At 68.8% G+C, this 55849-nt stretch carries 62 protein-coding genes and 1 tRNA gene (2 of these 63 running past the window's edge); 25 read left to right on the plus strand and 38 right to left on the minus strand.

What is annotated here, in order from left to right:
- The 11 genes from NF4_RS25570 to NF4_RS25615 form a co-directional block, all read right to left on the minus strand.
- On the minus strand, positions 1-232 hold the start of the coding sequence (locus NF4_RS25570) for a hypothetical protein (RefSeq protein WP_063129927.1). It extends 740 nt beyond the left edge of the window; only the first 232 of its 972 coding nucleotides appear in the window; the start codon lies at positions 230-232; the stop codon falls past the left edge of the window.
- Positions 232-777, minus strand: coding sequence for an RNA polymerase sigma factor (locus tag NF4_RS25575; protein ID WP_063129928.1), 546 nt, complete (start codon positions 775-777; stop codon positions 232-234). The genes NF4_RS25570 and NF4_RS25575 overlap by 1 nt, the downstream gene beginning before the upstream one ends.
- A 570-nt stretch (positions 778-1347) precedes the next feature.
- A complete protein-coding gene (locus tag NF4_RS25580; RefSeq protein WP_198165484.1) occupies positions 1348-1680 on the minus strand; it encodes a hypothetical protein in 333 nt (110 codons plus the stop codon).
- Between the two features lie 341 nt (positions 1681-2021).
- Entirely contained in the window at positions 2022-2540 is a 519-nt protein-coding gene (locus NF4_RS25585) for a hypothetical protein (RefSeq protein WP_063129929.1), read from the minus strand.
- 137 nt (positions 2541-2677) lie between these two features.
- A complete protein-coding gene (locus NF4_RS25590) occupies positions 2678-3154 on the minus strand; it encodes a Het-E N-terminal domain-containing protein (protein ID WP_063129930.1) in 477 nt (158 codons plus the stop codon).
- A gap of 364 nt (positions 3155-3518) precedes the next feature.
- Complete coding sequence (locus NF4_RS25595) at positions 3519-4205, minus strand: hypothetical protein (RefSeq protein ID WP_063129931.1); 687 nt, start codon at positions 4203-4205, stop codon at positions 3519-3521.
- 160 nt (positions 4206-4365) lie between these two features.
- A complete protein-coding gene (locus tag NF4_RS25600) occupies positions 4366-4830 on the minus strand; it encodes a hypothetical protein (RefSeq protein ID WP_063129932.1) in 465 nt (154 codons plus the stop codon).
- A 381-nt stretch (positions 4831-5211) separates the two neighbouring features.
- Positions 5212-6402: a GTP-binding protein gene (locus NF4_RS25605; protein ID WP_063129933.1), complete on the minus strand. Its 1191-nt coding sequence runs from the start codon at positions 6400-6402 to the stop codon at positions 5212-5214.
- Complete coding sequence (locus tag NF4_RS25610; protein ID WP_157120592.1) at positions 6399-7031, minus strand: RNA polymerase sigma factor; 633 nt, start codon at positions 7029-7031, stop codon at positions 6399-6401. Before NF4_RS25610 ends, NF4_RS25605 begins: the two co-directional genes overlap by 4 nt.
- A 685-nt stretch (positions 7032-7716) precedes the next feature.
- A complete protein-coding gene (locus tag NF4_RS38800) occupies positions 7717-7866 on the minus strand; it encodes a DUF6011 domain-containing protein (RefSeq protein WP_198165485.1) in 150 nt (49 codons plus the stop codon).
- Positions 7867-7948: 82 nt separating this feature from the next.
- Complete coding sequence (locus NF4_RS25615) at positions 7949-8131, minus strand: hypothetical protein (RefSeq protein WP_063129935.1); 183 nt, start codon at positions 8129-8131, stop codon at positions 7949-7951.
- A gap of 18 nt (positions 8132-8149) precedes the next feature.
- Here NF4_RS25615 and NF4_RS25620 point away from each other — a divergent pair, with 18 nt between their 5' ends.
- Positions 8150-8467 carry a hypothetical protein gene (locus tag NF4_RS25620; RefSeq protein ID WP_063129936.1) on the plus strand — a complete coding sequence of 106 codons (318 nt, stop codon included), beginning with the start codon at positions 8150-8152 and terminating at the stop codon, positions 8465-8467.
- A 40-nt stretch (positions 8468-8507) separates the two neighbouring features.
- On the opposite strand, the gene NF4_RS25625 is transcribed toward NF4_RS25620, so the two are convergent.
- The 3 genes from NF4_RS25625 to NF4_RS25635 form a co-directional block, all read right to left on the minus strand.
- A complete protein-coding gene (locus NF4_RS25625; protein WP_063129937.1) occupies positions 8508-9581 on the minus strand; it encodes a tyrosine-type recombinase/integrase in 1074 nt (357 codons plus the stop codon).
- Positions 9578-10036 (minus strand): hypothetical protein, encoded by a 459-nt coding sequence (locus NF4_RS25630; RefSeq protein WP_063129938.1) that lies wholly within the window; start codon positions 10034-10036, stop codon positions 9578-9580. Before NF4_RS25630 ends, NF4_RS25625 begins: the two co-directional genes overlap by 4 nt.
- Positions 10037-10145: 109 nt before the next feature.
- Positions 10146-10230: transfer RNA gene (locus tag NF4_RS25635), tRNA-Leu, on the minus strand.
- 165 nt (positions 10231-10395) lie between these two features.
- On the opposite strand from NF4_RS25635, the gene NF4_RS25640 reads away from it, so the two are divergent.
- Both NF4_RS25640 and NF4_RS25645 read left to right on the plus strand, forming a co-directional pair.
- On the plus strand, positions 10396-11220 hold the full coding sequence (locus NF4_RS25640) for an SDR family oxidoreductase (protein WP_063129939.1): 825 nt from the start codon (positions 10396-10398) through the stop codon (positions 11218-11220).
- Between the two features lie 109 nt (positions 11221-11329).
- Entirely contained in the window at positions 11330-12256 is a 927-nt protein-coding gene (locus NF4_RS25645; protein ID WP_063129940.1) for a D-isomer specific 2-hydroxyacid dehydrogenase family protein, read from the plus strand.
- A gap of 33 nt (positions 12257-12289) precedes the next feature.
- On the opposite strand, the gene NF4_RS25650 is transcribed toward NF4_RS25645, so the two are convergent.
- On the minus strand, positions 12290-13258 hold the full coding sequence (locus NF4_RS25650) for an Acg family FMN-binding oxidoreductase (protein ID WP_063129941.1): 969 nt from the start codon (positions 13256-13258) through the stop codon (positions 12290-12292).
- A gap of 486 nt (positions 13259-13744) precedes the next feature.
- Here NF4_RS25650 and NF4_RS25655 point away from each other — a divergent pair, with 486 nt between their 5' ends.
- Positions 13745-14842, plus strand: a complete 1098-nt coding sequence (locus NF4_RS25655; protein WP_063130005.1) for a DoxX family protein — start codon at positions 13745-13747, stop codon at positions 14840-14842.
- Between the two features lie 52 nt (positions 14843-14894).
- Here the strand turns inward: NF4_RS25655 and NF4_RS25660 are convergent, their stop codons facing one another.
- The 9 genes from NF4_RS25660 to NF4_RS25700 all read right to left on the minus strand — a co-directional run bounded on the left by NF4_RS25660 (position 14895) and on the right by NF4_RS25700 (position 23570).
- Complete coding sequence (locus NF4_RS25660) at positions 14895-16211, minus strand: cryptochrome/photolyase family protein (protein WP_063129942.1); 1317 nt, start codon at positions 16209-16211, stop codon at positions 14895-14897.
- Positions 16208-16579, minus strand: a complete 372-nt coding sequence (locus NF4_RS25665) for a VOC family protein (protein ID WP_063129943.1) — start codon at positions 16577-16579, stop codon at positions 16208-16210. Before NF4_RS25665 ends, NF4_RS25660 begins: the two co-directional genes overlap by 4 nt.
- A 117-nt stretch (positions 16580-16696) precedes the next feature.
- Positions 16697-17200: a hypothetical protein gene (locus NF4_RS25670; RefSeq protein ID WP_063129944.1), complete on the minus strand. Its 504-nt coding sequence runs from the start codon at positions 17198-17200 to the stop codon at positions 16697-16699.
- A complete protein-coding gene (locus NF4_RS25675; RefSeq protein ID WP_063129945.1) occupies positions 17194-17835 on the minus strand; it encodes a hypothetical protein in 642 nt (213 codons plus the stop codon). The genes NF4_RS25670 and NF4_RS25675 overlap by 7 nt, the downstream gene beginning before the upstream one ends.
- Complete coding sequence (locus NF4_RS25680; RefSeq protein WP_063129946.1) at positions 17828-18451, minus strand: hypothetical protein; 624 nt, start codon at positions 18449-18451, stop codon at positions 17828-17830. The genes NF4_RS25675 and NF4_RS25680 overlap by 8 nt, the downstream gene beginning before the upstream one ends.
- Complete coding sequence (locus tag NF4_RS25685; RefSeq protein WP_063130006.1) at positions 18448-19203, minus strand: ABC transporter ATP-binding protein; 756 nt, start codon at positions 19201-19203, stop codon at positions 18448-18450. The genes NF4_RS25680 and NF4_RS25685 overlap by 4 nt, the downstream gene beginning before the upstream one ends.
- On the minus strand, positions 19190-20284 hold the full coding sequence (locus NF4_RS25690; RefSeq protein ID WP_063129947.1) for a FecCD family ABC transporter permease: 1095 nt from the start codon (positions 20282-20284) through the stop codon (positions 19190-19192). Before NF4_RS25690 ends, NF4_RS25685 begins: the two co-directional genes overlap by 14 nt.
- The gene (locus NF4_RS25695) at positions 20265-21335 is read right to left on the minus strand and encodes an ABC transporter substrate-binding protein (protein WP_198165486.1); all 1071 of its coding nucleotides are present in this window, start codon (positions 21333-21335) and stop codon (positions 20265-20267) included. The genes NF4_RS25690 and NF4_RS25695 overlap by 20 nt, the downstream gene beginning before the upstream one ends.
- Before the next feature lie 183 nt (positions 21336-21518).
- Positions 21519-23570 carry an MMPL family transporter gene (locus NF4_RS25700; protein WP_084533465.1) on the minus strand — a complete coding sequence of 684 codons (2052 nt, stop codon included), beginning with the start codon at positions 23568-23570 and terminating at the stop codon, positions 21519-21521.
- Positions 23571-23690: 120 nt separating this feature from the next.
- Between NF4_RS25700 and NF4_RS25705 the strand changes: the two genes are divergently transcribed.
- The 3 genes from NF4_RS25705 to NF4_RS25715 all read left to right on the plus strand — a co-directional run bounded on the left by NF4_RS25705 (position 23691) and on the right by NF4_RS25715 (position 25338).
- A complete protein-coding gene (locus NF4_RS25705; protein ID WP_063129949.1) occupies positions 23691-24203 on the plus strand; it encodes a MarR family winged helix-turn-helix transcriptional regulator in 513 nt (170 codons plus the stop codon).
- Positions 24204-24347: 144 nt separating this feature from the next.
- Positions 24348-24674 carry a hypothetical protein gene (locus NF4_RS25710; RefSeq protein ID WP_030519233.1) on the plus strand — a complete coding sequence of 109 codons (327 nt, stop codon included), beginning with the start codon at positions 24348-24350 and terminating at the stop codon, positions 24672-24674.
- A 7-nt stretch (positions 24675-24681) separates the two neighbouring features.
- Positions 24682-25338: a UdgX family uracil-DNA binding protein gene (locus NF4_RS25715; RefSeq protein ID WP_063129950.1), complete on the plus strand. Its 657-nt coding sequence runs from the start codon at positions 24682-24684 to the stop codon at positions 25336-25338.
- A 15-nt stretch (positions 25339-25353) separates the two neighbouring features.
- Here NF4_RS25715 and NF4_RS25720 read toward each other — a convergent pair whose 3' ends face one another.
- Together NF4_RS25720 and NF4_RS38070 are read right to left on the minus strand one after the other, a co-directional pair.
- Positions 25354-25572, minus strand: coding sequence for a hypothetical protein (locus NF4_RS25720; RefSeq protein ID WP_157120594.1), 219 nt, complete (start codon positions 25570-25572; stop codon positions 25354-25356).
- A 26-nt stretch (positions 25573-25598) separates the two neighbouring features.
- Complete coding sequence (locus NF4_RS38070) at positions 25599-26843, minus strand: hypothetical protein (RefSeq protein ID WP_157120595.1); 1245 nt, start codon at positions 26841-26843, stop codon at positions 25599-25601.
- A gap of 547 nt (positions 26844-27390) precedes the next feature.
- On the opposite strand from NF4_RS38070, the gene NF4_RS25730 reads away from it, so the two are divergent.
- The 4 genes from NF4_RS25730 to NF4_RS25745 are packed head-to-tail and all read left to right on the plus strand — an operon-like array spanning position 27391 to position 32194.
- Positions 27391-29289 (plus strand): SCO2524 family protein, encoded by a 1899-nt coding sequence (locus NF4_RS25730; RefSeq protein ID WP_232330649.1) that lies wholly within the window; start codon positions 27391-27393, stop codon positions 29287-29289.
- Positions 29290-29298: 9 nt separating this feature from the next.
- Positions 29299-30213, plus strand: a complete 915-nt coding sequence (locus NF4_RS25735; protein ID WP_063129953.1) for an SCO2523 family variant P-loop protein — start codon at positions 29299-29301, stop codon at positions 30211-30213.
- The gene (locus tag NF4_RS25740; RefSeq protein WP_063129954.1) at positions 30214-31215 is read left to right on the plus strand and encodes an SCO2522 family protein; all 1002 of its coding nucleotides are present in this window, start codon (positions 30214-30216) and stop codon (positions 31213-31215) included.
- 1 nt (position 31216) lies between these two features.
- The gene (locus NF4_RS25745; RefSeq protein ID WP_063129955.1) at positions 31217-32194 is read left to right on the plus strand and encodes an SCO2521 family protein; all 978 of its coding nucleotides are present in this window, start codon (positions 31217-31219) and stop codon (positions 32192-32194) included.
- A 20-nt stretch (positions 32195-32214) separates the two neighbouring features.
- Here NF4_RS25745 and NF4_RS25750 read toward each other — a convergent pair whose 3' ends face one another.
- Together NF4_RS25750 and NF4_RS25755 are read right to left on the minus strand one after the other, a co-directional pair.
- Positions 32215-33036 (minus strand): hypothetical protein, encoded by an 822-nt coding sequence (locus NF4_RS25750; RefSeq protein WP_063129956.1) that lies wholly within the window; start codon positions 33034-33036, stop codon positions 32215-32217.
- A 17-nt stretch (positions 33037-33053) separates the two neighbouring features.
- On the minus strand, positions 33054-33515 hold the full coding sequence (locus tag NF4_RS25755; RefSeq protein ID WP_063129957.1) for a GNAT family N-acetyltransferase: 462 nt from the start codon (positions 33513-33515) through the stop codon (positions 33054-33056).
- Between the two features lie 241 nt (positions 33516-33756).
- Here NF4_RS25755 and NF4_RS25760 point away from each other — a divergent pair, with 241 nt between their 5' ends.
- From NF4_RS25760 to NF4_RS25775, 4 genes are all read left to right on the plus strand, one after another.
- Positions 33757-34350 carry an NADPH-dependent FMN reductase gene (locus tag NF4_RS25760; RefSeq protein ID WP_063129958.1) on the plus strand — a complete coding sequence of 198 codons (594 nt, stop codon included), beginning with the start codon at positions 33757-33759 and terminating at the stop codon, positions 34348-34350.
- A 113-nt stretch (positions 34351-34463) separates the two neighbouring features.
- Positions 34464-35108 (plus strand): transcriptional repressor LexA, encoded by a 645-nt coding sequence (gene lexA / locus NF4_RS25765; RefSeq protein ID WP_063129959.1) that lies wholly within the window; start codon positions 34464-34466, stop codon positions 35106-35108.
- A gap of 52 nt (positions 35109-35160) precedes the next feature.
- Entirely contained in the window at positions 35161-35856 is a 696-nt protein-coding gene (locus NF4_RS25770; RefSeq protein ID WP_063130009.1) for an NUDIX hydrolase, read from the plus strand.
- A 177-nt stretch (positions 35857-36033) separates the two neighbouring features.
- Positions 36034-36924 (plus strand): NAD(P)-dependent oxidoreductase, encoded by an 891-nt coding sequence (locus NF4_RS25775; RefSeq protein ID WP_084533456.1) that lies wholly within the window; start codon positions 36034-36036, stop codon positions 36922-36924.
- 306 nt (positions 36925-37230) lie between these two features.
- On the opposite strand, the gene NF4_RS36870 is transcribed toward NF4_RS25775, so the two are convergent.
- The 7 genes from NF4_RS36870 to NF4_RS25810 form a co-directional block, all read right to left on the minus strand.
- Positions 37231-37530: a hypothetical protein gene (locus NF4_RS36870; RefSeq protein WP_232330650.1), complete on the minus strand. Its 300-nt coding sequence runs from the start codon at positions 37528-37530 to the stop codon at positions 37231-37233.
- A gap of 64 nt (positions 37531-37594) precedes the next feature.
- Positions 37595-38323 (minus strand): hypothetical protein, encoded by a 729-nt coding sequence (locus NF4_RS25785; RefSeq protein ID WP_063129961.1) that lies wholly within the window; start codon positions 38321-38323, stop codon positions 37595-37597.
- Entirely contained in the window at positions 38323-39162 is an 840-nt protein-coding gene (locus NF4_RS25790; protein WP_063129962.1) for an SDR family oxidoreductase, read from the minus strand. The genes NF4_RS25785 and NF4_RS25790 overlap by 1 nt, the downstream gene beginning before the upstream one ends.
- A gap of 9 nt (positions 39163-39171) precedes the next feature.
- Positions 39172-40260, minus strand: coding sequence for an NAD-dependent epimerase/dehydratase family protein (locus NF4_RS25795; RefSeq protein WP_063129963.1), 1089 nt, complete (start codon positions 40258-40260; stop codon positions 39172-39174).
- 101 nt (positions 40261-40361) lie between these two features.
- Complete coding sequence (locus tag NF4_RS25800) at positions 40362-40841, minus strand: hypothetical protein (protein ID WP_063129964.1); 480 nt, start codon at positions 40839-40841, stop codon at positions 40362-40364.
- 155 nt (positions 40842-40996) lie between these two features.
- A complete protein-coding gene (locus NF4_RS25805) occupies positions 40997-41512 on the minus strand; it encodes a carboxymuconolactone decarboxylase family protein (protein WP_063129965.1) in 516 nt (171 codons plus the stop codon).
- Positions 41509-42588, minus strand: a complete 1080-nt coding sequence (locus NF4_RS25810; RefSeq protein WP_063129966.1) for an NAD(P)H-dependent amine dehydrogenase family protein — start codon at positions 42586-42588, stop codon at positions 41509-41511. The genes NF4_RS25805 and NF4_RS25810 overlap by 4 nt, the downstream gene beginning before the upstream one ends.
- Positions 42589-42804: 216 nt before the next feature.
- On the opposite strand from NF4_RS25810, the gene NF4_RS25815 reads away from it, so the two are divergent.
- The gene (locus NF4_RS25815) at positions 42805-43260 is read left to right on the plus strand and encodes a hypothetical protein (protein WP_198165487.1); all 456 of its coding nucleotides are present in this window, start codon (positions 42805-42807) and stop codon (positions 43258-43260) included.
- Entirely contained in the window at positions 43257-44474 is a 1218-nt protein-coding gene (locus tag NF4_RS25820) for a flavin-dependent oxidoreductase (RefSeq protein WP_063129968.1), read from the plus strand. The genes NF4_RS25815 and NF4_RS25820 overlap by 4 nt, the downstream gene beginning before the upstream one ends.
- 39 nt (positions 44475-44513) lie before the next feature.
- Here NF4_RS25820 and NF4_RS25825 read toward each other — a convergent pair whose 3' ends face one another.
- Both NF4_RS25825 and NF4_RS25830 read right to left on the minus strand, forming a co-directional pair.
- Positions 44514-45338, minus strand: coding sequence for a YceI family protein (locus tag NF4_RS25825; RefSeq protein ID WP_063129969.1), 825 nt, complete (start codon positions 45336-45338; stop codon positions 44514-44516).
- Positions 45339-45439: 101 nt separating this feature from the next.
- The gene (locus NF4_RS25830) at positions 45440-46216 is read right to left on the minus strand and encodes an AraC family transcriptional regulator (protein WP_063129970.1); all 777 of its coding nucleotides are present in this window, start codon (positions 46214-46216) and stop codon (positions 45440-45442) included.
- Between the two features lie 71 nt (positions 46217-46287).
- Between NF4_RS25830 and NF4_RS25835 the strand changes: the two genes are divergently transcribed.
- From NF4_RS25835 to NF4_RS25860, 6 genes are all read left to right on the plus strand, one after another.
- Complete coding sequence (locus NF4_RS25835) at positions 46288-47163, plus strand: alpha/beta fold hydrolase (RefSeq protein ID WP_063129971.1); 876 nt, start codon at positions 46288-46290, stop codon at positions 47161-47163.
- Between the two features lie 319 nt (positions 47164-47482).
- Positions 47483-48262: a DUF72 domain-containing protein gene (locus tag NF4_RS25840; RefSeq protein WP_063129972.1), complete on the plus strand. Its 780-nt coding sequence runs from the start codon at positions 47483-47485 to the stop codon at positions 48260-48262.
- A gap of 127 nt (positions 48263-48389) precedes the next feature.
- Positions 48390-49364: a TIGR03557 family F420-dependent LLM class oxidoreductase gene (locus NF4_RS25845; protein WP_063129973.1), complete on the plus strand. Its 975-nt coding sequence runs from the start codon at positions 48390-48392 to the stop codon at positions 49362-49364.
- 107 nt (positions 49365-49471) lie between these two features.
- On the plus strand, positions 49472-50554 hold the full coding sequence (locus NF4_RS25850) for an Rv2629 family ribosome hibernation factor (protein ID WP_063814716.1): 1083 nt from the start codon (positions 49472-49474) through the stop codon (positions 50552-50554).
- Positions 50555-50586: 32 nt separating this feature from the next.
- Positions 50587-50775, plus strand: coding sequence for a hypothetical protein (locus NF4_RS25855; protein ID WP_063129975.1), 189 nt, complete (start codon positions 50587-50589; stop codon positions 50773-50775).
- A gap of 190 nt (positions 50776-50965) precedes the next feature.
- Entirely contained in the window at positions 50966-51985 is a 1020-nt protein-coding gene (locus tag NF4_RS25860) for a serine hydrolase domain-containing protein (protein WP_232330651.1), read from the plus strand.
- A 128-nt stretch (positions 51986-52113) separates the two neighbouring features.
- Here NF4_RS25860 and NF4_RS25865 read toward each other — a convergent pair whose 3' ends face one another.
- Positions 52114-52911, minus strand: coding sequence for a VOC family protein (locus NF4_RS25865; RefSeq protein ID WP_063129977.1), 798 nt, complete (start codon positions 52909-52911; stop codon positions 52114-52116).
- A 322-nt stretch (positions 52912-53233) separates the two neighbouring features.
- On the opposite strand from NF4_RS25865, the gene NF4_RS25870 reads away from it, so the two are divergent.
- On the plus strand, positions 53234-54691 hold the full coding sequence (locus tag NF4_RS25870; protein WP_063129978.1) for a GntP family permease: 1458 nt from the start codon (positions 53234-53236) through the stop codon (positions 54689-54691).
- 23 nt (positions 54692-54714) lie between these two features.
- A protein-coding gene (locus tag NF4_RS25875) for a CaiB/BaiF CoA transferase family protein (protein ID WP_063129979.1) crosses the window boundary here: on the plus strand, positions 54715-55849 show its 5' portion. The gene runs 107 nt beyond the window's last position; the window shows 1135 of its 1242 coding nt (coding positions 1-1135); it begins with the start codon at positions 54715-54717; its stop codon lies off the right edge, out of view.

A 55849-nucleotide genomic window follows, 5' to 3' on the forward strand; every position in this document is an offset into this window, starting at 1 on the left:
CCGTCACCAGGAAGGACTCTGTAGCAACGGGTCGGGCCTCGGGGACAATTTGCAGCAGCCCGGCATCGAGGTCGAGTGTGCGACTGAGATCCTCCACGAGATCGTCGTGGTGGGCGAGGGTAAGTACCTCCCGCAACCCAGCTTCAAGGTCGAGTGCCACAGCAAGATCAGTCTCTAACTGCTCCTGCTGACCGCGCAGCCGGCGGTCAGTGGGGTGGATGAGATGGCTCATTATTCCTCACTCAACTTCAGGCTCATCGCGATGCTCCGGCGAGCTTTTCGGAGGTTGGAGCGGACGGCTTCCGGAGTGATTTGCAGGATCGCGGCAATCTCAGTGGGCGTGTACTCAGCGAGCGTCCAGGACATCACCTGCCGCTGACGCGAGGGCAGCTCCTTGAGGATCCGCAGAAGGTCGTACCGTCGTTCCCAGGCAGATATCTGAAGGTCATCCGGTACAAGTGCGGTGCGTTCGCCGAACTCCAAGACCGGGGTCTCCAAGCTTGCGAATCGGCGCACGAGCGCCCGGCCGGCCACTGTCCGCACCCAAGCTTGAGGACTTCTGATGTCGTCCCAGTTTTGCCACGCCTCAAGCATGGCGAACTGCGTCACCTCCGTGGCATCGGCGAGCGTGGCGCCTTGAGTTAGCAGGAACGCGACGATCTTCGGAGTGAAATGCCGGTAGAACTCGCTGAAGGTGGCGATCTCCGTCGCGCGATATCCCCGTAGCCCATGGGAGAGAGCGGGGCTGGCATCTCCGGCTGGCTGTTCGTCGCTCATGGGTGTGCTTCCGTGGCTGGGCCGATCATCAGATGGGTACGCCTACCAGCGTCGTGCAGATCATCGATACGACTCCCCGCCGGAAGGATGCGTGCCAGGGATTCAATGTAGCTGCGGTGTCCTTTTTGGTGTTTCGCTTGCCACCGTAGGCGTAACCAGAGCCCGCCCAGCGTGAGCAACTGGATACCGAGGGTCGTAACCACTGCGGCGTCGATCAAGGTCATGCGCCCTTCCCGTCTGGATCCCGAACTGTCACTACTGAGTGGCGCCGGAGAAGCAGAGCGTGAACTCATTTCGGCAAATTGTTGAGATCGCCGTGGCGAGAGACCCACAGGTGTCGTAAAACAAGATGCGTTCTTGAACACTCGACCTCATCATCATCGCTGGTCACCGATGACTACCCGTCGATTACGTCCAAGAAACTCCCATTGGTGAACACTTCGCCGGCACCCGCGTCGCGATCGCCGTCTTGATGCGGCCGGCGATGCCGGGACCGACGGCGACGCGGGGGCACAGGAGCGTACCGCCATGCGCGTACCTGTCGAGATCTCTCGCCCTCGGTAGTAGCCCTCACCGTATTCCGATGGACGTGAGCCATTCGGTGACGGTGTCGAGATCATGCGGCCGTAGACCTACTCGCGGGTCGACGCGATGAAGGAGGGCTCGACCGGGATGCTGCTCGGTAACCCATTCCCGATCGCCGTCGCCGATCTCGTCGTCGATCCAGATGAACGGTCGGCCCGCAGCCCGCTCGACCAGGGCACGTGTCTTCCAGTGCAGCCCGAACCATTCGTCGATGTGATCGTCGTGCGCGTCCGGCCAATCCAGCACGGCCAACGTCGGCAGGCCCAGCACCGGACTGAGGGACCGGTTGGCCTCATCAGTCCAAGTCTCGTTGCCCATATCAGCTCACAGGGCAGCGCCATAAGCAGCGGCCCCAGTGCGGGATCGATTCGTGCCGCGAGCGGGTTTTCCTCGGCGTGCCGTTCAGGGGCGAACGACGGGTCCGAAGCGCTTACGGGTACCCGACCGAACGGGATCAGTGGTCTGAGCCGCCGGGTCGACGACATCCTGGTGGATAGTGGGCGGCCGCGGGATGCGCTCCGGCACGAAGAAGCCCCCTGGTTCTGGGAGCTGAACGCCTGATATACCCGAACGAAACGAGAACCGGCCAGTGCGTACCTGGCCGGTTCTCGCGTTTCAGCGTCGCACACCCTGTGTGCCGTACTTGAGAGGCAGGGGACCTATTCGGCTGGGCGGGGGAGTTGCCCGAAGGGGCGAATCCAGTAGTTGCCGTCCTCGTCAGCGAACCTGATGTCGGCTTGAACCTGTCCCTCCCCTGTGGTGAGGAAGACCACCTGGGCAGGCTGGTTCCCGGCCAAAACCGCCGGGAAAGCGGCGGTCATCATCATCGCCTGGTACTGGTTCATTTGAGGCGAAATCGTCGAGGCCATCTGCGGTGGTAGCCCGCCGGCGTAGCCCTGCAGCGCCTCCAACGATCCTGGGGGCAGCATGCCTGCCATCGGCGACAGGCTCGCCCGCTGAGTGATCGCCCCGACGACGCCGGGCATAGCCTGCGTCAGTATCTTCTGGAAGATCTCCGCGATCGATATGCGATCTTTCGCGGGGACGCACTCGTCATCAGTGCGGTTACCGTGTGCGTCAACCACGTAGGCGTCCACGGCGAGATCGGTGATCGGGCCGGTGGTGCCGTTATGGACTTTGATGATCCACAGGTTCTCGTCGAGCGGAAACGCCTCCACTGAAGTGGTGACGGCACGGACTCGGCTGGCGTTACTGCCGGAGGAGTCATCCCGGTAGTTGATGGTGAGGTTTCCACCGATATTCGAACCGCTGGTGTGCGCGGTGAAGAAACTCTGCGCGGCGGCAGGTATGCCGGTTACCGCCGCGCCTGATGAGGGTGGGGCGGCTCCTGAACCGCCCGTACCCCGCTGATCTTCATGGATCCGCCCGTGGCGACGTCGGTGGCCTGCACTCCGATACCGCCCTGCACGGCCACGTCAGTGACTTCGATATCCCCGGCCGCGTCGACCCGCTCCAGTCGCACACCCACGATTTCGGCGGCTTGCGGGGCCTGTTCGGCGACCAGGCGCAGCAGCTCCTGCGCGGCCGCCACCAGCTCCTCGTCCTCGCCGGCACCGACCGTGGTGAGCTTCTTGGCCAGCAGCTGGCGACGCAGCGGCTCCTCCGGTTCGGAAGCCACACCTACTACTTCGGCTTCGATGACCTCGTAGCGGTCGGAGATCATCCTCCGCACACCGTTATACGAGTCGACGACCGCTTGCTTGACCAGATCCCCTACCCCTGCCGCCGCGCCAGTCGCTACTGCCGCGACGATCAACGTCACCGGATCCATCTATCGACCTCCTCTAGAAAGAACGCAAACGACAGCTTGATCAGCGGTCGCGCGCCTAATGTAGCTCTCCGAACGCAGATGAAACGAATACGTTTACATTTGCCCGATGATGTCCATGACCGGGCGTTCTTCGCCGCTTCCTCAGCTCCTGAACCAGGCTGGGGCCGGAGCATGCCGGGGGGGTGGGCCAGATCCCGGAAAGCGGCGGCGTGCTCGCTCATCCCTCGATTGCGGTTCTATCGGCCATCTGTGACGTCACCCAGCGGCGGATGTTGGCGTCGGTCGGAATTCGGTGGGACATATGCCGGCAGCCTGCCGGGTACGCCAGGTGTCTTCCCGCTGCTGTTCTGGTCGAGCCTCTCGGTCACTCCACCTTTCGGGCCAGACCACCGTTCGTGTCGACTTCCCATCGCACACCCGACTCGTCCGTATACCGCGCAGCTGCGTAGTCGGCTGGGACCGCTTTCCAATCCTTCGGATACACGGTGAGAACGGAGTCCGGCTTTAGCACGAGAGTTGACATGTAGTCAATGAAGCCAGATTCTTTGCGCTCGTTCACAGTATCCCAGAGCCCGTACTGATCATCGAACTCCATGTCAGTGACCTCGTTGCCCTCATAGACGACCCGAACTATCTCGATATCGAACAGGCGAACGTTCCGTCGATTTCGCACCGAGAAGCCGGCCCGCGATTGACCGGGCATGACTTGAACCGCGGGCGCTAGCTCCGCAGATTCGATCTTCACAAGACCAGCTTCGCGAGCCAGATCGGCTGCGCGCTCGTCATGTTCCTCGGCTCGTACCTGCTCGGCCCGGCGGCGATCAGATGTCGCGATCCATAGTGCGACGACTGCTGCTATCACGCTCCCTGCCCCACCCACCCACTGGCCGATACCCGCGAACCAGTCTGCATTTTGAGTGCGGTCCATCGTGAGTCTCGTGCCTACTCCAATCACCGCCGACACGACGACGATCACACCCCCGGTCCAGAACCACACTCTGTTCCTGCGCGACCAGGCAGCCGCCCGGCCCAGTACAGATTCCTCGTTCATCGTCCTTCTCCGCTCGACCGTATCCGATCGAACTGTATGCACGCAGGTGACAGCGCTGAACTAGATTTGTCGATTTAACTCTGTAGTAGCTGCGACACGTGGTAGCGCCAGACCCTGACTTCCCGCTCCACGCTGGTCAGGACCTGGGAGAGAGGTGTTATCACCGATGAGTGGCACACGGCCCCCGGCCTCCGGTTGCGATCGCGCAGCGTTGACCGTTCGGTTTCCTCACACCGCACTGCATCTCCGGCGCGTGGATGTGACACAGGTTGCGACCGGGAAGCGCAGCGATGCCGCATGGCCGGCCGGACTTGGTGGCGCCGGTGCAGCGCATGCTGGTGTGGTCGCGTGCGTCGATGGCGCTTTCGAGTTGCCGGTTGTGCTGGGCGGCGACGCTGTGGTTGTGCTGCGCTTGCGCCTGCCGGCCGCGTTCGGCGTCCTCCAAATCCGCCTCGGTCATTCCGGCATACGGTTCCTCGCCAGCGGTCCAGCACTTGTCGGCATAGGCAGCGATCCCGTCCCGACTCTGCGCGTGTAGCCACTCGATCTTGCCGAGCCCGCGGTACGCCAGATCGTAGGGCCCTTGATCGGGTTCGCGTTCGATGTAGTGCGCGATGTACTCCACTGCGGCGCGGGCGAGCTGCGCGCGCTCCGGAACAGTCGGCTTACGACAGGCCATGGCGACGTACCGTAATACCGAGCGCCGGGAAACCCATGCTTGGGGCACTGGACGAGGAAGGGAGCGAGACCTACCAGCCCACATCCCTTCGTGCGCCGCGACTCAGTCCGCCGGCACGACGTGCCGCAACGCGCTGTCCCGCCCGCCCGAAGCCTGGGGCCCCGGCACCGACTGGGATATCGACGACGTGATTGGCAACCTGGCCCACGAAGCACGAGCCCAGGCCCGATCCCGGGCTCGCCCCCCGCGACGACCGGTGGATCGACCGCCACAGCCCGAGCCACGACCACGGGCCTCACCGCGGCCGCGGCATCGGGCTTTGACCTTTCAGATGGCTCCCTGCAGGGATACGAGCACACGGGCCTGTGTTTGTGCGGTGTCATCTTCGTCTGCAGGTTCTTCGGCTAGGACCCGCTGGATCGCATGCTCGGTGAGGCGGACCAAGGCTTGCCTGCCCGAGTACGGTTCTCGGGTGACCAGAGTGAGGACCGGTACCTCCCTCCCGAGCCGGAGGGCTTCGCGGATGGTCTCTACGAGGTGGGTTTCTGCCCAGTGGAGCTGGCGGATCGCCACCACAAACGGGCAGCCGAGTGATTGGAAGTAGTCGATCGCGGCGGAGCTGTCCTCGGGGCGCCGGGGATCGACCAGCACGAGCGCGCCAATGGCACCCTGCACCCACTCGTCGTACATCCGATGCTGCATGCAATGGTCTGGCGCTGCGAGCAGATAGAGATCTAGGTCCGTGGCCAAGGTGATGCGGCCGAGTTCGACCCGGCCGCGGAGTGAATCCATCGACGAAGACCCAGTGGGGGCATCAGCGGTCGGGGTGATGTCTGCCAATTCGGCGTACTGCATCTGCTCCGACAACGAGGTAATCAGAGTGGTCTTACCGGTCCCGCAGCCGCCAGCGATGACGATCGCGGCTGAGGTCCTAGCATCCTTCGCCGGTCGCCCGCAGACAGGAAAACCATCGACCAGCGAGCCGTGGCCACGGGCGCTTATCGGCTCTGTCCAAGGCAGGCCACACAGGCACCCGGCACGCAGACACACGGTCACCAACCCCAGGTCAGCCATATCGCTCACCAGTTCCCGCAGGTCCGGCAACGACCACCCCAGCTCAGCCGCGATAGCGCTGATCCGCCGCGGCTGGGCGCAGCTTTGCCGTAATGCCCGGTACGGGGCCGGCATCGTGGCCGTCGTCCCGACATGACTGGCGGCGTGCACGGTAGCGCCGTCGAGATAATCAAGCTGTCTCGGCTGGATCGCGGATTCGTTGTTACGGGCGGAGGTGACGTTTTCAGAACTCGCGACGAGTTCAGTCGCAGGCAGGGCGCCGCGCGATTCACTCAATCCCTCGGTCGAAGGTTCCCTACCGTCAATCGCATGTCGCAGTCGCGCCCAGCCTGCTTCTACGTCACCGCCGTCGTCGGTATCGACGAGATAGGCGTACAGCTCCCCGAACACTTGGCTGGCAGTGACCGACTCGGCTCGATCGTGGATCTCCCTGTCATTGCTCATGACTTGTGTCCTCCGGTGTGGGCCCCCATCGAAGAGACGCTCGCGGCCAGGTCGCCGTCGTCCTTGAAGATGATGTGGTGCGGGTCGCGGTTGACCAGCATCTCGATCTTTTTGCGTGCCGCATCCCTGAGTTGGTAGGCGACCGTCCGTGTCGTCCCCAGCGCGGCTGCGACCTCTGTACCGCTCATCCCTACCGCCCAGCTGAGATACGCGGCCTGAAACTCTCGATTCGTCAGGTCGTCCCGAAGCACCCGCCAGAATCTATCGAGCGCATCGACGGCCAGCACGCGCTCACTGGGATCCGGCGCTACCGGGGCTCTCGCTGCAGCCTGCACGGTCTCGTGTGCGGGATCGGGAACCGTGATCTCCCTGCTGCTCCTACGGTAGAAGTCGATAACGCGAGAGTTCGCCGTCATGACCAGCTTCGCCCGTACGTGAGTATGCGACATCCCAGCAAGGGCATCGCCGTGTAAGCGCCACAGCTCCAGAAAGACCTCGTGGGTGAGGTCCTCAGCAAGACAGGTATTTCCGCCCAACGCGAACTTGAGGTGAGAACGAAGACCCTGGTACTCGCGCACATAGATAGCCCTGAGCTGCGACAGACACCCGTCATCGGAAGCTCCTGTCATCTCCAGGGACTCCCTTGCGGCATCAACTCGGCCGGCGCGCTCGCGTCTACCGCTGCGACGGTTGCTACTTCGACCACATGCGCTGCGATCGAAGATCTGCACTTGTTGATGCTGATCACTCGGCTACCCGCCGGTGCAGCACGCAAGATCATTCGCGTATCACGATGCTGCTGGCCTGCTCGAATACAACCGACTAGGCCTAACCCGGCAGTCCCCAGGACGGAGATGAGAACAACCACAGCGGACCCGACCACGGTAGGTGTATCCAGGAGGACATCATCATGCAAGGTAATCGTTTCCCGGCCACAGAATCTTTGGATCGGCAGGTCAGAGCGCAAGGCGAACCACATGCATGGCCTCGATTACTACCGGGCCCCCTGAAACAGCCGACGACTACGAGAAGCACCAGGAGGTCCGCCGGGCCGTGAACTCAAGATCATCAAGTAAGTCGCAGGACACAGCGGTCGGGGTCACACCCAGCAGGCGGAATAGCCGGTAGGGGCCCGCCGTTGAACATCGGTGTCGACGTCCGGACAGCCCCGGGCCGCACCCCATTCGTCGCTACGAGCGACCACTCGCCGAGAGGCGCTTGTGGGACGTCGACACCCCGACCGAACGCCGCCGGCTGCCATAGCTTGGCGGCGTTTCGCGGTCCTGGGGAGTTACAGCCCGGCCCCGGCCGGTCTCAGGCCGCGATGTCGAACAGGGTCAGTTTGTCCGCCGCGGCCGCGCGTTGCTCGGCCCGTTCGCGGACCGCGCAGGTAGGGCCGATCCCCTCGGCGATCGAACGCGGAGACAACAGCCAGCCGTGACAGCGCCGGCAGTTCTCGGCCATCGTCTTCTCCTCCTGACCGGGGCAGGTACTCCGGTGAGGATCGCACGCCGGTCCGACATCACTGCCTATGGCGCTAACGCCGCTATTCCTGCGCTTCAACCGCAACCAGTGCAGCCAGCGGCATCGAAAACGAATACCCGCCAGCGGCTTGCGGGTCGTCGGGTTCGATCGTCGCGCGGGCCTCTTCGTGGTCGATATCGCGGACCACGAAGGTCGAGGCCCCGGACTCCCCGATGCGCACCTTGTCGCCGATTTCGATCACCATCCGAGGATACTCGAAAGTGTGTTCGACTCCTGGTGTGACGAATTCTCCGAGCCCCTGCGGCGTGTCCTGGACCCACCGATGCCGGTTCTGGTGGACCTGAATATCGCGCTCGCGCCCGGACCGGGGTTCCGCCGTGATGCCATCTCGATGCGCACCAAAACCGCCGGGCTCGACACCACCGCGACCGTGCCGGGGCTGCTGCATGCCTGGGCAAGGACAACAACCGGCGCCTGGATCGGTTTCGTGCGCCTCGGGATACCCACCGGCGATCGGCGCGGCTACGTCGAAACCCGGCAGTGGTGCCCCGCCCGAGCCCTGACGCGGAGAGAACCGTAACCGCAGGCCGAGCACAGGCCAGACCCCCGGGACAGATCTCCTACTCGCGCCGGGCCGGACTCCGTGAAGGCCCCCGATGATCGGAAATGTCGGTGGCCAGTGGGTGGGGTTCGCCGGTGAGGTGCGCGACGGCAAGGGCGACTTCGCTGATGGTGGCAGTGGTGTAGATGCCGGTCACTCCCCCACCTGTCTGGCTGTGGCGGGCGAATTCCCGCGCGACGGCGGTGCCGTAGTGGCGCTCGACCCACGTGATGGTGGTGTGGCGCAGCCAATGGATCGAGATGCCGTGGGTGTGCACCCAGGGGAGGTGCTTACCGAGTCGTTCGAACAGGTGGTTGTAGCGGCGGCGGGTGATCGGGTTGCCGTTCCGCGCACGCAACAGCGGACCCGAGGCAGGTGCACCGCGTTGTTCGGCATGGCGGCACAGAGCTTGCATGAGTGTCGGTGAGATCGGTTGCCACAACTGTGTTCCGCCTTTCTCCCGCAGGAGGATCACTGATTGCACCGGGTCGAGATCCTGCGGTCGCAGGGCCAGGGCTCCGGCGCGGCGGCAGGCGGTTTCGGTGTGCAGTCGCAGGATCAGGCTGTCCAGCTCGGGGTCGTTGCCGGTGGTGGCAGCGACTTCGACGAGCTGCGCCAGCAGATCGGTCGGGAGGGCACGGCGGTTGGAGCGGGTGCGTTTGGGCTTGGCCAGGCGGGCAGCGGGGTTATCGCGGGGATCGATGAGCCGGCTGTCCTCGGCCTGCCTGTACAGCTTGCGCAGCGCGTCGATGACGTGGCGTACGACTTCGTTTCCGCCGCGGTCGGAGCGGCGCACGACTCGCTGGGCTCGGATCTGTTCACACAGCACCTGCAGATCCGCGGTGGTTGGTTCGTCGAGTCGCCGTTCACCCCAGCCGGGTTGAGCCAGGATTTTGTTCCAATATGTGCAGTAGTGCTCCCGGGTGCGGCCCGCGGGCATCCGGTCGATCGCGGCGGGGACGAAGTCGGCGAAGGTCGGTGCGGGACGCGCGGTCTCGGGCGGTGCTCCGGTGCCGAGGTCGGCGACGGTGAGGCCGAAGCGTTCCATCATCATCTGCACGGCGGCGATATCGGCTTGGGTGCCGGTGGTCATCGGGTTTCTCCTTCGGCGAAGCGGCGGGCGAGGATGTCGTCGACGACGTCGGCGGGATAGACGACCAGCAGGGCCTGGTCGGGGTCGGCGGCGAGCAGGACCCGCTCGCGGATGCGGATTCCGGCGGCGTGCCGGACAGCGGCCGGGATGGAGATGTGGCCGTATTTGGTGACGCCGCGGCGGCCGTGTCCGGGTCGGGTGATCAGGACCAGGCCGCCGGTGACGCGCCAGGACAGCAGGTCGCCGGGGTGCCAGTCGAGGGCGTCGACGATGGCTTTGTCGACGACGCGGCCGTTGGTGTCGACGGGCCGGATGCTGTGCACGGCGCTCGATCGCACGGGTTGTTCGAGGGTCGCCATAGGCAGGGCGGGACCGGACGCGAAGACCGACGATTCGCCGATTCCGGGCCGGTCGGCGAAGGAGGGAAGCAGCGGCCGCAGTGTGTCATCGGTCACAATTTTCACCCCCGCTCGGGGTGAAACCGCAGGTCGCAGCGTTGAGCGGAAAATGGGTGTCCAGGCAGTGCACGGACACGGTTTCTGGGGCACAAATGCAGCAAAAAAGTGTCCGGAGGGGGACTTGAACCCCCACGCCCTATAACGGGCACTAGCACCTCAAGCTAGCGCGTCTGCCATTCCGCCACCCGGACCGGTGTGCTCAGCAAGAGTATCGGATCGCGCCACCGGGGCAAAATCGCGGGTGCCACCTGGGGTTATCCGCTCCATTGTCAGCGGGTGACGAATTCCGGTCCGGCTGCGACAGCGCGTGGGTAGATTGTGGTTCGCAGCGGAGCAGTCGCGGTGAGGAGCGCCAGGTGGGACAGGATGTCGCGGTCGTTATCGGGGTCGGGGGTATGGGGCGGGCCATCGCGCGCCGAGTGGGGGGTGGCCGGCGGCTGCTGATCGCCGATTTCGACGAGGAGAATCTGGGCGCGGTGGTCGACGTGCTGGCCGGGGAGGGGCATGAGGTGCGCGGGCAGCATGTCGATGTCTCGGATGCCGGGTCGGTGGCGGCGCTGGCCACGGCCGCCGGCGAGGCGGGGCGGGTCACTCATATCGCGCACACCGCGGGGGTGTCGCCGACCCAGGCGGTGACGAAGGCCGTGCTGGAGGTGGATCTGCTGGGGACGGCGCTGGTGTTGGATGCTTTCGAGAGTGTGGTCGCCGAGGGCGGGGCGGGGGTGGTGATCGCGAGTATGTCGGCGTATATGGCGCCGCTGCCCGACGATCAGGTCGCGGCGCTGGCGCATACGCCGGCGGCGGAGTTGCTGGCGTTGCCGTTCCTGGACCACGAGGCGCATCCGGGTACCGCGTACGCGGTGGCGAAGCGGGGCAATGTGGCGCGGGTGCAGGCCGCGGCGGTCGCGTGGGGGCGGCGGGGTGCGCGGCTCAATTCGATCAGTCCGGGGGTGATCTCGACGCCGATGGGGCGGCAGGAGCTGGACGGTGAGTCGGGCGCGGCTATGCGGGCGATGGTCAACGCGTCGGCGACCGGGCGATTGGGGACGCCGGACGATATCGCGCATGCGGCGGTGTTCCTGCTGGACCCGGCGTCGAGTTTTATCTCGGGGGTCGATCTGCTGGTCGACGGTGGGACCGTGGCCGGGGTGCGGGCGCTGGCTTCCGGAAATCTGTCCTAGCGGCCCGGTCCGCATCCAGGGTCTCGGTCCGGGTGAGGGGAATTGTTGACGACGCCCGCGGCTGCGGATGATGATGCGGCCATCAGCCCCGACGTCCCGGAAGTGAACTGTGCCGCACACCAGAGTCCCCGCCATCCACCTGGGTCCGGAATACGACCCCGCCCTCGCCCGGGGAATCGAGGCGGGTGGCGGCCGGCTGGTGCCGTTGGAAGATGCCGAGGCGGTGGTGTGGAAGGGCGGGCCGGATTCCTTCCCCGAACGGTTACCGGATGCGGTGCGGTGGGTGCAGTTGCCGAGCGCGGGGATCGAACGGTGGTTCGCCGCGGGCCTCATCGACGACGACCGCGTCTGGACCTCGGCGGCCGGTGCCTATGCGCCGAGTGTGGCCGAGCACGCGGTGTTGCTGCTCCTGGCGGGGGTGCGGGGGCTGGGTGAACAGGCGCGTTCGACCTCGTGGCGCAAGGCCGAGTTCGAGACCCGGGTGGGGACGCTGCACGGGGCCACTGTCGCCATCATCGGCTGCGGGGGTATCGGCCGGGCGATGATCCCGCTGTTCCGCGCGTTCGGGGCACAGGTGCTGGCCTCCACCCGTTCCGGGACGCCGGTACCGGGGGCGGTCGAAACGGTGGACGCGAGCAGGAACGCCGAACTCTTCTCGCGCGCGGACCATATCGTGATCGCGGCACCGGCGACGGCCGATACCGCGCACCTCGTCGACGCCGACGCGTTGGCCCGGATGAAACCGGCGGCCTGGATCGTGAACATCGCCCGGGGATCGCTGATCGATACCGATGCGCTGGTGCGGGCGCTGCGCGAGGAGACCATCGGGGGCGCGGCCCTGGATGTGACGGATCCGGAACCGCTGCCGGACGGACATCCGCTGTGGTCGCTGCCCAATGCGGTGATCACCCCGCATCTGGCGAATCCGTCGGGCGGTCTGCCCGGCCTGCTGGCCGAGCATGTGCGAGCGAATGTCGAGCGGTTCGCGGCGGGCGAACCGCTGCTGGCCCTCATCGATACCGAACGCGGTTACTGACGGGGCGGAAAATGCCCGTGCGACCCCTGTGGTTCAGACTTCGAGTATCTCGTCGATCGGGCGCCGCGGGGTATCGGCCAGCGGGGCGGAGCCGCGGGAACTCCATCCGACCCGCACCATGGACTGGGGGTACGCGCAGTCGTGGAGTAGGCCGGTCCGGATCTCCTGCCGTGCGTCCGGTACGCCGAGAGGTTCGGTCTGCACGCTGGTGGCCAGGCCCAGTTCGGTCGCGGTCAGCAGAAGCGCGCTCGTCGCCTCCCCCGCCCGCAGCTGGGCCCGCCGGTCGTCGCGGGTGGTGCCGACGACGAGCCATTTCGCGGCGTCCGGCTGGTTCGCCGGATCGAGCAGGGCGGGGTCGGCGAATGTGCGCACCGGGATCTCGCCGGCCGGGCGCGCCGCGGGAGCGTTCCGGGACGGCACACCGTCGGTGAACCGGTCACGTCCACTCCACCGGGCGATCTCTTCCTGGTACAGCCGGTCGGTGGCATGCGCGGCGACCGCGTGCTGCATGGGGACCGCGAGACAGGGCAGCAGGGTGTCGGGAACCTGCCGGACGGCGGCGCCGCGGGCCGATACCTGCGCGGCCAGCGACCGCAGATAGCGGGCGGGGATCGGCTTGGGCAGGTAGTGGCGGCGGTCGGTGCGGCGCAGCAGGATGGCCGCGGCCAGTTCGATATCTGCGTCGGTGGGCGGCCGGCGCGTGGTCTGGATCGTGGCGAGGTGGTCGGGATCGTGGGGGTCCGGGCAGTAGTCCACGGTGGAAGCCCAGCCGAGCGCTGCCAGCGCGGCGCGCATATGGTGCAGCACGGCACCACAGCTGACGACGAGCGAGCGCAGCGAGGGATCGGTGACGATCAACTGCCGGCCGGTATCGGCGAAGAGTCGGATACCGGAGTCGGCGGACCGCCAGAGCCAGGGTTGGGTGTTGTGCACGGACGGTGCTCGGACTGCCAGGCCGAGGGCGAGATCGGTGGCCTCACGATCCGGGATCGTGGCGGACATTGTATTTCGTCCTTCCGATGACAGGCGATGTGCAGATTCTCCGGCTCGTACGACTGCCGGGTGGTCGCGGAGAGCGCGACCCCGCCACCGCGGCTCCGCGGCGCGGAGGCCGGGCGCCTGCGGTGGGGATTCCCTGGAACCGAGAGTAGACAGTGGGCAGCCCGGCGGTACAGCCGTCGGCGCGATATTTGCCGGAGGATATCCGAACCGGCGGCGCGGCGCGGCGGCGAATCGTGCACGGAGCGAGATGATTCGATTCCCGACCTGGTGGTGGCGATTGGTCCGATCGATCCGATGTGATCCTGGTCATACTATAGAGGGGTTACCGGATATTCGCTCCCCCGTCCCGACGCCGGTCCGGGCGGACACGTTGCGTCCGGTTCTGTTTCCCGGCCCGGAAGCCGGGTAGATCGGCAGTACTCTGGCCTACTACCCCTGGTGACCAGCTGTGACAGATGCGAAACACCGAAGAAAGGGATGCACATCATGCTGCTACGCCGGTTCGCCCGCCCCCTGCTGGCGAGTGCGTTCGTCGTCAACGGAGTCGAAACACTGATGCATCCGGAATCACGGGTGAAGGAAGCGTCGACTCTGGTCCACAAGGGGAAGGAATCGCTGCCGTCCGATATCGCGGGCAACCTGCCCGCCGACCCCAGCACCCTGGTGCGGGTGACCGCGGCCGTACAGATCGCCGGAGGCGCCCTGCTGGCACTGGGCAAGGCACCACGCCCGGCGGCGCTGGCGCTGGCGGCGACCGTGGTTCCGGCGACGGTGACCGAGCAGAACTTCTGGGCCGAGAACGACCCCGAGCGCCGCGCGGCCAAACGGACGGCATTCCTCAAGGACGTGAGCCTGCTCGGGGGCCTGATGATCGCGGCATCGGATACCGCGGGTAAACCCTCGCTGGGCTGGCGGGGACGCCGCGCCGCCCGCCGGGCGGCCGCCACCGTCGGCGGTGCGCTGCCGGTGGGTTCGTCGGCCCGTAACGGCACGGGCGAGGCCGTCCGGCAGCAACTGCACCAGGCCACCGACCGGGGGCGGGACCTGGTGGGTTCCGCGGCCGACCGTGGAGCGGAGCTGGCCGAGATCGCCCAGCAGCGGGGTCCGGTGTGGGCGGACACCGCCAAGAAGCGGGGCGCCGACTGGGCCGATATCGCGAAGCATCGCAGTGCCGAGCTGGCCGAAACCGCCCAGACCCGTGGTCCCGAATGGGCCGCGGTCGCGAAGAGCCGGGCCGCCGAACTCGCCGACTACACCAAACACCGCGGCGGCGAACTCGCCGAGACGGCGCAGCACCGGGGGCCGGAGTGGGCGGAAGCGGCCAAGAACCGCGCCGCCGAACTCGCCGACTACACCAAACACCGCGGCAGCGAACTCGCCGAAACAGCCCAGCACCGCGGCCCCGAATGGGCCGAAGCGGCCAAGAACCGCGCCGCCGAACTCGCCGACTACACCAAACACCGCAGTGGCGAACTCGGCGCCTCGGCCAAGGCGCAGCGCGCCCAGCTGGCCAAGGCGAAGGCGAAGGCCGACAAAGCCAAGGCGAAGGCCAAGAAGAAGGCCGCGAAATCCAAATTCCGCTGAGTACGCGGCGGATACGACGATGCCCGGGCCGTGCGGTCCGGGCATCGTCGCGTCACATCCCGGGAAACTCCAGGATCGGCGCCGGATAGTCCGTGTCGAGCCGCCACGGCCGGTGGATCGCCCTGCCTTCGATATCGGCGAGTTCGGGGACCCAGCGGCGCACGTAGTCGCCGTGCGGGTCGTAGCGGTCGGCCTGGCGCAGCGGATTGAGTACCCGGTTCGGGCGGGTGTCGTTTCCGGTCCCGGCGACCCATTGCCAGTTGAGCTGATTGTTCGCCAGGTCCGCGTCGACCAGCCAGTACAGGAAGTGCCGCGCGCCGGCCCGCCAGTCCACCCGCAGCGATTTGGCGAGAAAGCTCGCGGTGATCAGGCGGGCGCGATTGTGCATCCAGCCCTGTGCGCGCAATTGCCGCATCCCGGCGTCCACGATCGGGATACCGGTGTGTCCCTCGCGCCAGGCTGCGAGCGCCTGCTCGTCTTCGCGCCAGCGGATATCCCGCGCGCGATAGTCGGCCCATGCCGCGCCGGGCCGGGCGGCCAGGACCTGGTGGTGGAAGTCCCGCCAGGCCACCTGCCGGACGAACGCGGCGGCGCCCTCGGTGGAATCACCGGCGCGGCGAACCACCTCCCCCGGCGAGAGACAGCCGAAATGTAGGTACGGGGACAGCCGTGAGGTGGTGTCGGCGGCCAGATCGTCGCCGCCGGACGCGTAGCCGTCGAGGCTGCGGGAAAGCCAGTCCCGCAGGATTTTCCGGCCCGTGGTCTCGCCGCCGACCGACAGTTCGGGCGAGCGTTCGCCCGCTCCGAGCTCGCCCGGCTCCGGGAGCGACCCGGCGGCGATCTCCGGCAGCTCGAGGCGGCGCGGCGCGCGCAGCGGCGCCCGGTGCCGGTCGCTGGTCCAGCGCCGCAGATAGGGCGTGAACACGGCGAAGTGATCATTGCCGGCGGGGACCAGATCTCCCGGCGGCACGACGGTCAGCGAGGCCGTGTGGACCCGCAGCCCACGACCGTCGCGGGCCAGGCGATCCCGCAGCCGCCGCTCCCGGAGGCGGCTGTAGGCGCTGACATCGGCGGCGATATGGACGACCGGCGCGCCCGCCGTCTCCGCCACCCGCGCCACCTCTTCGGCGACGTCTCCGGCGCGGATGACGAGCCGGCCGCCGAGCGCACGGAGTTCGTCGTCGAGTTCGCGCAGGGCGGCCGCCAGGAAATGCGCGCGATTGGGTGGGCAGGAACGACCGGACACGATGGCTTCGTCGAGAACGAAAAGCGGGACCACCGTCGCGGCCTCCCGGTGCGCCGCCGTGAGCACCGGGTTGTCCCGCACCCGCAGGTCGCGGGTGAACAGGGCGACCGCGGCTGCGGTCACGTGAACCAGACCAGGCAGAACGTATGCCCGACCGGGTCGGTGTAGACCCGGAATGTCTCTTCCGCGTGGACGAAGGTGGCACCGAGCGCCAGGACTGCCGGTTCGGCGACCTCCACATCGCTGACCAGCACATCGAAGTGGACCTGCTGCGAACCGGCCGGATCGGGGAACCGGGGCGGCCGGTACTCCGGCGACAACTGGAACGCCAGGCGCCGGCCCTGCGGGTCGACCATGGCGACCCAGGTGTCGTCGCTTTCCGCACGCACCACTTCCCCACCGAGCAATCCGAGATAGAACTCGGACAGCTTCCACGGATCCGGGCAGTCCAGTACTACCGTCCGCAATCCCTCTACCCCGTCGGCCGCCATGGATCGGCCCTCCTTCCGCATGTCGTACCGGTCGCGTACCCGGGCCCTCGTCCGGGAAACCGGCACGCACTGCGCGCCGAGTGTAGGGCGGGGCCCCGGAGCCGGAGGGGATGCGCGTCAGCGCGTCGGTGGCGGCACCTCTTCGTAGACCTCGCCCACGGCGCCGGCGAGCAGCCGGTCGGTCATCTCCTGCTTCAATACGGTCAGCCGGGCGTTGTCGGCCGCGTCGCGGTCGCGGCGCGCGCCGAGTTCGATGAATTCGGCGGTGACGAATCCCGCGTCTCGCAACCGCAGCAGGACAGTCCGGTCGCGGTGGGTGAATTCCCAGACGTAGCGGGCGAGGACGCGCCCGCGCTCGGTGGCGGCGAGTTCGGGGACGACGGTGAAACGGTCGCCCGTGACCGCGCGCAGCGCCATCTCGATCGCGTCGCGGCCGCCCGGGCCGGGGAAGGCGGTGCGGACCGTCACTTCCCGTCGTTCGACGGTGCCGAACAGTGAAACGGCATGCCGCACAGCGCAGTACGCGTGCGCGACGCCACCGGGAAACTCGGTGCCGTGGTATTTCATCAGATCGGCGAACGAGAGCTCGATCGGTGTCCCGGATTCGAGGACTGTCAGCATGTCTTCTCCCTCTTCCTGGTGGCCCAGTGCAGTGCCGAATAGAGCAGTTGCGTCGCTCCCGGCATGAACCCGGAGCCGTGGTGGTACACCGGGTCCATGGTGGTGACGAGCAACCGCCCCGCGCCGGAACTCTCGTCGATGAAGAGAACGGAGCCGTCGCGGACACCGTCCGCGGTGTGCAGGTCGACCAGGCTCACCGCGCCCGGCGGCGGTTCCAGCACCCCGTGGTAGTGCCAGATCACTGCGCGGTCGGAGAAGAACTCCCAGGCGGGGTGGCCGGGGGCCTGTTTCCGGAGCCGGTGGTCCTCGCCGGTGCGCCACCACCAGAAGACGGTGGGCCGGGGCTGTTCCCGGACGCCGGGCAACCACTGTCCGGCGTAGTTCTCACCGAAGACGAGCACGGTGGCGCCCCGGTCGAGCCCGGCGCGGACGGTATCGGTCCACCGCCCCAGCAGGTCCGGACGGAGGCGGTCGGCGACCACGATCACCTCCGCCGCGCCGATCTCCGCCAGGGCGCCGGTGCGCACGTGCACCGGCCGGATCCGGTAGGGCGCCAGGGCGGGATCGGCGAGGGTGGCCAGCTGGGCATGGCTGCCGCCGTGCAGGAAGACGATACCGGTCTCGGGGTCAGCCATCGCTGCCTGCCAGCCAGCGCAGGAGTTGCGGATACAGCCGCGCGGTGCCGCGGTCGGCGGTGGCGAACTGCAGCAGGTCGTTGCCGCCGTGGACCAGGACCCGGCCCGCACCGAGTGGATAGTCGTAATCGATCGGCGCCCGGGTGCGGCCGATGGTGTGGACGACCCGGGCGTCCTCGGGCAGGTCCGGATAGCAGCCACGCCCGTAGAATCCGGCGACACCGATACGTTCCAGTTCCGCGAACGGGACGGGTCCGCGGGTACCGGTGTTGTAGAGGAACGACTTCGGGTCGGTGCCGGCCCACACCGGGTGTTCGGTCACCCGCGTCAACGCGAGGTCGCGCGGGTTACGGAACTCCAGCTTGCGCCATCTCGTCAGCCCTTCGAGGAATACTCGCTGCACATGCCCGTTCACGACGATCCGTCCGCCCCGCGCGACGAACGAATCGAGCATCCGACGCTGCTCGGCCAGGTATTCCTGGTCCACATCGCCGGTCAGGTAGAGACCGGTGACCGCGCCGGTGCACTCCCCCGGCAGATCGTAGACATCGATCTCGCGGAATCCGCCGGCGTACTCGCCGCGGGCCGGGGCCATCACGGCTTTCAGTACCGTCACGAGATCCCCCGTCCGAAATCCGGCACGGTGAGCCGCCGAACCGCGCTGGGTGTCTCGATATCGGCGGTCACGATCGGCACGCCGTACATCTCCGACAGCAGGGCGCCGGTGAGCAGTTCGCGGGTCGGGCCGTGGCGCTGATCGTCGGCGGCGACCATCAGCATGGACCGTTCGGCCACGTGCAGGGCGTGATCGGGATGGTGGGTGGTCATCACGACCGCTATCCCCTCGTCGGCCAGCGCGCGGAGCACGGTCAGCACCTGGGCCTGGTTCCGCAGGTCTAGGGCGGCCGCGGGTTCGTCGAGCACGAGGGTGTCGCAGTCGGAGACGAGCGCCCGGGCGATGAGCACCAGCGCACGCTCGCCCCCGCTGAGCGCGGTGTAGTCGCGGTCGGCGAGGTGCGGTACGCCCACCCGGCGCAGCGCCTCCCGGGCGGCGGCGCGATCGACGGCCGTGGGCGTGCTGTAGATCTTGACGGTGCGGGCCCGGCCCATGAGGACGATATCGAGCACCGAGAACGCGAACACGACCGAATGGCTCTGCGGGACATACCCGACCGGGCCGGAGGCTTCGACCGAACCGGAGACCGGCCGGATGAGACCCGCCAGACACTTGAGCAGGGTGGTCTTACCGCGTGCGTTCGGCCCGAGCACGGCGAACACCTCGCCCGCGGCGGCGCGGACCGATACGTCGCGAAAGATCCACGGCCCCTTGGCCGAATAGCGGTAACAGAGCGAACTAGCCTCGAGCATCGGCACCCCACAGGCGGGAATGGCTGCGGATCAGCAGCACCACGAAGAACGGAGCACCGATGATTGCGGTGAGGATCCCGATCGGGATCTCGGCGGTGCTCAGGGTGCGCGAGAGGGTATCGATCACGGTCAGATAGGCCGCCCCGAGCAGCGCGCTGACCGGCAGCACCATCCGGTTGTCGGTACCGACCATCATGCGCACCAGATGCGGGACCACCAGGCCCACCCAGCCGATCACCCCGGCGACCGAGACCGAACCCGCGGTGATCAGCGCGACGCACAGCAGCAGGACATTGCGCAGCCGCGCGGGATTCAGGCCCAGTGCGGTGGCGTCCTCGTCGCCCATGGCGAGAATGTTCAGCCGCCAGCGCAGGGCGAGCACCACCAGGCCCGCCGCCACGATCGGGAGCGCGGCCGTGCCCACCTTGGTGTAGGTCGCCGTCGCCAGCGAACCCATGAGCCAGAACACGATCGAGGGTAGTTCGCTGTAGGGGTCGGCGATATAAGTGATGAACGAGACCATCGCCTGGAACATCGCACCCACCACGGTGCCACCGAGCACGATCATCAGCAGCGGCGCGCCCGGCACGGCCCGGGCGATCGCCACCACCAGCACCAGCGCCAGCACGCCGCCCAGGAAGGCGCCGCCGACCAGCGCGGCACCGCCGAAACCGGCGAGCAGGATCAGTACACCGCCGAAGGAGGCGCCGGAGGACACACCCAGCACCTGTGCGCTGGCCAGCGGATTGCGGAACACGGCCTGCATGACCGCGCCGGTGAGCGCCAGTCCGGCGCCGAGCAGGATCGACAGCAGCACCCGGGGCAGCCGCACATCGAGCACCACGGTGCGTTCCTGCGCGTACCAGGTCTGGTCCAGCGGAAAGACCTGGCTCAGCAGGATTCGCACGATTTCGTTCGGTGGCACGGTGTAGCGGCCCACCGCGAGCGCGGCGAGGGCCACCACGATCAGCAGGACCAGGAATCCCGGGATGGCGAGGAGGCGCCGATCGAAGCGCGCGCGGCGCGGCGCCGGAGCTTCCGGCGCCGCGACCGCCGCCGGGTCAGCGGAGGAACTGGTCATAACCCGCGGCGTCCTTGTTCAGGTCGAAGCGCAGCACCTGATCGATCTCGTCGTCGGAGATGCGGTACGCGAACAGGTCATCGAAGGCGGCCCGGATCTCGGCGCGGAACTGCCCGTCCCGCGCGGCCGGGTACAGGACCTGGTGCATCCACTGCCACATCAGCGGCGATTCGGCACCGGGTACCTGCCACCGGTAACCGCCGAGCGGGGTCTTGTAGACGCGTTTGTTCTGCACCGCGCGCACACCGGCCAGCCGGGGGTCGGCGTAGATATCGGCGGGTGTGCTCTGGTCGAATCCGCTCAGCATGATGACCTCGGGGTTCCAGGCCAGGATCTGCTCGGGGCCCACCTGCCCGGACTCGGAGACGAAACCCTTCGTCACCAGGTCGGCGCCGACGAGGTCGAATTGGAAGCCGTCGTAACCCTTGGCACTGGTGGTGCTGTAGGTGTCACCGGTCCGGGACAGGATCATCGCCCGGGGCCGCGGTGTCGTCCGCGCCGCCACCTGCGCGCGCATCTCGGTCTGTTCGGTGCGCTGCCAGTCGATGAGTTGCTGTCCGCGTTCGGGTTTACCCGCGATCTGCGCGAACAGGGTGATCCACTGCTCGAGATCGTCCTGGGTGCCGTACTTCAGGCCCACGACGGGGAAACCCGCCGCCTCGATCGGCGCGGTAACCTCCGATCCCCGGTCGCCCCACTGCACCACCACATCGGGGTCGAGGTGCAGCAGAGTTTCCACGTTCGGCACGAAGTCGTTGCCCGCGACGACGGCCGAATCGGCCGAGCCGGGGAACATGGTGGCGAACATACCGCCTCGGTTCGCCACCAGGGTCGACTGATTGATGCCGACGATGCGGTCGTATCCCCGATCGACCGCGGCGAAGATCGACGGCGCGGGCATCACGGTGAACCCCACCTTGTCCGCCGGACCGTCCAACGTGACGGTCTCGCCCCGCTGATCGACGATGGACAGCGCGCCGGTGGCGGCCGCCTCCTCGGTCTGTGCTTCCCGGGTCGAGCACCCGGCGGTCAGCGCGAGGGCCCCGATCATGCCGGCGACCATCCATCGCCGTGGCGGCAAGCTCCGCTTCCACCGCCGTGCACGCTGCATATTCGATGCCATGCGCTCTACCGTCCTGCCTCTGAATCGTACAAAACGGATTCAGGTTAGCCTTACCTATCAGAACGGTGTGAATCGGGGCCGCCTCACTTATGGGCGGGTCGTTCCCTTGCTTTACCGCTGCTCCGCGAGTTCGGCGGCGGGCACGGGGTGCGCGTCGCCGCCGAAACCGCTGGGCCACCACACCTTCGGACCCACCAGGGCGAACAACGCGGGGATGACGACGGTGCGCACCAGGAAGGTGTCGAGCACGATGCCGATGCCGACGATGATGCCGAGCTGGGTGAGCGTGATCAGCGGCAGTACACCCAGAACGCAGAACACCGCGGCCAGTACGATTCCGGCACTGGTGATCACCGCGCCGGTCGCCGAGACCGCGCGCACCATACCGTCGACGGTGCCGTGGCCCGGTGTCTCCTCCCGGGCCCGCGTCACCAGGAAGATCGTGTAGTCGATACCGAGAGCCACCAGGAACAGGAAGGCGAACAGCGGCACCGTCGTATCCAGCGCGGGGAAGCCGAAGAGATGCGTGCTCACCAGGCTGCCCAGCCCCAGCGCGGCCAGGGCACTCAGCACGGTGACGCCGATCAGCAGGACCGCCGCCGGTAGCGCCCGCAGCAGGACGAGCAGCACCGCGAAGACCACCAGCAGGATTAGCGGGATCACCAGCAGTTGGTCGTGCCGGGCGGCATCGCGGGTGTCGAGCGCTTTCGCGTCGCTCCCGCCCACCATGGCCTCGGCGCCGGGGATTCCGGCCAGCGTGCCGCGCAATTGTTCGATCGTCGTGTAGGCCGCCTCGGATTCGGGAGCGGCCTCGAGGGTGATCATCCACCGGTCCACCCCGTCCTGACCCCCCGCGGCCACCACAGCGGAGACACCCGGCGCGGACTCCAGCGCCGGACGGACCGCCGCGGCGGCGGCGTGCCGGGTGAGTACGACGGTCGGATCCGAAGCGCCCGAAGGGAAATGGGCAGCCAAGGTATCCAGTCCGTCCACCGATTCGGCCCGCACCCGGAACTGTTCGGTCTGCGACAGCCCGATATCCGCGCCGGTCAAACCCGCCGCACACACGACCAGCAGCGTGATCGCCCCGCCTGCGACGACGGCGGGCCGGGCCACCACCCGGGTCGCGATCCGGTGCCACACCCCGTGCGCCGCGGCGCCGTCGGCACTCGCGTGCGGAACGAAGGGCCAGAAGATCTTCCGTCCGCACAGGGCCAGGGCGGGCGGCAGCGCCAGCAGGACGAAGGCCACCGCGACCAGCAGGCCGGCGGCCGCCATCAGGCCGAGCGAACGAGTGTTGGGCAGGGTCGCGAGCAGCAGCGTGCACAGGGCGAGCACCACGGTCACATTGCTGGCGAGGATCGCCGGGCCGGCGCGCCGGACGGCCTCGCGCAACGCGTCGCGGTGGTCGCGGCGCCCGTGCAGTTCGTCGCGATAGCGGGAAACGAGCAGGAGCGCGTAATTGGTCCCTGCGCCGAACACCAGGACGCTGGTGATGCCTGCGGTGGAACCGTCGAAGGAGAGGTCGGTGACGCGGGCGAGCGCTGTGCCGATACTCGTGGCGGTCCGGTCGGCGAGACCGATCACCAGCAGCGGTACCAGCCACAGCACCGGCGAGCGGTAGGTGGCGATGAGCAGCAGCGCGACCACCAGCGCGGTAACGGCCAGCAGGGTCACGTCCGCACCGGCGAAGGAGTCGGCGATATCGGCGCCGAACGCCGGGCCGCCGGTGATCTGTACCGTCAGGCCGGGCGGCGCGTGCTGTGCGGCCGCCTGGCGCAGCCGGTCGATCTCGGTGGCCAGGTCCTCGCCGTTCAGGTCGGAGGACACCGTCGCGCGCCCCAGCGCCGCCTTGCCGTCCGGCGCGACCACGAGCGCGTCCGCGGCAGTACCGGAAACCTCCTGAACCGTTCGCGCGGCGGCGGCGCGGTCGGAATCGGTCAGTTCCGCGCCGTCGGCCCGGGTGATCACCAGGATCGCCGGCGCGTCCCGGCCGCCGGGGAATTCCGCCACCGCGGCGTCGACCCGCGCGGCTTCGGAATCCTGCGGCAGCGAGGTCGGCGCCTGGCCCGCGTCGTCGTTTCCACCGACGCCCACGATCACCGCACAGGCGGCGGCGAGCACGGCGAGGAGCAGTACCCACGAGCGGCGGGCGGTGACCATGGTGGCGAAGCGTTCCCAGGCATCCACCCGGCAACTATTTCAGAAACTGAAATAATCGGCAAGGCCGACGCCCCCGGCACCTACACTCTTGCGAGCGGGATCAGGGAAAGGACGGCCCAGGTGAGAGACAAACCCTCGGCGAAGACGGACAGTACGACCCGGGAACACGCCGAAAGCGAGATCGCCACCGATATCCGCGCGCTGACCGCGGTGTCCGAGCAGATCGGGCATCTGTTCGCCCATGCGCACTCCCTGCGCAGTACCGATTTCCGCGCGCTCATGCACGTCGCCACCGCCGAAGCCGAGGGCCGCCCGCTCACCGCCGGACAACTGCGCGAACTCATGGGCCTGTCCCCGGCCGCGATCACCTACCTGGTCGAACGCATGATCGCCTCGGGGCATATCCGCCGAGAAACCGATCCCGGCGACCGTCGGCGGGTGCTGCTGCACTACTCCGACCACGGCATGTCGGTGGCCGGTGAGTTCTTCCACCCATTGGGCCGCCGCACCCGCTCGGCGCTCGCCGACCTGCCCACCACCGATCTCGCCGCCGCCCACCGGGTGCTCGCCGCGGTCATCTCCGCCATGCGGGACCACCATGCCGCGCTGACCCGGGCACCGGGTGCCCGATAGCCCGGATAACGACACGCCCGAACCGTCGAAACTTTCTGCATAGTCCCGCGCGGCCGGGGTAGGACGCCCACGACCCGCGGCGACCTGCATGCTGATCGTCCTGGCTGTACGCGGGTATACGGCCGGGCAGACAGGAGGTGTGTCATGCCGAAGGAATGGACCGACAAGCAGGAACGGCAGTACGAGCACATCAAGGATTCCGCCGAGGATCGCGGAGCGAGCACCAAGCGTGCGAAGGAAATCGGTGCGCGGACCGTCAACAAGAACCGCGCCCAGGCCGGTCAGACCAAGACCGCGAGCCGCTCCTCGACCCGTGATATGTCACCGCAGCGACGCGGCGGCCTCCGCTCGGGCACCGACAAGCCCAAGGGCCGGACCCGCGACCAGCTGTACAACGAAGCGAAGAGCCGCAATATCAAGGGCCGCTCGAAGATGACCAAGAACGAACTGGCCGAAGCCCTGGGCAAGTAGACCGCCGATGAGCCCCGCCGCCCGCGCGGCCACGAACAGCCGCAGGGCATCGAAACCGGTCGGCGCCGCCGAGTTCGTTCCCGGCGGCGCCGACCTCGGGCGGGTCCGCGCGGCGGCGGCGGACTGCCGCGGCTGCGACCTCTACCGCGACGCCACCCAGACGGTGTTCGGCGCGGGAGCCGCGCACGCACCTGTGGTCATGGTCGGCGAACAGCCCGGCGATCAGGAGGATCTGCGCGGGGAACCGTTCGTGGGACCGGCCGGGCGGCTGCTGGACCGCGCGCTGGAGGAAGCCGGATTCCAGCGCGAGGAGCTCTACCTCACCAACGCGGTGAAACATTTCAAGTTCACCGAACGCGGCAAACGCCGGATCCACAAACAGCCCAGCCGGACCGAGGTCGTCGCATGCTCGGCATGGCTGGCCACCGAACTGGATCTGATCGCCCCGGATCTGGTGGTCTGCCTGGGCGCGGTCGCGGCGAAAGCGGTTCTGGGCCCGTCGGCCACGGTGGGCTCGCTGCGCGGCCGCACCGTCGAACGCCCGGACTTCCGGGTGACCGGGACGGTGCATCCCTCGTCGGTGCTGCGCGCCCCCGACCGCGCGGCGGCGTATACCGAGTTCCTGGCGGACCTCACCTACATTCACGACTCCGCGCAGCGGTGACCCGCGCCGCGCGGATCACCGGCCCGGCCCCAGGCCCAGACGCCGGGTCACCCGGTCGACCAGGTCCGGCGGCATACCGGGTTCCCGGCGGGCGGCCTGCGCCTCCCGCCGGCCGGCCTCGGTCACCTCGGCGCGGATACGCCTGACGGCGACGGTCATCCGCGCCTCCCGCTCGGCCCGGGCGCGCGCGTCCTCGTCGGGCCGCGGGGTGAGCCGCCGTTGCCCCACTCGCACCAGTGGATTCGGTACCGAGCGCCGGGTCAGGTGCGCTTGCCCAGCTCATGCTGAAGTGTCCGCAACTCCTCCGACCAGAGCTTTTTCTCCATCGGATCGTCCGTTCCCGCGATCCGCTGTTCCACATCGGCGATGTCACGGCGAATATCCGACGGCGTGAGGTTCGAGTCCCCCATGAGCAATTTCCCGCTCGTCTGCCCGTACCGATATGTCACAGGTTCGCCATACCTTTGCTCCAGGATGTCCTGGTGTAAGGCGTAATGACTCGCTCCGTAACCGGCAAATATGTCTGCACCCTGTGCGTTCCGGGCGTCGATTCCGTCCAGGATGGCCTTCTCGCGCATATTGTTCCGGAAGGTCGATAGTTTGTTCATCGGGTGATCGCTGTGGACCATATTCGGGTCCATGATACCCTTCACGGGAGTACTGGGGTTGAAAGGTTCGCCGAGATACTTTTGATGCCAGGCGAGCATATCGTCATACGTCAGCCGTTGCGGCCCGCCTTCATGGGGCCACGCACCCGTCGCGATCAACCCTTCTTCTGCAGAGCGCGGCCAGTCGCGCAGTTTGGAGACGATTTCGTCGTCCGATAGGCCCTTGCCCTGGTGGTGCTTCACCTGGTTCAAGAAGGTCCAAAGGTGATGTAATTCTTCCCGGCCGGGATCCAGGGAAGCCGCGAACAGGTACGGATCGATATCGGCTGATTCCCCTCGAATTCCGTGCTGCTCGGCGAGCCCCTTGATATGCCAGTGGTCACCCATGTCGGCGACGATATCGTCCAGTGTTCTGCCACGTACCTTTTCTGCCGGAATCTCGTACATTTCGTTCAATGCGACACGATCGCGCCCTTGCGATTCTTCGATAAATATTTCGAATGCCCGCCTTATCAGCGGATACTGCTCATGGTTCGGTTTGGTACTATGATATTGGGAGCTGTACCATATTCGACTACCGTTCGGGGTGTCGAATCGAGCGATTCTCGCGAAATGCTTGAATATCCTCTCCGCTGTTTTGTCCAATGCCTCGGCGGTCAACCGCAGATCGGTGAACCTGTCTGCGGTGAGCGTGGCACCCGGTCGACTGTTGCCGGGCGCCTCGTCTCCGACGAGCCCAGCGGAGTCTCGGTCCTTGCTTCGGAACACCCCGCTCCCATCAACCGTCCGGCGAGCAGTTGCCGTAATGTCCCTGTGCACTATTCGAGCGAACAGACTGATCGAGTCTCGCACCATCGAGATGAGTTGTTTGCGAAGATCGGCCAGCTGTCCATTCACAGCGGGTAGTTCCTGCGACGCCCGTCACGGTCGCCTCGGCCCGGGTCCAGCGCCCCTCCGGATCGTGCAGCTGCTGCGCTCGAGGTGCGGGCGCTCTCCGTGAACATCGTAATCTTATAGCACAGTGCATTCGGGTCTCACGATCGTCGCGGGACTGCATAGAGTTGGCCTTCGGCGCATGAAACATGCTGCCGCGTAGCTCGTTTCGGTCATCGCCCGAGCCCGGCGCGTCCTTGGGTTGCATGCCGTCGCCACGGTCGAACTCGGATGAAGCCGGGCCACAGCGGGTCCCTCACCGCGCGACACGTCGAACACCGGGGCGAAGACATCGTTGCGGCGCAGCCACTCGTTCATGCGCGGACGGGCCGGCTGCGCCGCGGCGACGTGCAGACCTTCGTGGATGACGTCGGCGCAGGGGCCGATTGTGGCGGCACTCGATGTCGAGACAATCACTGACGAGGCCGAGCCCGACGGAAAGGCCGCCCGGCCTGAACGCAGGAACCGGCCGAATAGTTGTCCCCGCGAACGAATTCGGGGCACACTCTAGGTGACGACGTTCGACGCGCCGATCGAACGCGGGGGCGAGGACACGGATATGAGAATTAGGCCGCGGCAACAGCTGCTGGACCTGTGGCGGGCCGTGCTCGCCTGCTCCTACCGGGGCGACACCTGGACCTGGGGCGGCCGCGACGGCAGCAATTCGATCAGCGACGCCGAACAGTTGCTGTGCCTACTGTACCCGGCGACCGAACTCGAGGCCTTCGCCCTGGACCAGCCCGACGATATGGCGGCCGACGCCCGGCGGGCGCTCGACCCCTTCGGCGAGGAGACCCGCATCGGCGGCGCAGTGGTCGGCCTGCTGGAGGACTACCTGCGGCGCTACACCGGCCCCGACGGGGAACCGCTCTTCGCGGCCGGCTCCTACCTGCGGGCGGCCGGTGATCGCCCGCTGACCGAGGAACAGCTCGCCCTGGGGGTCGTCGACTCCTATTCCATGTCGCTGAGTCTGTGTATCGCGGCGTTGCGTTTCCTGCGCGGATTCCAGCGTTTCGTCGGCGGTGAGGTGCGGCGCGAGGCACGCCAGTTGAGCGAACGCATTCCGCTGGTGATCGACGCGGTCGGGATCCGGCTCACCGCCGCGATGGCGGGCCTGGTGCGCAGTTTCGTCATCCACACGCCCGAGCCGAAATCGGAAGCGGGGCAAGCGATCCTGCACATGATCAACCAGAACCACGCCCCCGCCGACGAGGTGATCCGGCGTCTGTCGGCCCGGCTGGAGCGGCTACGGGTCCAGGCGGCCAACGAGGTCCGGCTCAGCCAGACCTCCGAGGTGGACGTCGCCGACGACGAGCGACTCTTCGAATGCGGCTGGGGCTGGGGCATCGTGCGCACCGCCGAACCCATCGAGTTCGTACCCGGCGAGGTCGGCCACGCGGCCGGGCACGCCGAACCGCGTCCCTACCTGTACTTCACCGCCGTCGCCCTCGACGGCATCATCGATCTGTCCTCCCAGCGCATCCGGGAGCTGGACCTGCTGACCGACGAGCAGCGCAAACTCGCCGACGCCCTGCAGCTGCGGTTCGAACTGGCCCGCAACTACTGGTCCACGGTGGCCCGGTTCGGCGGCGGCCGCTGGCCGCTGGAGGATATCCCCTGGCGTACCTCCGACGGCGAGGAATCGGACTACTTCAGTCTCACCGTCACCGCCATCCTCATCCAGGACCTGGTATACCGGGACAGCACCGAGGACCTGGCCCGGACGGTGGCGGTTTTCGATCAGCTGGCCCGCCGGGGCCGGATCACCAGCCGCCTCACCGCCGGGGACGCGGCCGCGGTCCTGCACTATCCGGGTGTCCGGCTGGGCCTGGCCGGGAGCGAGGACATCGGCGGGGGCTCCGTACTCGAATGGTATGTCCCGGATTTCGTGACCATGATGCTCAAACGCTGCCTGCAGGCGGCGCGCCTGCGCACCGATGTCGACACCCGGGATCAGCTGATGGCGCTCGCCGAGGCGGCGATGGACCATCTGGACGGGCGAATCCAGCGCGACGGCCCGGCGGCCGGCCTGTGGGACGATCCGGCGGCCCTGCTCGGCCCGGAGTTCGCGGTCGCGGCCGGACCGTCCTGGTTCGTCACCGAGCGCGTCATGGAATGCCTGGTGATCGCCTACGACACCTTCCGCGAACCGCCGCTGGCCCCCGCGACCATGGTCGCCCGCGCCGTCGATCTGCTGAGCGAGGCCGAACATCTGCTCAACCAGGAGGAGCTCGAGGTCGAGGGTGATGATCTGACCCCGAAGCAGGCGGCGGTGAACCGTATCCGGCAATCGCTGGACCGGGCCCGCGGGGTGCTGCACGAGCGTCCGGGTACCGCGTACAGTCTGGCCACCCAGGCGCTGATCCAGCTCGACGAACTGGCGTACGCGCGCCAGGACGCGACGCGGTAGGGGGTCGGGGTGCTCGTATTCTCCACCTCCGACAAAGGCGGCACCGGACGTTCGGTGACCAGCTGCAATATCGCGTACCGGTTGTGTATGTCGGGCCGGAACGTCGCCTATGTGGATTTCGATTTCGGGTCGCCGACCGCCGGGGCGCTGTTCGAGATCGGCACGGTCGAACGGGGTATCGCCGACGGCGGGGTGCATTCCTATCTGCTCGGGCAGACCGGGACGGCGGCCCGGGTCGATGTCGGCACCGCCACCGATCGTTCCGAACTCAAACGGGTTGCCCCCCGCTCCGGGCGGCTGGTGCTGTTCCCGGGCGACGAGGGCGGCGCCGAATTCCTCACCGCCGACGACGCGGTGGTGACCCGCTGCGCCGAACTGCTGGTGGCGCTGGAGCAGGAGTTCCGGGTCGTGATCGTCGATCTGAGCGCGGGCCGGTCGGTCGCGCTGGAGATCGCGCTACAGGCGACCGCGCTCCCGCAGTTGCGTCGCCGGACAGCGCGCTGGCTGATCTTCCACCGCTGGACCCGCCAGCACATCCTGGCGGCGGCCGGCCTGGTCTACGGTCCGCACGGACTTCTGCAGACCGGCGCGGCCTGCGGGCACGATCCCGACGAACTGCTGGGCTCGACCCGCTATATCCGCACCGCCGTACCCGCCGCCAACTCGCATCTCACCGCGCAGCGCGCGGCGCAGGCGGCCTGGTTGCAGGAACAGGATGTCGCGCTGCGCCGGCTGGCCACCGCCAACCGGCTGGGCGCGACCGCGGTACTGGGCGCCACGCCGATGGAACCGGTATTGCAGTGGCGGGAGCAGCTGATCCTCGACAGCGATGTCAACGCCCATATCGCCAACCACGAAACGGCGCAGGCCTACACCGAACTCGCGCGGCGCCTGCTGGACGTCGCCAGCTGGGAGAGGCTCTAGATGCGGGACAGGCAGGTCTACACCGAGGCCACCGAACAGCCCTGGGTCGCCCCGGTTCCGCTCTCGCATCTGTCGATCGAGGTCGGGCACTTCTATCTCAACGACCTCCTGGGCGACCTCGAGCGGGTGAAGGAGGAGTTCCGCCGGATCGTGCCGTTGGTCGCGGCGTTCACCGAATCCGCCCGCGTCCGGTTCGGCCCGGACGTCCGGGTCAGCACCTGCTATCTGATCGACGACTACTTCCAGCCCGATACCGATCCCGCCGAAGTCCTCGGCAAACTGCTCACCGCCGCCGACGCGGCCGGGCTCACCATCGACTATCTGGCCCGCGAGTCGGGCTGCTGGCAGACCTCGCAGTTCATGGACGGGGTACCGCTGGGTGAGCCGATCCCGGTCGCCGAGATGGTGGCCGCGCGGATCGTCGCCGAACCGGCGCCGCCCGATACCGGGCGGCGACCGCCGACCGCGCAATCGGGGTGGCTGTGCAACGGCCGCCGGTCCTCCGAACACGAACCGGCGCAGGCCATGCGCGGGCGCACCTACGAACCGCCCGAGGAGTTCGGCCGCCGCGAGCATTCCATCTTCCTGGACGTGCAGTTGTGGAGCACCCAGCTCGTCGACGGCGTCACGGTGACCCGCTGGTCCTGCCCGTTCCTGGCCGCGGTCTGGCATCTGCTGCGGCTGGGCATGCTGCGCTACCACGGTGCCGCCGTGGTGGATCCGCAGCAGTGGCACGGTGAGCCGTGGCCGCGCCGCTGGCACGAGGTGCCGCCGGTCGTGCAGCTCACCCCGGACGCGGCGCCGTTCGCGGCGTATCAGACCCTGTCGATGCTGCCCAAACGCTATCTCGGTATCGAACACGCGGTACGGCTGGTGCTCGACCATCTCGACCTGGACGAGGACGTGCTCGCGCAGGTCATCGCGACCGGTGCGGCCGAGGGCGTGGTGGTCTCGCGCAAGATCAGCGAGCGGCTGTCCCACCTGCTACTCGACGGGTCCTGAGATGGCCGCGACCGCGCCCCTGGTCGTCCTCGGTGAGGTACGCACCTGCCTGCTGCCGTCTTCCACCGCGCTGACCCGAGCCGAGGCCGGGGAACTACTGGCCCTGCTGCCCGGCTGCGGCGTGCGGTGGCGGGAGCGACCGGGCACACTGGGCCTGTCCCCCACCACGGCGGTGGGGGTCGATTGCGATCTGCGGCTGGGTGAGCAGCCCGCCCGGATCGTCGGCACCGTGGCCACCAGTCTCGCGCTGGCCGGCGGGCGGGTGCTGCAGTCCTCGGCGCGCACCCGGGTGGTGCGGGCCGCGGAACGCCGCCGCCAGACCTGGTCCCACTACATCAGCCAGAAGGGGGTCACCGAGGTCGTCACCCGGATTCCCGAGCGGATGGCGGCGGGAAACGTCCTGGCCGACGGCTATCTCGCCGCCGACCCGCTGCCGGGTACCGCCCCGCTGGACCTGGCGTCGATCAGTGAACGGCTGCTGGCCCGGGTCCGGGCCGACTCCCGGCTGGACCAGAACCCACCGGTGCAGGCCGGGACGACCCGACTGCGCTGGACGGCCCGGGTCGGCGGCAGCAGCGGTCCGGCCGCGACCCTGCACCTGGACGACGACACCGTCCGCTCGGTGCGGCTGATCGTGCGCGACGAAACCGATCTGGAGGCGGCGCAACGGTTCTGCGAGGATCTGGCCGCGCATGATTGGCTGCTGACGGTACTGGCCGACGCACTCGACGAAGCGGACCGGTTCGCCCCGCACAGCCGCGAACGGATCGATATTCTGGCGCCCGCTCTCGAACATCTGGCCGGGCTGTGGATGCCGGGCGCGCATACGCCGCCGGTACTGCGCGCGCTGTGGAAGGATCTGCAGAACGATCCGGGTTTCTCCCGGCAGTGGAACACGCTGGTGGGCCGGTTACGCGACAATATCGCGGTCGCCACGCTGTCGGCGTTGCGGCACAAGATCTTCGACGCGGAGTGGTGATCCGCCCGCCACAGCCCCGGCTACATCCGGAACCACTTCCGGACCAGCAGTGCGAAGAACACCGACATCGATACCGCGCCGGTCCAGGCCTCGACGACGAAGAGCGTCCGCACGGCCCGGGGCAAGTCCTGCGTATCACCGGGGCCCGGCGGATTCAGGAAACCGGTGACGCCCATGTAGACCGTGTCGTCGACCGCCTTCCCACCCAGCAGCAATGCCACACCGGTGAACACCAGCATCTGCAGGATCACCCAGCCCAGCAGCCACGAGGGCCGGTACCCGTGACCACACAGGAGATAGGAAGCCTGTCCGGCCCAGCGCCGCAACCCGTGCGGTAGTCCACGGGTGTTCGCACGCGCCAGGTGCAGGCCGCAGCGGTCCTCGGCTTCGTCGTCCTCGTTCACCCGGTACAACGCCATGGCGCGGCGGAACGCCAGCGCCGCGTGGGTGGCCAGGCCCACCTCCGACAGTTGCGCACCGATCGCCTCGTATTCCTCGGCCAGCAGGGTGTTCTGCCGGGCGCTGAGTCGCAGCGGACCGCGGAACTCGACCTCGGCGGCCATGAGCGCGGCCGGTACCGCGCTGGGAACCCGCCAGCCCTCCTCATCGGGGCGGGGATCGCGGGCCGCGCCGTAGAGGTGCGGGAAGACCAATGTGTCGGAGTGACGGCGACGCGCGCTGGGCGGATCGTAATCGTCGAGCACGGCTTCGACGTGCACGGCGAAGGTGTCCAGTGACATCCGCTCGGGATGCGCGGCGGCATCCAGCTCGGCGGTGTAAGCCGCTGCGTGCCTGGCGATCCTGGTGGAGACCGACGCCACGAACGGCGAGATCTCGCCCATACGAGCCAGTTTAGCGTTCAGGGATGGAGTCGGAATTCGTACAGGTCGCGGGGCTCCCCGGGCCCGAAGTAGCGCTCGTCGTGTTCGACGAACTCGAAACCGGCCTGTTTGAACAGATTTCCGGCGGGATGATTGTCGGGCCGGACCGTGAGGTACACCGTGCCGGTACCCAGTTCGCGGCATATGTGCAGGGTCTGGTTCAGCAGCGCGCGACCGAAACCGGCACCCTGGTACCGCTTGGCCACGGCGAAGGTGAACAGCAGCGCCCGTCCGGACTTCTCCAGGGTGAGCGCGTACCCGATGACCGTGCCCGCGACCTCGGCGACCAGCCATTCCGAACCGTGCAGGTCGTAGAGCTGGCGCAGCATCAGGTACAGGTACGGTTCACCGAACACCTCGGCCTCGATGGCCGCGATGTCCTCGAGATCGGCAAAGCGGGCCTGCCGGTACACCGGTTGTGGCGCCTCCGCGATATCCATGTGCTCCCTCGTCCCAGGGCATACGCCGTCCGCTACCAGCCTAGAACGTCGGCTCGCCGACCGCGCCAGTGTAGAGCTCGCGCAACCGTTCCGTGATGCGCCACGTTCTATCGTCGGCATACCCGCCGGCGGCGGTCTGTCACAGGAGGCCGGAATTCCGACTTGACCTGAACATTAGTTGAGGATTCAGAGTGGGTGCCGGAGCGGCGCACCCGCCCGCCCGGCACACCCTGGAGGAAACATGGATATCGCCGCCACATCCGGCGCCGGCACACCCCTGCGCGTCGCGGTCATCATCGGCAGCAGCCGCGACGGCCGTTTCGCACCCGCCGTGGGCGACTGGTTCCTGACCAGGGCATCGCTGCGCGCCGAGCTGGCACCCACCACCATCGATATCGCGGACACCGAACTACCGCACACCTTCGGCGCGCCCGCCGCCGGCCTCGCCCGGACCCGGGAGACGCTCGCCGCCGCCGACGCCTTCGTCGTGATCACGCCGGAGTACAACCACAGCTATCCCGGCACCCTGAAGAACTTCATCGACCTGCACCACGCGGAATGGCAGGCCAAACCGGTGGGTTTCGTGAGCTACGGCGGTATTTCGGGCGGGCTGCGCGCGACCGAGCACCTGCGCACGGTGTTCGCCGAACTGCACGCCGTCACCGTCCGCGACACCGTCAGTTTCCACAACCCCTGGGGGCAGCGCGACGATACCGGCGCGCTGGCCCCCGGCTCCGGCGCCGAGACCGCGGCCACCACGCTGCTCGACCAGCTCGTCTGGTGGGGCGAGGCGTTGCGTACCGCTCGCGCGGCGCGGCCCTACGCGGCGCACTGAGCCCGGGCCCGCCGCCCGGCGGCCTGGCACCCCCGGCGGCCGCGCAGCCCGGCAGAGGTGACAGGGACGGATACCCCGTAAGCGGCTGTCACGCCTGGTCATACGATGTCGCGGTGACCGAATACGACCACCTCGACACCTCGGCCCTGCCGGAACGCCAGCGCCGCATCCTCGCGGCGATACGGGAATGGGTGGTGCGGCACGGTTACCCGCCGAATACCCGCCAGCTCGGTGACGCCGTCGGGCTGCGCTCCTCGTCCTCGGTGTCGAAGCATCTGAAAAGTCTGGAGGAGAAGGGCTTCCTGCGCCGCGGCGACGGAGTCTCCCGGCCGATGGACGTGCGGCTGTTCCTGAACGCCGGAGCCGGGGCGGAACCCGCCCGGGATGCCGTCGCGGTCCCCGTCGTCGGCGATATCGCGGCGGGTACGCCGATCCTCGCCGACGAGCACACCGACGATGTGCTCACGCTGCCGCGGGAACTCGTGGGCCGCGGCACCGTGTTCGGGTTGCGGGTGCGCGGCGATTCGATGGTGGACGCGGCCATCTGCGACGGCGATATCGTGGTGGTGCGCCGCCAGCCCGACGCGCAGACCGGGGAGATCGTCGCCGCGATGCTGGACGGGGAGGCGACGGTCAAGGTGTTCCGCCGCCGCGCCGGTCACGTGTACCTGGAACCGCGCAACCCTGCCTATCAGGTGATCGACGGCGACCACGCGGTGGTGCTGGGCAAGGTCGTCTCGGTGATGCGGCGTATGTGAACGCCGCGCCCACCGCCCGGCGGCCGCGGGCCGATGGTGCATGATCGAACGTATGGGAACAGACCCGGGACCACGGGTCCCCGACAATCTCCACGATTTCCGCACCCTCGCCCGAGCCCGGCTGGCAGTGTTCCCGCGGATAGCGGTACCCGATACCGACGGATTGCGCCGGGCCGCCGTGGTGCTGTGCGTGGTCGAAACCGGTGGATCGCTGTCGGTGCTGGTCATCAAACGTGCCTATCGCGGCCGCAACGCCGGGCAGTGGGCGCTGCCCGGCGGCCGCGTCGAACCGGGCGAGACCACGCAGCAGGCCGCTCTGCGCGAACTGCACGAAGAACTCGGGCTGACGACCGGCCCCGAGGACGTACTCGGCACGCTCGACGATTTTCCGGCCAGCTCCGGATTCGCCATCACTCCCCTGGTGGCGACGCTGTCCGATATCACGCGCCTGCACCCGAACGCGGACGAAGTCCATTCGGTCCACCGGGCCGCCTTCGACCGGCTGGCCGCCGACGACACTCCGCACTGGGTGCTGCCGGACTCCGCCCGCATGCACGACGGCGCCCCCGCGGTCGACGCCCCGCCCGGTGAACCCGGCCTGCTGCAGATGCGCTTGGGCCCGAATATGACGATCCACGCCCCCACCGGCGCCCTGCTCTGGCAGTTCCGCGAGGTGGTGCTGCTGGGCAGCGAACCGAAGGCGGCCCGGGTCGCGGACTTCGCTCAGCCCATCTGGACGCGGCACTGAGCGCTCACGCCCGCGCACCGGTGCCCGCGACCCGGCGGGCGGCCCACGGCCGCTAACGAATAGGTAAGTACCCCACTAATTAGTGGGTACTTGTCTCAGCGGCAGTGACCCCAAAGAATCGTCCTCGGCGCCCCGACGCCACCCGAACAAGAGCGGACGACCACAGGAGCGCGCGCAGTGACAGTTTCTACACAGACGACGGTGACCGTGCTCGGCCTGGGGGCAATGGGCCGAGCGCTGGCCGCGGCCTTCGTTGCCGCCGGACACCCGACCACCGTCTGGAACCGCAGTCCGGGGAAGGACGCCGATCTGGTCGCACGCGGCGCTACCCGCGCCGCGACGGTGGAAGAGGCCGTGCGAGCGAGCACTCTCGTCGTCGCGTGTCTGTTCGACCACGGGTCGGTGCACGAGGTTCTGGATCCGGTGGGCGAGTGGCCGGCCGACCATGCGCTGGTGAATCTCACGAGTACGGAACCGGCCGGGGCCAGGGAATTGGCCGAATGGGCGGCGGCGCTGGGCATCCCCTATCTCGACGGCGGGATCATGGCCACCCCGTCGATGATCGGGCGGCCGGGGTCGGCACTGCTCTACAGCGGCTCGTCCGCCGTCTTTCAGACCTATCGCGAGACGCTCGAAATCTTGGGTACCGCGGAGTATTTCGGCAGCGATGCCGGTCGTGCCTCTGTGGTCGACTTCGCCCTGCTCTCGGGCATGTACGTAATGTTCGCGGGCTACTACCACGGTGCGGCCATGGTCCGCGATATCGGAATGTCGGCCGAGGAGTTCGGCAACCGGGCCGCGTCTTGGCTGGCCGCCGTGCTCCCGTCACTGCCCGCGGCCGGAGCGCAGATCGATACCGGCGACTACTCCGAGGTACTGCAGCCGCTGACGTTCACCAAAGCCGCCTTGGACGCCATCGTGTCGGCCAGCCGGGACGCCGGGGTCGATCTCGATATCATCGGCCCGGTCCGCGATCTCGTGGACCGTCAGATCGCGGCCGGACACGGCGCGCAGAGCTCCGAACGCGCCTTCGAAAGCCTGAATCCGCGCCCCCGCACCGCTGCCTGACGTCCGGGCCGCGCGGCGGAGGTGTGGATCACCGAGTCGCCGGTCGGGCCACCTCGGCGTTCTGCGTTCGAAGGCGGGAAGCCGAAGAAGCCCGGACCGCGCCGGTTGCCCGCCCGGTTACGGGCGGACTACCGGCGCACTGAACTCGCCCAGGGTTCGGTAAGTCCGGGGCCCCGACTCGCGACGCCGTGACGAGTGGCAGAACCGGGGCACTGCGCACTACGCCCGCCACAGCGCCGGCACCCGATCACGCACTGCGAAATCGCCGACCGGGCCGTTGCGGCCGCGTCACCGCGCTGTCCCCGCTCAGGGCCCCGCGGTGCCGGGCTGCGCGTCGGGCCGGCTGGCCGAGCGCTGGCCCTCCGGCACGATATCGGGCTCTTCCTCCGCCAGCCGGCGCTCCATCGGTTCACCCTCTCGCTGCTCCCGCGGCGTAGTGGCGTACCGGTCCGCGGCCGACCAGTGGTCGGGCGGATCCATACCCTCCTCGAGCGGGTCGGCGGCCAGTTCGTCTTCGTCCAGTTGTTCGCCGGTCGAGGGAATCGCACTGCTCGCCCACTCGGCGATCTCGGGGGATTCCGTGCCGGGGTCCTCGGTTTCGTTCATGGTCGCGTGTTTTCCCGGACCCCGCCGCGCAAACAGCTCGCCGCCGATTTCCTCGTGCCCGCCGTCACCGGTGCGGGTCCACCTCGACCCGGCCGGTTTCCCGGTTCTCGACGCCGCGACCACGGCGGCTGCCGTCGTAGGCCGATTCCCGCAGCCGCTGCACCGCACGGGGAAGTAGAGCCACATCGGCGGGGTGGTTGAGCACGGGATCGTAGAAATCCGTGCGATGTTCGCCCGGGTCCGCCGCGCGCAGCGCCAAGTGGCCGACGGTCTGGCGCGCGGGCCCGTAACCGGCGACCGAGATCGTGTACCCGATCTGGTGCTCGTGCACATGCCGCGCCAGGGCCGACAGCGAGGTGCTGGTGGGTAGCCCCGGGTCCGGCTCGGCGAGCACCCAGAGCGGAGCGGAATCGTCCCACTGGTAGGGCAGCAGACTGCCGAACCGCGCGCTGTCCCAGCCGCGCGCGACGGTCAGGGACAGCCGGGCGATCGGGCGCTGCCCCGTGGTGGCCAGTGCGAAATCCCAGGGCTTCTCGTTGATATCGAGCACCCGGAAGGCGAGGCCGAGGACATCCGGGATCCCGCCGGGGGTGCCCACCCCTTTCGACAGGCGCCCGATGGTCGCGCGGTCGCCCTCGCCGAACAGCCGGGTGAATTCGGGTTCGGCGCGGAACCGGCCGGAGAGCCGGACGCCGCGCGGGTGGAAGAAACGGGCGTGCCGGAGATGGGCACCGGCGTCGAACGCGCCGCGCACCAGCGCCGACACCGGAGCGAGTGTCAGTCGATCGGTCATCATGAGTTTCCCTTCGGATCACGCCAGCCCTCGTCTCCGACGAGCTGGCTGGACTGCGGCCCCATCAGCAGCATGCCGCCGTCGACGACATAGGACGCTCCGGTCACATATCCCGCGGCGGGGGTCGCGAGGAAGGCCACCACGGAGGCGACTTCCTCGGCGTGGCCGGGCCGGCCCAGCGGCAGCCCCGGCCGGGGTTGTTCACGGGGATCGGCGTCCTCCTGCCCGGTCATCGGGGTGGCGATCTCCCCGGGCGCCACCGAGTTCACGGTGATGTCGTATTCGGCCAGTTCCAGCGCCAGCACTTTGGTCAGCGCACCGAGGCCCGCCTTGGCCGCGCAGTAGGGCGCCGCCCCGACCTTGGGCGCGTGCTCGTGCACGCTGGTGATATTGATGATCCGCCCGCCGCGGCCGGCCTCGGCCATATGCCGCACGGCGCGTTGCGTACAGAGGAATGCGCCGTCCAGGTCGACCGACAGCACATGCCGCCAGGTGTCGAAGTCCATATCCATCGCCTTCTGCGCGGAGCCGGTACCGGCGCAGTTCACCAGCACATCCACTCCGCCCAATTCGTCGGCGAGTTCGTCCACGGCGGCGGTACTCGTGGGCAGATCGTCCAGGTCCATCTGCCGGACAGCGGCGCGCGCACCCCGGTCGCGGGCCAGCCCCGCCGTATGCACGGCGCCGGCCTCGTCCGAGTGGTAGGTGATCCCCACATCGACACCGCCGCCGGCCAGCGCCACCGCGATCGCCCGGCCGATCCCCGAATCGGAGCCGGTCACCACGGCCCGTAGCGGCGCGCCTATACGTTCTTTCGGTAAGGGAGCGATAGTAGCCATAGGGCGCGGCTACCCGGACGGATCGCTATCACACAGCCGGTCGTCGACCGGATCGCGACCACCGACGCCGGAGGTGAACTCACGGTGCCGCGCCACTCCCCCGGCGTCGGGGGCCAGCGGCGGCGTGTCGCCACCACGGCGTTCGCGCAGGGCTTCGAGGAACTCACGCAGCGCGTCGGTGGCGCTGACCCGCGGCTGCCAGCCGAGTTCCGTCCGGGCCCGGGTGGTGTCCATGATCGGCAACTGCATCATCGCGTCGAACAGACCGGGCGTGGCGGGCACCAGGCGTAGGTGCCAGGCGCCGGCCAGCGCGGTCCGGACCGGCCACGGGGGCACTTCGACCGTACGCACACCCAGCAGCCGCGCGAGCTCGGCGCGATCGAGGACCGGTTCGGCCGCGATATTGAACGCGCCGCGCGCGTCGGAGAGCACCGCCGCCGTATAGGCACGGCCGGCGTCGACGCTGTGCAATGCCTGGAAGCGCAGCCCGCGCGGATACGGCAGCAGTGGCAGCAGTCCCGGCCGGACCAGCCGATCGGGGAGCAACGGTCCGGCGAACAGCCGGCGCTGCTGTGCGGCCGAGGCGCGCTGGAAGGTGAACGCCGGGCGCATCCGGACCAGGCGGCAGTCCGGATGTTCGTATTCGAAGAGGTCCAGCAGCCGCTCCACATAGGCTTTCTCGACCGCGTAGGACGCCCCCGGCCAGCCCTCGGTCGGCCAGCCCTCGTCGACCGGCTCGTCACCGGTCGCGGGCGAGTAGGCAGCGACCGAGGAGGCGTGTACCAGCGCGGGCACCCCGGCCGCGGCCACCGCGGCGAGCACCCGGCCGGTCCCCCCGACATTGGTTCGCCAGGTGTCGCCGGGCCGCCGCGTGGGCTGGAACACCCAGGCCAGGTCGACCACCGCGTCGGCGCCGCGGAACAGCGACACCAGATCCGCGGAGCGGATATCGGCCGCCACCCATTCCACCCCCGCACGCGTGTGCTCCGGTTTCCGCCGGGCCACGCCCACGATCGAATCCACCGTCCCGGTACCGCTCAGCTGCTCGAGCACCGCGATACCCACATTTCCCGTGGCCCCCGTGACGATCACCCGCATATGTTCACCTCGCTGTCCGTCGGGGTGTGCGGCATACCCGGGTTCGCGGTGCCGACACAGCCGGGCGGGTTCCGGTTCGGCCGCTCGCCCCGGGCCGCGGCTCAGCCCGCGAGGATCTGAGGCGAAAGCACCTTGAGCATGGCGTTGGTCCAGCGCAGCTGGCGCAGCGTACCCGGGTGGCACTGCGCGGCCAGGTCCAGCAGTTCCGGTTCCCGGGCCGCCTGCGCGCCCTGGGCGAGCAGCTCCCAGTCCACCGACACCCCCGCCGCGAGCTGATGCAGCCGACGCAGGTCCCGCAGGAGCCGCAGCCCCGGGTCCGAAGACCGGCCGACCGCTCCGCGCAGCCGGCGCGCTCGGGGAAGCCGGACCCGCAGGTGGCGTCGGCCGTGACCTCTCGCCGCCCCGAACCGGGGCGCGAGCGCGTCCAGTTCGCGGAGATGGTCCTGCGACGAGCCGGCCAGATCCCGGGCGGTGTGGTGGATCTCGTACTCGGCCCGGTGCCGGACCGCGACGGCCGCCAGTTCCCCGGCGAGTTCCCGCTCGGAGAACTGCAGTTCCTCGATGACGATATGCAGTTTCACCGGCCACCTCGGTCCTCGGCGCGGAGTTCGTACAGCCCCGGACCGTAGCGGGCGTGTGCTCCCCAGGGTTCGGCGATACGGTCTCGAGTCTTCATACCCCGCAGTTACCCAGGACGTCGCGGATTCATCGCACCGGTCCCGGGCCGGGAACCGGCTCAGGCGCCGGGACGGGCGCCGGGGGCACTCGGGGCCGAATGTCCGGGGAGCACGCACACCGCGTCGAGTCCGAGAACATGGTTGAGTCGGCCGAAGGCGAGCCAGGAGCCCAGGCACATGCTCAGCTCCACGATCTCGGCCTGGCTGTAGTGCGCGGTCATCCGGGACCAGAAATCCTCGTCGAGGTTGTGGTGGTCCAGGGCGTAGCGTTCGGCGTATTCGGCGGCCAGCCGGGCCCGGTCGTCGAGCACCTCGGTGCCGCGCCAGTCGGCGACGGCGGCGTCGAAGCCCGCCTCCACCTTCTGTCCGTCGCGTTCGGTCCGCCAGTCCAGGCAGAACACGCAGCCGTTGATCTGGGCGATCCGCAGCCGCGCGGCCTCGAATTCGCGCAGGCCCAGGGTGGTGTGCGCGTACACCGCCAGCGAGAAGTTCGAGGCGGCGAGACCGATGCCGGGCACCATCTCGCCCCAGACGTAGCCGATGGGATCCTTGCCTTCGGGAATATCAACTCTCATGAGGCGTTCCTTCCGAGCTTTCCGGCCGCCGGGCGCAGCGGGACATCGAGGGCGTCGTAGAGGCCGGGCCCGGCCGCGACCAGCCAGTCGATCGCACCGACCAGCCGCCCCACGGCGGTGGCGTTACCACCGGCCGCGTAGTTGCCGCCCTCGTCGGTCGCCTCGACGGTGACCTCGATGCGCGGACGGCCTTCGATGATCACTCGGTGCGCCCCTGCACCGTTGGGCGGGGCGGGCCAGTCCGGTGCGCACGACGGGTGGATCCGGGTGATGTGCTCCACCACTATCCGGGGCGCACCGGCCACGATGCCCTGCACTTCGAAACGCATGGCGCCCTGGGTGCCGGCCTCGAACTTGCCCATGGTCGCGGTCTCGACAGTGGTTTCCAGGGGCAGCCGCTGGACGGATTCGCGGACCTCGTCGAGTTCGACGCCGAGCGCTCGGGCCATGAGCCGCACCTGTCCGCCCCACACCATGGTCGGGACCGTGGGTGCCACCATGGGCGGTACCTGGTCCATGGGCTGACCCATGCCCACCAGGTAGCGCACGGAGTCGGGCTGGTCGTAGGTGGAGTAGTCGAAGATCTCCTGGCAGCGCACCACCTCGACGACGCTGCCCAGACCGCTGACGAGCAGCGGCAGCACATCGTTGCCCCAGCCGGGATCGATTCCCGATACGAACAGGGAACCCCCGCCGGATTCGATCGCGGCCAGGACCGGTTCCCGGACCTCGGGCGGGGCGCCGCGCTGGTCGTATAGGGCGTAGAGCGCCGGGGTCACCACCACCGCGCCGCCGCCGATCGCGCGGACGATATCGGCGAGGGCGTCGTCGGGCCGGATTTCCCCCGACGCGGCGTACACCACCGCCCCGGGCCGGGCCGCCAGCACCGCGTCCACATCGGTGGTGGCCGCCACGCCCAGCGACCGGTCGAGCCCGGCCAGGTCGCCCGCGTCCCGGCCCGCCTTCGCCGGGTCGTGCACGAGGACAGCCGTGAGTTCGAGTTCGGGGTGGGCGTCGACCGCCCGTACGGCGGCGCGGCCCACATTGCCGGTCCCCCAGACGACCGTCGAGATCATCGCCGGATTCTAACAAGCGCTTGGTTGTGAAATGGGCGAATCGGCAGCTTCGCAGGTGATACCGCGCCGGTCCGCGCGTGGCCGATATCTCCGCCGCCGGGAATGCCGCCCAGGCGCCGCCGCCGTATCGTCTACCCGGTGATGGAATTCCTCACGGAGACAACGGGATCCGATTTACCCTCGGTTACCCGGATGTTACTGCGCGCTGACGGATCGATGACCAGGCTGCTGGAGGCGCTGATCGGCCGCCCGCTGGCACTCGACCTCACCGATCAGCACACCACCACGGGAGGTGACCTCGACCCCGCGGTACGCACGGCGCTCGGCTGTGCCGATACCGATCCCGTGGTCGTGCGCCACTCGACCCTCGTCACCACCGGCGGCGCGGCCGTCTCGTGGAACTGCGTGGCCGTGGTGGCCACCGACGACGAACTCACCGCCCTGCTCACCGACGAACGGCTGCCCATCGGCCACAGTCTGGCCGGCGCCCGCCGCCACCTCGCGCGCACGGTCCTGGGCGCGGGCGTCACGCGCTGGCCCGCGGCCGGTGGCCAGGAAGGCATGCCCTGCGCGTACAAGGAGAGCGTGCTGTCCGACCATCGGTCGACCGTGGTGGCGCATCTGCACGAACGGTTCAATCCCGCCTATGTGCCGCTGGCGGCGGCCCGATGAGGGTGCTGGTCGTCGGCGCCGGGATCGGTGGGCTGACGACGGCGCTGAGCCTGCACGCGGCCGGTATCGAAGTCCGGGTGATCGACCGGGTACCGCGGCTGCGCCCGCTCGGCGTCGGCATCAATCTGCTGCCGCACGCGACCGGGGTCCTCGCCGAACTCGGACTACACGACGCGCTCGCCGCGCGGGCGGTCGCCACCTCCGAACTGGTGCACTACGACCGGTTCGGCAACGAGATCTGGCGGGAGCCGCGCGGCGTGGCGGCCGGACACCCGTGGCCGCAGTATTCGGTCCACCGCGGCCGGCTGCAGGCGTTGCTGCTGGATACGGTGTACGACCGGCTCGGTCCCGGCGCGGTACGGACCGGGTCCCGTTTCGTCGCCGCGAACGAAGAAGACCGGCAGGTCCGCGTCACGATCGACGAGCACGGCGGCGACACCGCGATCGAGCTCACCGCGGACGCGGTGATCGGCGCCGACGGGCTGCACTCCGCGGTGCGGGCACACCTGTACCCGGACGAGGGCCCGCCACGCTGGAACGGAATCCGGATGTGGCGCGGCGTCGCGACCGCGGCGCGCTTCCTCACCGGCACCTCGATGCTGATGGCCGGCAGCAATCACGCCGCCAAACTCGTCGCCTATCCGCTCGGCCCCGCCGCACCGGGCAGCGACGAGGTCCTCGTCAACTGGGTCGCCGAGGTGCGGATGCCACAGGCCGGCCAGGGCGAGGCCGAGTGGACGTATACCGGACGGCTCGACGATGTCGCACCGCACTACCGCGGCTGGCGGATCGCCGGCCTCGACGTGGCGGAGTTGCTCGCCGCGAGCGAGACCGTCCTGGAGTACCCGATGGTCGACCGGGATCCGCTGCCGCGCTGGAGCTTCGGCCGGATCACCCTGCTCGGTGACGCCGCGCATCCCATGTACCCGGTCGGCTCCAACGGCGGTTCGCAGGCGATCCTCGACGCCCGGTCGGTGGCCGCCGAACTGGCCGGCGCGGGCGACCCGGTTGTCGGATTGGCGGCCTACGAATCGGCACGCCGCGAAACGGCGAACTCCGTCGTGCTCGCCAACCGGGACATTCCGATGGATCGCGCATTGCGGATGGTCGCGGAACGGGCGCCTCAGGGTTTCGACCGCATCGAGGATGTGCTGACCGCCGAGGAACTCCACGCCATCGCCGACGGGTACCGGCGCACCAGCGCTGTCCGGTAGCCGGCCCGGTACCGCCGGCTACCGCCGCTGCCCTCCCCGCTAGCCCGATTCGGGGAGCCGGTCGCCCTGCACCACCTGGATATCCAGATCGATCTTGACCGTGGTGCCGATCGCCGCCACTCCGGCGCGGACCACCGCGTTGTAGTCGATGGCGAAATCGTCGCGCCGCAGCGTGGTCTCGGCGTGGAACGCGGCCCGGACCCCGCCCCACGGGTCCGGGCCGAACCCGCCGTAGGTCAGCGCGAGATCGACCGGCCGGCGCTGTCCGTGCAGGGAGAGCACACCCGACATCACCCAGGTGTCGCCGCCGGTGCGGCTGAGACCGTTGCTGGTGAAGGAGATCAGCGGGTAGTTCTCGACGTCGAGGAAATCGCTGGACCGCAGGTGGGTGTCGCGCATCTCGATACCGGTGTCGATGGTGGCGGCCTTGATCTCGGCATAGCCGGCGGTCTGTTCGAACCGCTCGGCGATATCGAGCCGTCCGCTCACCTCGGCGAATCGCGCCTTGATACTGGAAATTCCCAGGTGACGGGCGGTGGCGATCACCGAGGAGTGCACCGGATCGATGGTCCACGGGCCGGCCGGGGGAAGGGCGACGGCCTCGACCACCGGGGCCAGCGCCACCTCGCCCAGCGTGCCCGAGCCCGAGGACGAGATCTGCACCGCCCGGGCGGCGGGCTGATAACCGGCGGCGGTGAGCACCGCGGTATGCACGCCCGGACGCAGCGGTTCGGTGGATACCGCGCCGTTCTCGTCGGATACCGCGCGGCAGATCTGCCGACCACGCATATCCGTCACGGTCAGCACCGCGTCGGGTACGGGCCAGCCGTCGGCGCCGTGGATGCGGCCGGTCAAACCGGGCATGGGCATCACCTTTTCACCATTCAGAGTTGATTAGCACAAGCAACTAGTTGCCGATGCCGAATATACCCACGTCATCTCCCCGCCGACAGGGGTGCCTGCCTTCACCGCTCGATGACCGACAGTTCGCCGCCGATCCGGACGAAGGCCGTGGGCGTGAGGCCGAACATCGCCCGGAAAGTATCGCTGAAATGCGACGGTGAGGCGAACCCCGCGTCCGCGGCCGCCCGGGTCAGATCGTGCCCCGCCGCGTGGGAACGCGCGATGTGCACCATCCGCGCCCACTGGACGTAGCGCCGGAAGCTGGTGCCGGTCTGCCCGGCGAACGTGCGCAGGAAGTAGGAGGTCGACAGTCCGGCCGCGCGGGCGCAGTCGGCGGCGCGATACGGGCGGGCGGGCTCGGCCCGGATCGTGGCCGTCGCCGCAGCGATCCGCGTGTCCCGGATCACCGGCAGCGGGACGCTGGCCAGTTCGAGGAGCCGCTCGATATCGGGTTCCGGGTGCCGGCACAGTGCGACGAGTTCGTTCTCGTCCTGGTGGGCGTACGCGAACTCACCGGTGGTCCGGGTCATTCCGCCCAGGCAGCGGGTCAGCCGCGCGCTCGTGGGATCGAAGAAGCAGAACAGCATCCGGCCCTGCGTGCCGGTCACATGGTGGACCACCCGCGCCCGGAACAGGAAACTGCGCGCGGTGATATCCGCCGCATCCCCGGCGCGCACTCGAAACGGCGCGTCCACCCCCACCCCGAGCGAGGGAAGGGCGGTGGAATGCGGGGCCAGGCCCAATCCGGGGCCCAGGTAGACGGCGTGCCCGGAGCGCACCCACAGCCGCGCCGCCGGCGCGGGTGCGGCGCACGTTTCCGGAAGTGCCGAGGTGGTCATACGGGCGACGATACCGGCGTGTACTCGACGATTCCGGTGAAGAAACCAGCACCGACCCCAGGAGGCAGCCGATGACGACCGATCGGATCGACCCCGCCGCGCACCGTACGCCGGCGTGGCACGAGACCATTGTGGACGGTGCCCGGCTGTGTTATGCCGCAGCGGGTTCCGGCGACCCGCTGGTGCTGCTGCACGGCTGGCCGCAGTCCCACCTGGCCTGGCGGGAGCAGATCGGGCCGCTGTCCGACGGCCGTCGGGTGATCGCGCCGGACTGGCTCGGCTGGGGTGCTTCCGCGCGCGATACGGCCCTGCCCTGCGATTACGACAGCGAGGTCGACCGGCTCGCGCGAATGCTGGACGCGCTGGAACTCGACCGCGTCGACCTGGCGTGTCACGACTACGGCGGCTTCCTGGGGCTGGGCCTGGCCCAGCGCCATCCGGACCGGGTCCGGCGACTGGCGATCCTCAACTCGCGGGCCCACGGGACATTCGTCACGCGCTACGCCTTGCTTTTCGGCGCGTTCACCACTGCCGCCCGGCACGGACTCGGCCGGCGCCTGGTCGCGGCACCCCCGATCCACGCCGTGCACCGCTGGGGCCTGCACCGGTATGTACGCAACAGCACCTTCACGCCCGAGCGGCTCGAGCAGTACCTCGACATGCTGCGCACCCCCGAGGGACGCCGCTGGTACGCCCATTTCTGGGCCGGTTACCAGGTCCGGGTCCGCCCGGAACTGGGTGCGCGCCTGGGCGAGATCGACTGTCCCACCACTGTCGTCTGGGGCATCCGGGACCCCGCGATCCCGATGGCCACCGCCGAGGAACTCGCGCGCGAGATACCGAACGCCGAACTGGTGCGTATCGACGCCGATCATTTCCTGATGGAACAGCGACCGGAGGAGGTCACCGAGGCACTGCGGCGCTGGCTGCGGCGGCCCGCGCGGTGACGTCCGGAGGGCACGACTCCATCGGGAAGCCGAGACCCGGACACTACAGCGGGCCCGAAATCACCGGTGAGTACCGGAAACTCGTTGGCCACCGGTCCGCGGCGGCGGCCGGTCCCGGCGGCGGAGGCTACCGGTGCGATGCGCACCGGTAGCGGTACCGCCGAGGGCATGAGTGTGGGCCTCCGGGGTAGCCGCCACTCATGAACCCACGCAGGCGACCGGTCCGGCTGGGCCGTGGACTGTGTCACCACCCGGCCCCGGGACGGAGGCCGCGCGGCGACGGTCCCGAGCCTCGCCGCGAAGAGCCGGTGATTCGGCGATGACGCTGCATATCGGCACCTCCGGCTGGCAGTACCGGGACTGGCGCGGTGTCCTCTACCCGGACCGGTGCCCGCAACGGCTGTGGCTGGAACACTATGCCGCGGGTTTCGCGACCGTCGAGAACAACAACGCCTTCTACCGGCTGCCCGCCCGGGAGACCTTCGCGGCCTGGCGCGAGCGGACTCCCGCCGATTTCGTCGTGGCGGTCAAGGCCAGCAGGTTTCTGACCCATATGAAACGCCTGCGCGACCCCGAGGAACCGGTCGCGCGGTTGCTGCGGCATGCGGGCGGCCTGGGACCACGGCTCGGGCCGGTGCTGCTGCAGCTTCCCGGGACGCTCCGGGCCGACCCTGGCCTGCTGGAGACCTGCCTGCGCTGTTTCCCCGGCGATATCCGGGTCGCGGTGGAGCCCCGGCACGATTCGTGGTGGTCGCCGCGGATCCACGGTGTGCTCGAGGACCACGGCGCCGCACTCTGCTGGGCCGACGCCGGCTCGCGCCCGGTGACCCCGCGCTGGCGGACCACCGACTGGGGCTACCTGCGACTGCATCGGGGGCGGGCGGCCCCGGCGCCCCGCTACGGGACGCGCGCCCTGCACACCTGGGCCGAGCGCCTCACCGGCACCTGGTCCGACACCGAGGACGTCTTCGTCTATTTCAACAACGACCCCGGTGGCGCGGCCGTCCGGGACGCCGTCGAGTTCGCGGCGCTCGCCACGCGGGCCGGCGCCACGGTGACGCGCACACCTACCGGCATTCCCCCCTACCCCCCGACCTGACGGAGCGCCGCGCCGAACCGTTCCCGTTTCCCGCGCGGCCCACCGGGTATCGCGCCTGCGTCCGACGCCGCCCGCCGCGAGACCGAACTCGCGGTGGCCATCGACGACTACAGCGTTCGGAGGAACCATGCAGATCGGCTACAAACTCGCCGCCGAGGGCTTCGGCCCCGCCGAACTGGTCCGGCAGGCCGTCCGCGCCGAAGCCGCGGGATTCGATTTCGTCGAGATCAGCGACCATTTCCACCCGTGGCTGGACAACCAGGGCCACTCCCCCTTCGCCTGGACCGTACTGGGCGCCATCGCCGCCGAGACCGAGCGGATCGGACTCGCCACCGGGGTCACTTGTCCGACGGTGCGGTACCACCCCGCGATCATCGCGCAGGCGGCCGCCACGCTCGCGATCCTGTCCGAGAACCGGTTCACCCTGGGTCTCGGCGCCGGGGAGCGGCTCAACGAACACATCGTGGGTGAAGGGTTCCCGGGGGATGTCGCCGGCCGCCACCAACTGCTGCGGGAAGCGCTGGAGATCATCCGGTCGCTGTGGGAGGGTGGCTACCGCTCCTACGACGGCCAATTCTTGAAGCTGTCCGATGCCCGCGTGTTCGACCTGCCCGACGAGTTGCCGGTGATCGCGGTGGCCGCCGGTGGCAGCCACGCCGCCGAGATCGCCGGCGAACTGGGTGACGGGCTTTTCGCCACCGAACCGAAACCGCACCTGGTCTCGGACTACGAGGCGGCGGGCGGCACCGGCCCCCGCTACGCCGAGGTGCCGATGGCCTGGGCGCCCGACGAGCACACCGCGGCCCGGGCCGCCCTGGACACCTCGCGCTGGGCACTCACCGGATGGAAGGTGATGAGCGAACTGCCGAACCCGGTGAATTTCGCGGCGGCCTCGGCGACGGTTCGCGAGGAGGACATTCTGGAGAACTTCGCCTGTGGGCCGGACCCGCAGCGCTACCTCGACGTCGCGCAGCCGTTCGTGGACGCCGGTTTCGATCATCTGGTGATGCAGAACGCCGGGCCGGACCCGGACGGGTTCATCGATTTCTACCGCATGGAACTGGACGAACCGCTGCGCAAACTGAGTCCGCAACCGGCCTGACCGCGCCGGGCCAGAGCTGCCCGGCTGCCGCTGCCGGCCGGCGCCGGTGATTTCGCCGGAGCCGGATTCGATCCGCTGTGGCCGGGTACGCGCCCGCCGTGACTGGCATGAGTATCAGAGAAGTAGCGCAACGACCCGGACCGTTCGCCTCGCTGTACATCGACGCCGAACACGACACCGAGGATGCCGAACGGCAACGCGCTCTGCGCTGGCGGGCGCTCGCCGAGCGGCTGGCCGCCGAGGGCGCTTCGGAACAGATGATCACGGTGCTCGGCGATGCGGTCACCGGTGGCCCGCCCGAGCCGGGCCGGGCCGGGCGGTTCCTCGTCGCCGACGCCGAGTCGGTGCTCATCGACCGGGGGTTACCCGGGCGTCCGCAGCCGGAGATCGTGCGGGTCTCTCCACTGCCGTACCTGCTGCCGCTCATCGAGCACGAGGCCGGCGAGGTACCGCACGCGGTGGCGGTCGTCGACCGGGTCGGCTCGGATATGTACGGCGTGGACGAGCACGGCGAGGTCGTCGAGGAATCGGTCGAGGGCACCGGGCATCCGATACACAAGGTGCGCCACGGTGGCGGCTGGTCGCATCGTTCGATGCAGCGGCGGGTGGAGGAGACGGCCCGGCGCAACGCCGGCGAGGTCGCCGAGGAACTCACCCGGGTCGCCCAGCGCGTCCACGCGCAGGTGGTGGTGTTGGCCGGAGAGGCCGACACCCGGTCCGCGGTCCATGGTGCGCTGGGTTCCACCGGCGCGCGAGTGGTGGAAGTCGAGACCGGCGGCCGCGCCGAGGGCTCCGGCGAGAGCGAACTCGACGACGCGGTCCGTGAAGTCGTCACCGAACAGGCCGACCGGCAACGCGCGGAGATCACGGCGCGTTTCGACAAGGCCCACGGCCGCGACGAGGGCCTGGCCGTCACGGGATTGTCCGAAACGGTCTGCGCGCTGCTGGCCGCCAACGCGGAGAACGTGCTGATCAATGCCGCCGCACTCGGTGATCGCACCGTCCGCATGGATCCCGGGCCGCTACGCGACCCGGCCGCGCTCGGTGCCCCGGGCACGGCCACCGGCACGACCTGCCGCGCGGACGAGGCGCTGCCGGTGGCGGCGCTGGTCCGCGGTGGCACGGTGACCCCGATCGGCGCGGAGACCGCGCCGCGGGAGGGAGTGGGGGCGCTGCTGCGCTACGCCTGAACCCACCCCACGGAACGAGGCAGGAGAACGATATGGAGCGAGGAAGCAGCAAACACGGTCCGGCCCGCGACGACGAGCTGGCCCACGAACTACAGGGCACCCCGCGGGGTAACCGGTCGAGCCGGGCCGAGGAATGGCACGACCCGGAGCCGCCGGCCGACGACGACAATCTGGCGAACGAACGCGTGGACCGGACCGAACGCCGCGACCGCGGCGTCTGACCGGCTCCGTCGGCACCGCACGCCGGCCGATCGCGGCCGCGCGGTGCCGTCGTCGCACACCACCCGTAGCCATCGGATCATGGGTATACGAGCCATCGTTCTCCCGGTCTGCGCAGCGGCGGTACTCCTGTCCGCCTGTACGACGAGCTCGGTCGAGCCCGCCCCGGTACCTTCGGTGGCTGCCGCTCGCATGGACAGAGTGCACGGCGACCTCGACGCGGTGATCCGCTCGGGTGCTGTCGGGGCCATTGCCACGCTCACCGAGAACGACGCGACCGCCGTCGCCGCCTCCGGCCTGTCCGATATCGCCGCGGGGACCCCGATGCCGACCGATCATCCCCAGCATGTCCGGGTCGGTAGCGTCACCAAGGCTTTCACCGCCGCGATTGTGCTGCAACTGGTCGCCGAACACAGGATCGACCTCGACCGGTCGATCGACGCGTACCTGCCCGGTCTGCTCACCGGTGCCGGGGTGGACGAGCACGCCCTCACCGTCCGCCAGATCCTCGGCCATCGAAGCGGACTGCCCGAACTGCCCGGAACCCCGGAGACGAACGAGTACGAGGCGGCGAAGGACGGCCGCACCTACACCCCCGCACAGGAGATCGCAGCCGCCCTGCGGAATCCCGCGCAGTTCGCCCCGGGCACTCGATTCGAATACACGAATACCAATTACATCGTCGCCGGCATGCTGATCGAGGCGGTGACCGGACACCGCTACACCGACGAGCTGCGCGACCGCATTCTCACTCCGCTGGCACTGTGGGACACCTACCTGCCGGCCACGGGAGAAACCGGTCTGCGCGACCCGCATCCGACCGGCTACGCCACCATCGACGGCACCGTTACCGACGCGACGCGGGTGGAGCCGTCGCTGCCGTGGGCGGCCGGCGCGCTGGTCAGCACCGGCGCCGACCTCAATCGATTCTTCCTCGCGCTGCTGTCCGGTCGGGTGGTGCCGCAGACCCAGCTGCCGCAGATGCTCGACGGGGTCGACATGGGCCGCGGTGACGGCATGTCCTACGGGCTCGGCATCGCATACACCCGGCTACCGTGCGGCCTGCAATATGTCGGCCACCTCGGTAGCATCCACGGCTTTTCCGCCATGTCCGGCGCCGCTGCCCCAGAGCTCGCGGTCACCTTCTCCTTTACCGGTACACCCTCCACCGTGGATGTCCGCGACCTGCTCACCCACGCCCTGTGTGGGTGAACGACCACGCCTGTCCGTCCATCCCACCCGGCCGGTGGCACCGCGCTGCATGCTGCGCCCGCAACCCCGCAACCCCGCAACCCCGCACGCCCGGCCCGGCCGCCCCGGACGGCGGCCGGGCGGGGCGGTCAGGACGGCATCTCGGCGGCCTGCGCGGTATCGATCACGCCGAAGGTTTCGCCCTGCGGCGCGCTGAGTACGCCCATCCGCCCGAAAGGGCTGTCGTCGGGGCCCATCAGCAGGGTCGCGCCCAGACCGGTCGCCGAGGCGAGGATCGCGTCGGTGTCCTCGACCTGGAACCAGCTCAACCAGTACGACGGCCCGGCGCCCGGGTTCTTGGTGGAATCGTTCAGACCGCCGACCGGTTCCCCGTCGGGAGCAAGAGCGAAGGTCGCGTAGTCGACGTTCACCCCGTCACCGATCTCGGTGAACGTCCAGCCGAACACCTGGGCGTAGAACTCCTGCGCGCGCTGATAGCCGTCGGTGTGCAGTTCGTTCCAGCAGTAGGCGCCCGGCTCGTTGTAGACCGCCGCGCCGAAGTGCTGCTTGGCCTGCCACACCGCGAACGCCGCCCCGGTGGGATCGGTGGCCACCAGCATCCGCCCCACATCCAGCACATCGAACGGTGCCATGACCACGGTGCCGCCGGCCGCCACGATCGCGGCGGAGGTGTCGTCGGCATTGTCGGTGGCGATATAGGTGGTCCATGCCGACGGCATCGGTTGCCCGGGCGGTTTGGGGCCGATTCCGGCGACCGGGCGACCGTCGCGCAGCGCCATCAGGTAGCCGCCGGCTTCCGGCGCGCTGTCGGCGATGTCCCAGCCGAACAGGTCGCGGTAGAACTCACGGGCGCGGTTCGTATCGTCGACCTGGCAGTCGGTCCAGCACGGGGTGCCGGCCGGCCAGGGAGTTTCACGTATCGGCATTGCGTGTCCTCCGTGTTCCGTTTCGGGTTCGCGCGAGTCGAGCGATAACAGGCCGAGAGGGCCGGATGGGACAGACCCGGATGAGACAGACGCCGCACGGCCCGCGTTGTCGCGCCGCGGTCCATGGCGAGCCAACCGTATCCACCTGGCGGCACGCGGGCAACAACCGTCCAGCACACACGACTTTCACGGCACGCCGGTTGCCTATATCGTGAGTATGTGCTCATAATGTGAATCCGCTGTGGCCTGCGTCACGAGAGGCCTTCCGTGCCGCCAGCGCGGGAGCAACGCCCGGCCCGGTGCGACTCGATGGGATATGCACATGTCAGACCTTGCAACGATGGTCAACACGGGCGCCGCGGTCCTCGCGGTGGTCGTGCTGATCATCCGATTCAAAATCAACCCGGCGGTAGCGCTGGTCCTCGGTTCGGCCTATCTCGGGCTCACCGCGGGTCTGGGTACCGAGAAAACCGTCGAAACGATCGCCACCGGTTTCGGCGACATCATGGCCGAGGTCGGGTTGCTGATCGCCTTCGGCGTGCTGACCGGCGTGATGCTGCAGGAGACCGGGGCCATCGAACGTCTTGTGCGGGCCCTGATCCGGGTCTTCGGTGTCAACCGGATGCCGTACGCGCTCTCGCTCACCATCGCCACCGCGCTGCAGTCCATCTACCTCGACGTACTGCTGGTCATCTCGGCACCCCTGGCCCGGACAGCCGCCGCCAAGATGGACAAGAAGGGCACCGCCCGGATGGCCACGGCGCTGGCGATCGGCGGTGAATGCGGCATCGTGCTCATGGTGCCCGGCGTCGGCGCGCTGGCCCTGGCCGGGCTGCTCGGTGTGCCGCTCGGCAAGATGCTGCTGTTCGGCCTGTTGCTCGTGATCCCCACGGTCACCATCGCGGTCGCTGTCATGTTCTTTCTCTTCGACCGCGGCTGGTGGAACTCCGAACGCGACGAACAGTCCTACCCCGCCGACGACCGGCCTGCCGGTGACGCGCAAGTCCGCTCCGGCGACGGGCAGCCCGATGCCGGCGACGCGGAATTCCCCGGCGGCGACGGGGCATCCGGCGCCGCCGGCAAACCGGCCGGCTCCGGCGGGGTGGCCGTCGCGGCGCCCGCGCGGCCCCGGCCCGACACCCCGCTTCCGCTGCTGATGGCACCGCTGCTCACCGCCCTGCTGCTCATCGCCGTCGGCGCCGTCCTGGATGTCGCCGAGATCCACAACCCGGTGATCGAATTCCTCGCCACCCCGGTCATCGCCCTGCTGATCGGTCTCGTCGGCACCAGCATCGTGGGCCGCCGCAGCGTCGGCATCGACCGAATCCAGCGCTGCATCACCACCGGCTTCCAGGAGAGCGGGCAGATCCTCGTCCTGACCGGGGTCGGCGGGTCACTGGCCGCCACCATCACGGCCACCGGCGTCGGCGATATCCTCGGCGACTACTTCACCGCGAGCACCGCGGCACCATTGCTGATGGTGTGGGCGATCGCGGCGGTCCTGCATATCGCGGTCGGTTCGGTGACGCTTTCGGCGATCACCGCGGCGGGCATCCTCGCGCCGGTGGCCCCGGCGCTCGGGATCGACCCGGTGCTGATCGCCTTGGCCGCCGGCGCCGGATCGCTGTTCGCGGTGCACGTCACGAGCAATACCTTCTGGCTGCTGCAGTCGCTGATGGGGCAGACCACCCGCGGCGCGCTGAAAACGTGCTCGGTGGGCGTATCCGTCGCCTCGGTGGTGGCGATTGTGCTCATCATGCCGCTGAGCTTGGCCCTGTAGAACTCGGAAACGATAGGAAAGATATGCGCAACGAGCCTGTCCGGCCGCTCGCCGGTATCCGGGTCCTGGAACTCGGCAACTACATCGCCGCCCCGACCGCCGGCCGGATGCTCGCCGATTTCGGTGCCGAGGTGATCAAGGTCGAACGTCCGGTCACCGGTGACGAACTGCGCCGCTGGCGCCTCTACGGCGGCGAGACCTCCATGCTGTACCGCACGGTGAACCGCAACAAGAAGTCCATCGTGGTTGATCTGAAGACCGAGGCCGGGCGCGCCCTGATCCTGGATCTGGTCCGCGAATGCGATGTACTGCTGGAGAATTTCCGGCCGGGGACGCTGGAGAAATGGGGGCTCGGCCCCGAAGCGCTGCAGGAGGCCAATCCGGATGTGGTGATCACCCGGATCTCCGCGTACGGGCAGACCGGACCGCAGGCCGCGCGGCCCGGTTTCGCGGCGGTGGCCGAAGCGGTCGGCGGGCTGCGCGAGCTCATCGGCGATCCGGACCGGCCGCCGGTGCGTACCGGTGTGTCCATCGGCGATTCCATCGCCGGTATCTACGCCGCGTTCGGCACCGTGATGGCCTTGTTCCAGCGGGCCCGCAGCGCTACGCCGATCCCGTTGCCGGAACGCATCATCGATGTGGCGCTCAACGAGTCGATCCTGTCGGTGATGGAGTCGCTGGTCCCCGACTATCTCGCCTACGGCGTGCGACGCGAACGCGTGGGCGGCCGGATGGAGGGTATCGCGCCCAGTAACGCCTACCCGTGCAGCGACGGCACCAGCATCATCATCGCGGGCAACGGCGACGCCATCTTCGGGCGCTATATGGAGACCATCGGCCGACCGGACCTCGCCACCGATCCGGAGCTGCGCGACAATGCCGGACGCTGGGCCCGCCGCGACGAACTGGATGCCGCGATCGCCGATTGGACGAGCCGGCACACCCGCGCGGAGGCGCTGCGGCTCCTCGACGCGGCCGGCGTACCGTCCGGCCCGATCTACACCGCGGCCGATATCTGCGCCGACGAGCAGTACGCCGCCCGGAACATGATCCAGCGGTTCGAGGTGGACACGGGCGCGGACGAACCCGCCACGGTGGGCTTTCCCGGGATCGTCCCGGTAATAGGCGAGGCCTCGCTGCCGATCCGTACAATCGGCC

Origin of the sequence: Nocardia fusca NBRC 14340, assembly GCF_001618425.1 — a bacterium.
GTDB lineage: Bacteria > Actinomycetota > Actinomycetes > Mycobacteriales > Mycobacteriaceae > Nocardia > Nocardia fusca.

Coding starts and splice junctions, on each gene's coding strand:
- NF4_RS25575 (WP_063129928.1), bottom strand. CDS start 777: ATGAGCGACGAACAGCCAGCCGGAGATGCCAGCCCCGCTCTCTCCCAT.
- NF4_RS25580 (WP_198165484.1), bottom strand. CDS start 1,680: ATGGGCAACGAGACTTGGACTGATGAGGCCAACCGGTCCCTCAGTCCG.
- NF4_RS25590 (WP_063129930.1), bottom strand. CDS start 3,154: ATGGATCCGGTGACGTTGATCGTCGCGGCAGTAGCGACTGGCGCGGCG.
- NF4_RS25595 (WP_063129931.1), bottom strand. CDS start 4,205: ATGAACGAGGAATCTGTACTGGGCCGGGCGGCTGCCTGGTCGCGCAGG.
- NF4_RS25605 (WP_063129933.1), bottom strand. CDS start 6,402: ATGAGCAATGACAGGGAGATCCACGATCGAGCCGAGTCGGTCACTGCC.
- NF4_RS25610 (WP_157120592.1), bottom strand. CDS start 7,031: ATGACAGGAGCTTCCGATGACGGGTGTCTGTCGCAGCTCAGGGCTATC.
- NF4_RS38800 (WP_198165485.1), bottom strand. CDS start 7,866: ATGGCCGAGAACTGCCGGCGCTGTCACGGCTGGCTGTTGTCTCCGCGT.
- NF4_RS25615 (WP_063129935.1), bottom strand. CDS start 8,131: ATGGTGATCGAAATCGGCGACAAGGTGCGCATCGGGGAGTCCGGGGCC.
- NF4_RS25625 (WP_063129937.1), bottom strand. CDS start 9,581: ATGACCACCGGCACCCAAGCCGATATCGCCGCCGTGCAGATGATGATG.
- NF4_RS25650 (WP_063129941.1), bottom strand. CDS start 13,258: ATGTCCGCCACGATCCCGGATCGTGAGGCCACCGATCTCGCCCTCGGC.
- NF4_RS25655 (WP_063130005.1), top strand. CDS start 13,745: ATGCTGCTACGCCGGTTCGCCCGCCCCCTGCTGGCGAGTGCGTTCGTC.
- NF4_RS25665 (WP_063129943.1), bottom strand. CDS start 16,579: ATGGCGGCCGACGGGGTAGAGGGATTGCGGACGGTAGTACTGGACTGC.
- NF4_RS25670 (WP_063129944.1), bottom strand. CDS start 17,200: ATGCTGACAGTCCTCGAATCCGGGACACCGATCGAGCTCTCGTTCGCC.
- NF4_RS25675 (WP_063129945.1), bottom strand. CDS start 17,835: ATGGCTGACCCCGAGACCGGTATCGTCTTCCTGCACGGCGGCAGCCAT.
- NF4_RS25685 (WP_063130006.1), bottom strand. CDS start 19,203: ATGCTCGAGGCTAGTTCGCTCTGTTACCGCTATTCGGCCAAGGGGCCG.
- NF4_RS25690 (WP_063129947.1), bottom strand. CDS start 20,284: ATGACCAGTTCCTCCGCTGACCCGGCGGCGGTCGCGGCGCCGGAAGCT.
- NF4_RS25695 (WP_198165486.1), bottom strand. CDS start 21,335: ATGATCGGGGCCCTCGCGCTGACCGCCGGGTGCTCGACCCGGGAAGCA.
- NF4_RS25700 (WP_084533465.1), bottom strand. CDS start 23,570: ATGGTCACCGCCCGCCGCTCGTGGGTACTGCTCCTCGCCGTGCTCGCC.
- NF4_RS25710 (WP_030519233.1), top strand. CDS start 24,348: ATGCCGAAGGAATGGACCGACAAGCAGGAACGGCAGTACGAGCACATC.
- NF4_RS25715 (WP_063129950.1), top strand. CDS start 24,682: ATGAGCCCCGCCGCCCGCGCGGCCACGAACAGCCGCAGGGCATCGAAA.
- NF4_RS25740 (WP_063129954.1), top strand. CDS start 30,214: ATGCGGGACAGGCAGGTCTACACCGAGGCCACCGAACAGCCCTGGGTC.
- NF4_RS25745 (WP_063129955.1), top strand. CDS start 31,217: ATGGCCGCGACCGCGCCCCTGGTCGTCCTCGGTGAGGTACGCACCTGC.
- NF4_RS25750 (WP_063129956.1), bottom strand. CDS start 33,036: ATGGGCGAGATCTCGCCGTTCGTGGCGTCGGTCTCCACCAGGATCGCC.
- NF4_RS25755 (WP_063129957.1), bottom strand. CDS start 33,515: ATGGATATCGCGGAGGCGCCACAACCGGTGTACCGGCAGGCCCGCTTT.
- NF4_RS25760 (WP_063129958.1), top strand. CDS start 33,757: ATGGATATCGCCGCCACATCCGGCGCCGGCACACCCCTGCGCGTCGCG.
- NF4_RS25770 (WP_063130009.1), top strand. CDS start 35,161: ATGGGAACAGACCCGGGACCACGGGTCCCCGACAATCTCCACGATTTC.
- NF4_RS36870 (WP_232330650.1), bottom strand. CDS start 37,530: ATGAACGAAACCGAGGACCCCGGCACGGAATCCCCCGAGATCGCCGAG.
- NF4_RS25785 (WP_063129961.1), bottom strand. CDS start 38,323: ATGACCGATCGACTGACACTCGCTCCGGTGTCGGCGCTGGTGCGCGGC.
- NF4_RS25790 (WP_063129962.1), bottom strand. CDS start 39,162: ATGGCTACTATCGCTCCCTTACCGAAAGAACGTATAGGCGCGCCGCTA.
- NF4_RS25795 (WP_063129963.1), bottom strand. CDS start 40,260: ATGCGGGTGATCGTCACGGGGGCCACGGGAAATGTGGGTATCGCGGTG.
- NF4_RS25805 (WP_063129965.1), bottom strand. CDS start 41,512: ATGAGAGTTGATATTCCCGAAGGCAAGGATCCCATCGGCTACGTCTGG.
- NF4_RS25810 (WP_063129966.1), bottom strand. CDS start 42,588: ATGATCTCGACGGTCGTCTGGGGGACCGGCAATGTGGGCCGCGCCGCC.
- NF4_RS25815 (WP_198165487.1), top strand. CDS start 42,805: ATGACCAGGCTGCTGGAGGCGCTGATCGGCCGCCCGCTGGCACTCGAC.
- NF4_RS25820 (WP_063129968.1), top strand. CDS start 43,257: ATGAGGGTGCTGGTCGTCGGCGCCGGGATCGGTGGGCTGACGACGGCG.
- NF4_RS25825 (WP_063129969.1), bottom strand. CDS start 45,338: ATGCCCGGTTTGACCGGCCGCATCCACGGCGCCGACGGCTGGCCCGTA.
- NF4_RS25830 (WP_063129970.1), bottom strand. CDS start 46,216: ATGACCACCTCGGCACTTCCGGAAACGTGCGCCGCACCCGCGCCGGCG.
- NF4_RS25835 (WP_063129971.1), top strand. CDS start 46,288: ATGACGACCGATCGGATCGACCCCGCCGCGCACCGTACGCCGGCGTGG.
- NF4_RS25840 (WP_063129972.1), top strand. CDS start 47,483: ATGACGCTGCATATCGGCACCTCCGGCTGGCAGTACCGGGACTGGCGC.
- NF4_RS25845 (WP_063129973.1), top strand. CDS start 48,390: ATGCAGATCGGCTACAAACTCGCCGCCGAGGGCTTCGGCCCCGCCGAA.
- NF4_RS25850 (WP_063814716.1), top strand. CDS start 49,472: ATGAGTATCAGAGAAGTAGCGCAACGACCCGGACCGTTCGCCTCGCTG.
- NF4_RS25855 (WP_063129975.1), top strand. CDS start 50,587: ATGGAGCGAGGAAGCAGCAAACACGGTCCGGCCCGCGACGACGAGCTG.
- NF4_RS25860 (WP_232330651.1), top strand. CDS start 50,966: ATGGACAGAGTGCACGGCGACCTCGACGCGGTGATCCGCTCGGGTGCT.
- NF4_RS25865 (WP_063129977.1), bottom strand. CDS start 52,911: ATGCCGATACGTGAAACTCCCTGGCCGGCCGGCACCCCGTGCTGGACC.
- NF4_RS25870 (WP_063129978.1), top strand. CDS start 53,234: ATGTCAGACCTTGCAACGATGGTCAACACGGGCGCCGCGGTCCTCGCG.